Raw genomic sequence first — 56,385 nt, 5'->3', positions numbered from 1 at the left:
ACCATACTGCTGCTGCATGGCCTGATTCGTCTCAGGTTTACGGTCGAAAACCAGAATATCTTCAGGTTTGACCTGCCCGGCAGCGACCAGGCCTGCAATGATGGCTTTTGACATGTTACCGCAGCCAATGAAGCCAATTTTCTTTTCCATGAGGATCTCCCTGTTGGTTTATTCTGTTGCAATGTGGCTGATGCCATCCCTTAACCTTAACTCAGCTTCGGCTGCGCTTAAACCATAAAGGGCGTGGGAAGGTGCCGGTGCAGCAGATTAAGTTTGCCATTCGGCAAAAGAATGGGAAGATCGTCTTCATTCCCGACTCAGCATAGAAGGAAATGGTAATGCCAATCTGGGTGGATGCCGATGCGTGCCCGAAAGTGATTAAAGAAGTGCTGTACCGTGCTGCTGAACGTGAGCAGATGATAGTGACGCTGGTGGCCAATCAGTCGCTGAGCGTGCCGCCCTCGCGTTTTCTGCGTACCCTGCGGGTAGCGGCAGGGTTTGACGTGGCAGACAATGAAATCGTGCAGCGAGCGGAAGCGGGCGATCTGGTGATTACCGCAGATATCCCGCTGGCGGCGGAAGTGATGGAAAAGGGGGCGATTGCGCTAAACCCGCGCGGTGAGCGCTACAGCGAAGCGACGATTCGTGAACGTCTGACGATGCGCGATTTTATGGATACCCTGCGCGCCAGTGGGGTACAGACCGGTGGACCCGCCACGCTGAATCAGCGTGACCGCCAGCAGTTTGCCAATGAGCTGGATAAGTGGTTACAGCAGCAGCGTAAACAGAGCGAATAGCCTCTCCCGGTGGACGGGAGAGGGGGTTAACGGTCAGACAAAGTTGTCGTCATCAGCATCATCGCCAAACGCGTCGCTGCTGAAATCGTTGTCGCTGGCATAATCCTGTTGCAGGCCATTATCCTGACTGAGGAAGGACTGATTGTCCCCGCCGTTAAAGGTGTCGAGATTATTATCAAACTGCGGATCCGGCATCGCCGGTTCGTTAATGATATTCACAATCTCTTCCGGCTGCGAATGGTGGAACATGCTGGTGAGCATATCCGCCATCACCACGCCACCGGCAACCCCAACGGCCGTTTGCAGCGCGCCGCCGAGAAAACCCCGGCCAACCGTCGGGGCCGCTGGCGCATAAGCGGGCTGCTGCTGGGCCGGCGCATTGCCCCAGGCTGACTGCGCAGGGGGCTGCTGGCCCTGCTGCGGTTGCGTGCGGCTGCCGCCACCAAATAATCCTGACAGAAACCCTCCGCTGGCCTGCTGCTGCGGCTGTTGACGGGCCTGCTCCAGTTCGCTTTCCAGTTGACTGACACGTGCATTTAACTGCTTCATGGCCGCTTCCTGAATCAGGATTGCCTGGGCCATATAATAGGGGGCTCCGGGCAACTGCTGCACCTGTCGCTGAATGAATTTATCTGCCGTAATATCACGGGGGCCGGACTGAGACTCAGCCTGCTTCAGGCGGGTAAACAGGCTTTCAATTAACTGCTGTTCTTGCTGCTGCATAGGGTTTCTCCGAGAGCGGACGATAGCACCAATTTGGGCAACTGAAGGGGGAATGTAAATCGCGCTGCGGTAAGGAAATGTTGCGGCAGTTACGCGTTTATAAAATGGGTGTAAAGATAAAATTACACCTGCAATTTACATTTATAACATAAGGTTATTGCCTTTCTGTTTCACCCTGACTGTAAATAAAACGTTACTACTGGTCCCAAACCGCAATGTCCGGTATTATGCGCTGCAACGTTAATTCACTGTCTGCCCCCTGCGCGCGCGGGCTGGCGTCGGAGTTCGCTTAAGGAACGGCCTGTTATGTCATTACCCATTTATCTGATCGGCGCACGTGGCTGCGGCAAAACCACCGTTGGCCACGCGCTGGCGCTGGCATCAGGGTACGCGTTTTGTGACACCGACCACGCACTGCAGCAGTCCAGCGGGCAAACCGTTGCTGACATCGTCGCTCAGGAAGGGTGGGCAGGTTTCCGCTTACGTGAAACGGCATCGCTGAAAGCGGTTACTGCCCCGACAACGGTCATCGCCACCGGCGGAGGCATGGTGCTGGCGGAAGAAAACCGGCAGTTCATGCGTGAGCATGGTCGGGTGATCTATCTGAATGCTGACGCTGAGATCCTGGCCGCCCGGCTGGAGGCTTACCCGCAGGCTGAACAGCGCCCGACCCTCACCGGTCGGCCTGTTAGCGAGGAGATGGTTGAAGTGCTTGCCGCCCGTGATGCACTGTACCGGGCCGCGGCCCATCATATTATTGATGCGATGCAGTCCCCGGATGCGGTGGTCAGCCAGATAATGAGTGTCCTTTCGCCCGCCCGCGCCAGCTAATTTCCCCTCATCTCCCTATTGCCACCGGATAAACCGCTGCGTTTGTCTATACTGAAACGAGGGCCGGTGCGCCGGCCGCGTCGTGAGAGGATCTCTTCCGCGCACGATTTCTTACAGCTAACAGGGGATGATTATGCCAGGTAAACCACCGTATCCACGCGAAGCGAACATTGTTGAAGTTGAGAAGGGGGCTCCCGGCAAGCACGTGATCTGGTATGAATTGCGTGCCGACCACCCTAAGCCTGATTCGCTGATTAGCGAACATGAAACCAGGCAGGAAGCGCTGGACGCGAAAAAGCGTTATGAGGATGAGTCCAAAGAGTAATCCGCACTGGCAGGGATGCCTGTAATATTAACGCACTGTCATTGATTAAATTTTCCCACGGCCTTTTTGCATTTTGGCTAAATATTTAGTGCAGCATATCTGACTGTTCTCGCCTGAGATTCCATAAGATATTTTTATTTTTAGCCGGCGACTGGGATATTTAATTCTCTCTTTCCCGGTTAACCTGATTATCCCTCTTCCGCGCCGTCAATCCGATAAAAAATTAATCCTTGACCCTGCGAGCCCCTCGCCGTAGTTTAATTTATCGGAAAACAGGAACAATAGTTCCTAATAGTGGAACTGCCACCATGACGACCCTCGAAAATGCCGCCGCCGTACTCAAACTGTTTAACCGCAGTGGCCTGACTCAGGGTCAGCCGGGATTAACTTTTACCGATGTGGTTGACGCTCTCGGGCTGCCAAAAAGTACCGTTTCACGTCTGTTATCCACCATGGAAAGCGAAGGACTGCTGGAGCGCGACCCGGAAACCCGCTGTTTTCACGTGGGCCGTATGCTGCTGTCGCTGGCCAGTCACTATCTTTCAACGCCGTTGGTTGATGGTGCCTCAGCACTGATGGCGCGCCTGGCGGCGGAATCCAGCTGTACGGGCTACATCTCGGTGCTCGAAGGGCGGGAGATTATGGTGATGCGCATGTTTCAGGGGCGTATGTTTATTCAGGTCGTTACCCCACCGGGTAGCCGTTTACCGGCGGCCGAAACGTCCGTAGGGCGGGCTATTCTTGCGCGTTACAGCGATGACTTCGTGCGTAAGCTGTATGCCGGGGCCTGGCAGGTGAACTCCCCTAATTCGCCACAGACGCTGGAAAAATTACTGGTCGAACTGGCGCGCATTCGCGAGCAGGGCTGGGCGCTGTCGCGCAATGAAACCCTGCAGGGCATCAGCTCGGTTTCCACCACGATTACCAATAAACACCGGGGCGAAACCGTGGCGTTATGCCTGTCGTTCCCTTCACAGAATCAGGATCCGCCGTATTCATCCGCCACTCTGGATGCGTTACAAATGGTCACGCATCAGCTGGCTGGAAAATATGGCGATCGCGCATGGCAGGTGGGGCTTCCCCCAACCGTGCAGTAATTACCTTATATCCGTCCGTGATATAAAGTACGCCTCACCAGGGCATTGCAGTACCGTAGTCAATAAAATTAAGGTCCACTCAGAGACCCGTCAATAATAAACGGAATATCTCCTGGTTTTATCAGGGGATTATTCCTTCATGTCCGGAAAATATCAGTCACTCATGACCCGATCGGGCCATCTATTGGGGAAACTATGCGCCAGGATAATCCTTTAAAGGATATTGGCACCCTTGTGGTGTTACTTCTTCTTTCAGTGCTCGGCGCAATTATTGGGGTGCAGCTGTTAACAACGCTGGGCGTCACACCGAATACCTCCATTATTGGCGCACTGCTGGCGATGCTGCTGGCGCGTATGCCGTTAAAGGCTTTCCAGCGCTATCGCTCGGTTCATACGCAAAACCTGGCGCAGACTGCGATCTCTTCTGCCACCTTTGGCGCGGCTAACAGCCTGCTGATGCCGATTGCCGTACCCTGGGTGATGGGGCAGCCGCAGCTGATCCTGCCGATGTTTGTCGGCGTCAGCGCCGCGATGCTGCTGGACGCGTATCTGCTGTATCGCCTGTTCGATACCCGCGTATTTCCTGCCAGTAACGCCTGGCCACCGGCCCGGCGTTTGCCGATATGGGCTATGACCTGAAAGCCGGCTTTGTGCTGCGCGGTTACGGCCGCGATCTGCAACAGGAGCTGTGGGGACGGCGCATCCAGCTGTTTGCCGCGCTGATCGCCTTTGTTGTTTCGATCCCCGTGGTGTGGTTCGCCCACGCCAGTTTCTTCAGCCAGGATCTGATCCCGCCGGTGGCGCGCGTGTTTGCCAAAACGATTCAGGCCGGAGCGGAGCCGGGTATCGCGCACAGCCTGCTGATCTGGGCGATCCCCGGCGCGTTGATCCAACTGATCGGCGGCCCGAAACGTCAGCTGGGCGTACTGCTGGCCACCGGACTGCTGATCTTTAACGCTATGGCGGGCTGGGCCGTGGTTACCGGCATTGTGCTGCGCCTGATCATCACCCGCCTCTGGGGCGATCGTGGACGCACGCCGATGGAGGTGATGGCCGCCGGATTTATTGCCGGAGATGCGCTGTACAGCTTCTTCAGTTCCCTTTTCACCAGCGGCACTAAACGATAAATAGGGTAAAAACATGAGTTTGCAGCAGACCTTGCAGGTTTTTGAGCTACTGGATAGTGCCAGCGTCAGCGGTCAGGAGGTCGTTGACCTGTTTAGCGGATATGCGGGCGTCACGGCCAGCTTTCACCGCGTTAGCGGCCCGAAAGGCCAGACTGATTTTGTGCGCATAACCGTGGCGGGTCGTGACGGTAAAAGCCAGGGGGCAGCGCCCCGACGCTGGGAATTATCGGCCGCCTGGGCGGGATTGGCGCACGTCCCACGCGTATCGGCATGGTGTCTGACGCCGATGGTGCGGTGGCCGCGGTCAGCAGCGCGCTGAAGCTGGCGCAGATGCAGCGTAAAGGCGACTTTCTGTCAGGCGATGTGATTATTACCACCCATATCTGTCCGAATGCGCCAACCCGCCCGCATGAGCCGGTCGATTTTATGGACTCGCCCATCGACGACATCGCCATGAACGAAAATGAAGTGGCGCCGGGGGTTGATGCTATCCTTTCTATTGATACCACCAAAGGCAACCGCATCCTCAACCACAAAGGGTATGCGCTGTCGCCAACGGTGAAGCAGGGTTATATTCTGCGCGTATCGGAGGATTTACTGCGGATCATGGAGATGACCAGCGGGCGTCCGGCCGTGACGTTTCCGATCACCACGCAGGATATTACGCCTTATGGAAATGGGGTCTATCACCTCAACAGCATTCTCCAGCCCGCGACCGCTACGGATGTTCCGGTGGTGGGGGTGGCAATCTGTACCGAGTCGGTGGTTCCCGGCTGTGGCACCGGCGCGAGTCATGAAGTGGATATCGCGCTGGCCGTGAAGTTTGCCGTGGAGGTGGCTAAAGAGTTTGGACGGGGCACCTGTGCGTTTTATGACGCCGGAGAGTATGCGCGCCTGCTTGAGATGTACGGCAGCCTGAGCCATCTCAGCGCGCGCAGTTAAGCGGCTGAACCTCGCTCTGATTCATGCTGGCAACTAACTGCTGGTGTAAGTCACGATTGCAGCGCAGGATTCGCAATAGTGCGTGACAGCCCGTCAAATTTGGCCCTACACTGGAAACTTACCTTTGTCTCTGATTTTAAGGAATTTATATGCTCAACGTTAGTGAGTATTTCGACGGTAAAGTGAAGTCGATTGGTTATGAGAGCGCCAGTACCGGCCGCGCCAGCGTGGGTGTGATGGCCGAAGGCGAATATACTTTTGGTACGGCTCAGGCCGAAGAGATGACGGTTGTCAGTGGTTCACTGAAGGTGTTGTTGCCAGGGGAAGTGGAGTGGAAGCATTACCAGCCGGGTGAGGTATTTAACGTACCGGGCCACAGCGAATTCCATTTACAGGTGGCTGAGCCATCTGCCTATCTGTGCCGCTACCTGAAAGATTAATGATATTAAGGGCTGACCAAAAAAGAGGGTCAGCCCCTACATTGTTCGATGATCTTATCGGGGCCGGCCTTCTTTTCCGGTCGGCCCGCAACGTGATTAACGCTCGGCTTCGCCGCCTAACGCTTCCACGGTATTGCTGATTAACGCAGCCAGCTCGCCCGTCATCAGAATAAAGTCAGCATCAAAACGTCCGGTGACATCTTCGCGGTCAATATCATCATTCTGTTCGCGCAGAATATCCGAGAATTTCAGACGCTTAATTGAACCATCATCCGACAGGATCATCTGGATGCGTTCCTGCCAGTCGAGAGCCAGTTTCGTCACCAGCTTGCCGGCTTCAATATGGTTGGCGATCTCATCGCACACCAGGTCCTGCTTCTTACAGCGGATCACGCCGCCGTCTTCCAGAATCGCTTTCAGCTCGGCTTCATCCATCAGTGCAAAGCCAGCCGGCAGTTCACCGGAGCGCACCCATTCGGTCATGGTCAGCTCGATCGGACTTTCCAGCGTCAGCGGCACCACCGGCAGTGAACCGAGGCTTTTACGCAGCAGGGCCAGGGTGTCTTCGGCTTTTTTCGCGCTGGCGCTGTCCACCATAATCAGGTTGTTGACGGTGTCGATCCACACATAGGTCTGGCTGAAACGGCTGAAAGCGCGCGGCAGCAGGCTGTGCAGCACCTCCTCTTTCAGGGAGTCCTTTTCCGTCTTCTTCAACTTGCGCGACTGCTCGGCTTCCAGCTTGCTGATTTTCGCCTCCAGCGCTTGCTTGATCACCGGTGATGGCAGCATTTTCTCTTCTTTACGCGCACAGATCAGGATTTGACCGTTGGTGACGTGCGTCAAATCTTCGCTGCGCGGTCCAATCGGTGATACCCAGCCGGTCTTAGCCATATCCTGGCTACCGCAAGGGCTGAAAGAGAAGGCATCGAGCTGTTTTTCCATCTCGTCGGCTACCAGCGGAATGTCGCGATTGAGACGATAAACCATCAAATTTTTAAACCACAGCATGCTGCATTCCCTCTCAGGGCGCGCAATAAGGCGCGCGAGTTCAAAGTCAGCGCGCATGATAACGAATCGGCGGCGGGGTTTCATTGCCTTTCCGCACCGCAGCTTCTAAGGTAATGATCTCGCCGTTAAATAATGAGGAATAACAAGTGCGTATCGGTATTGACTTAGGTGGCACGAAAACAGAAGTGATTGCCTTATCGGACCGGGGGGAAGAACTGTTCCGCTATCGCGTGCCGACGCCGCGTGACGACTATGAGAAAACCCTTGAAAACATCATCGGGCTGGTCAAGCGCGCCGAGCAGGAGACCGGCCAGCAGGGCAGCGTCGGCATCGGCATCCCCGGCACGCTGTCGCCCTTTACCCGGCGGGTAAAAAACGCCAACTCCACCTGGCTCAACGGCCAGCCGCTGGATAAAGACTTACAGCAGCGGCTGGGGCGGGAAGTGCGCATTGCCAATGATGCTAACTGCCTGGCGGTATCAGAAGCCGTCGATGGCGCAGCGGCAGGTCGGCAGACGGTGTTTGCGGTGATTATCGGTACCGGCTGTGGGGCAGGCGTGGCGCTGAACGGGCAGGCGCACAGCGGCGGCAACGGCAATGCCGGGGAGTGGGGCCATAACCCGCTGCCGTGGATGGATGAAGATGAACTGCGCTATCGCGAGCAGGTACCCTGCTACTGCGGCAAGCAGGGCTGCATTGAAACCTTTATTTCCGGCACCGGTTTTGCCACTGACTATCAGCGCCTGAGCGGCGTGGATCTGAAGGGGGCAGAGATTATGCAGCGGGTGGCGCAGCAGGATCCTCTGGCGGAACTGGCGCTGAGCCGTTATGAAACGCGGTTGGCTAAGTCGCTGGCGCACGTGGTCAATATCCTCGACCCCGATATGATCGTGCTGGGCGGCGGGATGAGCAACGTGGATCGTCTGTACCAGACGGTGCCGCAGCTGGTGAAAAACTGGGTGTTCGGCGGCGAGTGTGACACCCCGATCCGCCGGGCGGTACACGGTGATTCCAGCGGCGTGCGCGGTGCCGCATGGCTGTGGCCACTCTGATTCGTTAAACAAGGGCCGATCGAAGAAAAAGATCGGCCCCGACAAAGAACAGCGACAGCGAAACCGTTATTCGCCCTGCAGCATAGCGTCGTGCGGGGCGTTAGCGCGGTGACTTTTGGTCAGCAGGAACCACAGATAACCGAGTGCCATCAGGCCAACAAATACGGTGCCAATCAGGGCATTGAACCACAGCATCGCCACCAGGCACACCGCGGCCAGTACCAGCGCAATCATCGGCACCAGCGGATAGCCCGGCGCGCGGAAGGTGCGCTCCAGCGCCGGTGCAGTCCGGCGCAGGCGGAACAGGCTCAGCATACTCATGATGTACATGACGATGGCCCCGAAGACCGCCATGGTGATCATCGCTGCCGTCAGCGACATGCCCTGCAGGTTAATCCAGCCGTCGCTGAAGATCGCCGCAATACCGATGACACCTCCGGCAATAATGGCGCGGTGCGGCGTCTGGAAACGCGACAGCTTCGCCAGCCCGGCAGGCAGATAACCGGCGCGGGACAGGGCAAAGAACTGGCGTGAATAGCCGAGAATGATGCCGTGGAAGCTGGCAATGAGCCCAAATAGACCAATCCACACCAGCATATGCATCCAGTTGGAGTGCTCACCGACGATCATTTTCATCGCCTGCGGCAGCGGGTCGTTAATATTTGACAGCGCCCGCCAGTCCCCTGCACCGCCCGCCATCAGCATCACGCCGATCGCCAGCACGACCAGCGTCAGGATACCGGCAATATAGGCGCGGGGAATGGTGCGCTTCGGATCTTTGGCTTCTTCGGCCGCCATCGCGGCGCCTTCAATCGCAAGGAAGAACCAGATAGCGAACGGGATAGCGGCAAAAATACCGGACAGCGCAGGCATGCCGAAGTGCTCACCGCCGGCCCAGCCGTTGGCGGTGAAGTTTGCAATACTGAAGCCCGGTGCCACCACGCCCATAAACACCAGCAGTTCCAGTACCGCCAGCACGGTGACCACCAGCTCAAACATCGCAGCCAGCTTCACGCCGAGAATATTCAGCGTCATAAACACGATATAGGCACCCACTGCTGCAAACTTCGGGTTGAGCTCCGGATACTGCACGTTGAGATAGGCGCCGATAGCCATGGCGATGGCCGGTGGGGCAAAGACAAATTCAATCAGCGTTGCCATCCCGGCAATCAGGCCACCGGTTTCACCGAACGCGCGGCGGCTGTAGGCAAACGGACCACCGGCATGTGGAATGGCGGTTGTCAGTTCGGTAAAGCTGAAAATAAAGCAGGTGTACATCAGGGCAATCATCAGCGTTGTCAGCAGAAAGCCCAGCGTGCCCGCCACGCCCCAGCCGTAGCTCCAGCCAAAATATTCCCCGGAAATTACCAGACCTACCGCAATGCCCCATAAATGTAGGGTTCCCAGCGTGGGTTTGAGTTTGCTCTTCATACCGTTATCCCCGTCATTATTGTGTTAGTGGTTCGATAATGCAGCCCCCCGCCAGGGGAAACTTGACGCGGGCATGATGATTTTTGCGCGCTGCGGTCAACTCCGCTGCAATAAAAGCGCCAGCTGTACGCTGCGGTCAAAAGCGGGTCGTCTGTGGTCAAGCCGAAAAGGGGCAGGCGATCGGATGCTGTTATCACAGAGACACCGTTCACTATCCCTGCGGAGCCAGATGATGACAGCCAGACAATATGACACCCTGAACAATGACGCGCTGCTGCAGCTTGCCGGGCGTACGATGACCCGTTACCCCGTCGCACTGCAGGGCCGGCTGAGCCTGCTGTGCCGCTCAGAAAATGCGACATTTTTACTGGAGGCGGGCGGAAAGCGCTATGCGCTGCGCCTGCACCGTGCGGATTATCACCAGCGCGCTGATATTGAGAGTGAACTGCACTGGCTGGATGCGCTGCGCGATACCGGCATTGAGGTACCGCAGGCGGTGGCCGACAGCCAGGGACAGACCGTTCAAAGTCTGATGCTGGATGATGGCACGATGCGCCATGCGGTGCTGTTCCACTGGATCGAGGGGGAGATGCCGGGCACCGATGTCGATCCGCGTGCCTTTCAGCAGCTGGGAAATATTACCGCCCGCCTGCATCAGCACAGCCGCAGCTGGCAGCGTCCGGCAGGTTTTCAGCGCATCATCTGGGATCATCAGACCATGCTCAGCCCGCAGGGGCACTGGGGAGACTGGCGCGATGCGCCGAACCTGCGCGCAGCGGATCGCGGAGTGGTGGAGCAGACGATCGCACGGGTGGGATCGACGCTGGCCGGGTTTGGCAAAACAACGCGCAACTATGGCCTGATCCATGCCGATCTGCGGCTGACCAACCTGCTGTTATACAAAGGTGAAACGCGGGTGATCGACTTTGATGACTGTGGCTTTAGCTGGTATCTGCACGATCTGGCGGCGGCGATCAGCTTTGTAGAACATCATCCGCGAGCGGCGGAGTGGGTGGACAACTGGCTCCGCGGTTATGAGCAGGTGGCGCATATCACAGACGCTGAAATGGCGGTGGTGCCGACGCTGCTGATCCAGCGCCGTATTCAGCTGCTGGCCTGGGTTGGATCGCATGCGGAAACAGAAATGGCACTCAGCCTTGGCCCGCAGTGGGCGGATCATTCTGTACGTCTGTGCCGTCGCTATCTGGAAACGCGCGAGCTGCCGGTCGGCGCATAAATACCCGACGCTGCACCGCAGACGGGCAGGCTGTGCTGTCGCGGTGCTCTTTTCGCACTCACAGGCAGGATAATGCGCTCAAATTGTCTGATGTTGCGGTTGGTACGCTATTTGCTCTGTTTAACGGGAGAGAGGTGTACCTAAGGCAGCAGGAGACTATCACATGTTACCCACCCAACTGGCCCGTCCGGATATCCGTCATGTTCTGCACAGCGGCAATGTCTGTAACCGTGGCGTGCTCGCTGCGGCCGCCAGCGGGCTGAGCGATTTTATCAGCCACAGCGGCGGCGATGTCGATCGTATTTTCGGCGTCAGCGGTATCGACCCGGAACTGCTGGCGCAGCCCACTCTCAGCCTTGGCTTAATCAATTACTGCCGGGTGATGGAAGAGGCTGCACGTTATTCAGGCTGTGATAACTTCGGTTTACACTACGGCAGGCAGTTTAAACCGCAGTCATTAGGTCTGATTGGCTATATCGGTCTGTGCAGCGCCACGCTGGAACAGGCGCTGCACAATGTGGCAAATGCTTTCCCATGGCACCAGCACGATACGCTGACCCGGCTGGTGGATAAGGGCGACTGCTGGCGGCTGGATTACCAGGTGCGCCACGGTGCCATTCTCTGCCGCCGTCAGGACGCCGAGCTGACGTTGGGCATGTTTCTGAACCTGATACGTCACGTCGCCGGTAAGCACTGGGCGCCGCGTGAAGTCCACTTCGAACATCCCCGCCCGACGCAGTGGCATGAGCACTGTAAAGTGTTCGACGCTCCGGTCTATTTCGACCAGCCGTTTAACTCGCTGCTGATTCCGAAACGCGATCTGGCCCGCGCCATGCCGGACAGCGACCCGCTGCTGCTCGGCGTGATGCAGGATGCCATTCGCCGTCTTAACAGCGCGACCCCACAGCAGAATATTGTCGACCAGGCGCGTTCGCAGGTGCATCTGGTGATGTTGCAGGGGGAGCCGGTGCTGGAGGAGGTGGCCGATAAGATGGGGCTGTCGAGCTGGTCACTGCAGCGCCGCCTGCGTGAAGAAGGGCTGAGTTTCACCACACTGGTGGATAACGTGCGCTGTGAAATGGCGAAGCACTATCTGCAGCAGCGTCAGCTGCCGATTTCCGAAATGGCGCTGCTGCTTGGTTATTCAGAGGTGAGCGCATTCTCCCGCGCGTTTCGCCGCTGGTTCGGCATCAGCCCGCGCCAGTGGCGCCGGGATGAGCTGGCAGGATAAACGCTACGGACGGAACTGGATAACAATCGCCTGTGTCAGATGCAGAGGCGGCGGCGGCAAAGATTCTGTACTGGCTACCACGCCCCAGACCTTCAGACACAGCGCTTCATCCCCTGTGGTGCGCAGAACCTGATAGCGCTGGCGGGCGCTGTACGCCAGCGTCACGTCGCACGCCCGGCCATGGTAGCGCTCCGCATGCTCAAAATTACGCAGGATCCGCGTTTTCATGGTCGCAAGATACCCGCACTGTGCATCACACTCTGTATCACCGGGTGGGTTTGGCGCGGAATGGCAGGCGGTCAGCAACCCCACCAGGATAAGCAGGCCTGAGGCAAAATAACGGTGCTTCATATTCTATTCCTCAGTGAGGTAAGGGGGGGGACTGGTGACAGTCTACAAAATAATCACCCCGCTGATGATGAAAACTACCCGGCCGGGCGCATTTACAGATTTTTCCTTTATTTGCGTTAAGTTGAGATAATGTTTAGCAAACGTATGGTTTATTACGGTGATAAATTAAATAATTTAACTTTCAGTTTATTTTTGAGAATTTTCTGTGTTAATCTCCGGTGCCAAAGGCGTCCTGCCTTTAATTATAATTGCCGGTTATTATTTATTTTGAGTCTTCACTCATTATTACGGCCGTTATTATTTTGATGAGTTCATTCAGGGAAATGACATGAAATCCAGACACCTTGTTGCTTTATCTTTATTAAGTGCATCGGTAATGACCGGCTGCGCGACGGAATCCTCTCGTTCGATTGAAGCCCCGCAGGTTGCCGCTGCTTCTCAGCCACGCTATCAGGGAGCAAAAAGTCCGATTGCTGTCGGAAAGTTTGATAACCGCTCCTCTTATATGAATGGCGTATTCTCTGACGGCGTTGACCGTCTGGGCAATCAGTCCAAAACAATTCTGATGACGCATTTGCAGCAGACCGGCCGTTTCAATGTGCTGGACCGCGCTAACCTCGATGAGCTGAAAGCTGAATCCCAGTACAAAGGCAGCCAGCAGACCATCAAAGGTGCCAACTATGTGATAACCGGTGACGTGACCGAGTTTGGCCGTAAAGAAGTGGGAGACCAGCAGCTGTGGGGTATTCTTGGCCGCGGCAAGTCTCAGGTTGCCTATGCCAAAGTGAACCTGAACGTCGTCGATGTCGCGACCTCTGAAGTGGTTTACTCCGTGCAGGGTGCCGGTGAGTACAGCCTGTCTAACCGTGAAGTGATTGGTTTTGGCGGCACTGCCAGCTATGACTCGACGCTGAATGGCAAGGTGATGGATTTAGCAGTCCGTGAGGCGGTCAACCATCTGGTCAGCGGAATTGAATCGGGTGCATGGCGTCCGGTAAAATAATAAAAAGAGAATAAATGATGAAAGCAATTAAACTGGTCAGCGTGGCTGTCGCCGTACTGCTGGTGGCTTCCTGCGCCAAAAAGAAAGAGACGGTTTATTACTGGGGTGATTATCAGTCCACGCTTTATAGTTATTATCAGCATGACAAATCCCCTGAGCAGCAAATTGACTCGCTGAATGCCATTGTGGAACAGGCGAAAGCGAAAAATAAACCCGTTCCTCCTGGCTTGCATGCCCAGATGGGGTTGTTATACGTGGAGACCAGCCGTCCTGACCTGGCTTTCCAGCAGTTTAATGCCGAGAAGACACTGTTCCCGGAATCCGCTCCTTATATGGATTTCCTGATGCGTAATAAGGTGAAAAAATAATGAAATTAATTAGCCTTATTGCCCTGACCGCTGCTCTGGTGCTGAGCGGTTGTGCTAAACAGAAACCGTATGATTACAGCGCATTCCGCGCCAGCAAACCGGCCTCGATTGTCGTGCTGCCTGCGAAGAACAGCAGCCCGGATATCAACGCTGCCCACAGCCTGGTGTCGGTGATGACCGCACCGCTGGCTGAATCGGGATACTATGTCTTCCCGGTCGCGGTGGTTGATAAAACCTTCGAGCAGAATGGCCTGGCCAGTGCTGCCGATGCGCAGGCAGTCAGCACCCGCAAACTGTATGAGATCTTCCATGCGGATGCGGCGCTGTATGTGGATGTCGTCAGCTATGGCAGCCAGTACCGGGTGCTGGACAGCGTGACCGAGGTCAGCGCCACGGCACGTCTGGTGGATTTGCGCAGCGGCAAGGAGATCTGGTCCGGTAAGGGCTATGCTTCCGACGCGCAGAGCGATAACAACAATAACGGCCTGTTGGGGATGCTGATCACCGCTGCGGTGAAGCAGATTTCTAACAATATCGCGGATAAAAGCCACGATATCGCCATCATCGCCGGCGCGACGATGCTGACCGCCGACGGCCGCAACGGAAGTATTCTGCCCGGCCCGCGCGCCAGACTGAGCAGCGCGCAGTAAGACGCAGAGAAGGGGCGGTCGCCAGCGATCGCCCCTGATTGATTAAGGCTGCGGAGTTTCCAGCCTGCTGTAACCCAGCCCGTTAATCTTCTTCACCCTGATCTGCACCGGAATACGCTCCTTCATCGCCTCAACGTGACTGATCACCCCAATGGTTTTGCCACTGGCATTCAGTGCATCCAGCGCATCCAGCGCGCTGTCCAGCGTCTCTGCATCCAGCGTGCCGAACCCTTCATCCAGGAATAATGACTCGATGCGGGTTTTATGGCTCACCAGGTCAGAAAGTGCCAGCGCCAGCGCCAGGCTGACGAGGAAGCTTTCGCCACCGGAGAGCGTACGCGTGTCGCGCTGGGCGTCGGCCTGCCAGGTATCGATAACCTGCAACTCCAGCGCCTCCTGGGATTTACGCTGTAACAGGTAGCGGCCGTGCAGGCGGTTAAGCTGATTGTTGGCCAGCCACACCAGGTGATCCAGCGTCAGCCCCTGTGCAAAGCGACGGAACTTATCCCCCTCTTTCGAGCCGATAAGCTGGTTCAGGTAGCTCCAGTCTTCCAGCTGCTGCTCATTGGCGGCGATTTCTGCCAGCAGCGTCTGCTGGCGGCTGCGGCGTTCGCTGTCATCACGCAGCTGCTGACGCAGCTGCCCCTGCTGGCCGGCCAGTTCACGCAGCTGCTGATTCAGAACAGCGAGCTGGCCTTCCAGCTGCGCCTGGCGGGCGGGAAGGTCGTCATAGTGACCCGCTTTGGCTACCGCTTCATCTAAATGTGATTGCAGAGTAATCAACTGCTCACTGAGTGATTTATGCTGTCCGGTCAGGGTATTTATCTGGTCCTGCTGCTGCTGCCACTGTGACTGACTCTGGCGTACCGCCTGCTCATGCTGCTCCGTCTCTGCGCGCAGCTGCTGCTGCGCCACTGCGACATCGCGATCGCCAAACAGCGACTGGCGTTGCTGCTGGCGCTGATTCAGGGTTTCCTGCTGCTGTTGTCGCCGCTGGTCGAGGGCATTCAGATGCTCCTGCTGCTGTCGGAGATCGTTATCCAGCGCCTGCTGGCGGCTGGCGAGCGTCGCCAGTTCCGGCACCAGCGCCGCCAGCGCATCGCTGTTGTGACGCCACTGTTGCCACTCGGTTTCGCGCTGCTGTAGCCAGCCCTGATAGTCGCCGTCCTGCGGCAGCGTCAGGCCCAGCGGAGCGACGCCGTCAGCCAGCGCTTCGCGCAGCTGACGGGCGCGCTGTTCGTCCTGTTCCCGCTGCTGCTGCTGTTCGCCCAGGGTTTTTGCGGCGGCGCTGAGCTGCTGCTGCTGAAGCTGGATCTGCTGCTGTAGCTGCTGCCACGCCTGCTGCTGCTGGTAGAGCACCTCTTTCAGCTGCTGGCAGTGACGCAGCGCCTGCTCCAACTGCTGTAGTTGCTGTTGCAGCGCGCTTTCCTGGCGATCCTGCTGTGTCAGCCACTCGCTGGCCTGCGGGTGTTCATCCGGGCTGAGGGTCAGCCCGAGCAGCGCCGTTGCGCTCTGCCACTGCTGCTCCAGCTGCTGCGCCTGGCGGTTGAGCTCCGCCGCTTCCTGCTGCTGACGTTCGTCGAGCTGCTGCAGCTGTCTGAGCTGCGCGGCGCAGGCGCTGCCATCGTCTTTCAGCTTTTCAACTTCGCGCTTTAACCCTTCCAGCCGCTGCTGGTTTTCCGACAGCTCCAGCGCCTGATATTCCTGCACCGCAGGATGCGTTTCTGAACCGCAGAGCGGGCAGGGCTGACCGGCTTCCAGCTGTGCCCGGTGCTGCTCCAGGTCGGCAATCCGCCGCTCCAGCTCACAGCGTTTTTCCAGGTCCTGCTGATGCTGGTATTTCTCTTTCCAGGCGGCACGCAGCGTAAGTAACTGCTCACTGTTTTGCTGGATCTGCTGTGCCAGCGCCTGGCGTTCCTGCTGTAAGCGGCTCCGGCGCGTCGTCAGCTGTTGCCACTGGGGCAGCAGGGTGGCCAGCAGCAGACGCTGCGGCCGCTGGCGTCCCGCCTGGTCCAGCGCGGCGCGCAGCGCCTCTTCCGGGTGCTGCTGCTGCAGCGGGGCCAGCACCTGCTGTGCCTGAGCCAGCCCCTGTTCGGCGGCAGTGAGCTGCAGTTGCAGCGGAGCCTGCTGCTGCTGAAGCTGCTGGCTGGTCTGTTCCAGCTGCTGGATCTGCAACTGCTGATCCTGTACCCGCTGGCATAATGCCGTCAGTGACTGCTCACTTTCCTGCTGCTGGCGGAAGCGTTCACGCCACAGGGAAAGGTGCTCACCGTAGTGCTCAAACTGCGGATGTGCGGCACGCCAGTCGCTCAGCTGTTGCTGCTGTGCCTGCTTATCCTGCTGAAGTTGCTGGTTTTTTACCCCTTCCTGCTGGCGGGTGGTAAGCAGAAGTTGGTGTTCACTTCGCTCACGCTCCAGCTGTTGCAACTGTTCACGCAATGTATTGAGCTGCAAATCCAGCGGCAGCACCTGATCCGCTATCAGCGTTTCCTGCTGTAAACGCAGCGCCTGATGCTGTTCCCGGGCCTGCACGACGTCCTGCTGCTGGCGGGCAGCGGCGGCCAGGGCCATGTGCCCTTTTTCTGACTCTTCATCCAGCTGTTTCAGGCGGGCGATCAGCTGCTGTTTATCCCGCTGCAGCCGCTCCACCTGCTGCAGATCCTGCATTTTTTCCTGCTGCTGTTGCTGCTGTGAAGTGAGTACCTGCTCCTCTGCTACCAGCTGTTCCAGCCGGGCATTCAGGGTTTGCTGTTGTTCTTCACTCAGCAGTTCCATGCCGCCAGCCTGGGCGCGCAGCGTATCCAGCGTGACCTTCGCCTGCTTGTGACGTTCAAACACCGCGGCCGACAGACGGCCGTAGATTTCGGTGCCGGTCAGCTCTTCCAGCAGCTCGGCGCGCTTGTTGGCATCGGCGTTGAGAAAGGCAGCAAACTGCCCCTGTGACAGCATCATTGATTTGGTGAAGCGCTCGAAGTCCAGACCGGTGAGGCTGGCAATCATCTCCAGCTTGTCTTTGACCTTGTCGGCGACGATCTGGTTATCATCACAGCGCGCCAGTTCAACGCGCGGTGCCTGCAAGTTCCCGTCGGCGGCCCCGCGCGCGCGGTTCTGGCTCCAGAAAGCGCGCCATGCGATGCCCTTCACCTCAAACTCCACTTCCGCCAGACACTCGGCGGTATCGCGCGTCATCAGATCGTTCTGAGACTGGGTGATACTCTTCAGGCGTGGCGTTTCGTGATACAGCGCCAGGCAGATGGCGTCCAGCAGCGTGGTTTTTCCGGCGCCGGTCGGTCCGGTAATGGCAAACAGTCCGTTGCTGGCGAATGGTTCCGCCGTAAAGTCAATTTTCCATTCGCCTTTCAGCGAGTTGAGGTTTTTAAAACGCAGGGTCAGGATCTTCATTGTGGCTGTTCCTCATGGCGCACGGCCTCCAGCGTCTGCGCAAACAGCGCTCTGGCTCTCTCCTGACGATCTGGCTCTTCCACCTCCTGCGCCAGGCGGCGGGAGAAGACCTCTTCAACGCTTAATTCGCTCAGCGTTTCATTGTTCTGGCGGGCGATCACCTGCTCACGCTGCTCGCGGCTGCGGCGCAGCAGCACCACCTCGACCGGCAGTTCTGCCGTCAGCTCCTGGATGCGGCGCTGTAATTCGCTGAGATACGCGTCAGTGACAATCTCAATATCCAGCCAGATCGTTTTACCGTCGGTGTCGGCGTTCAGCGCCGCCAGCTGCTGTTCGATCTGCGCCAGCGAGCCTTTGATCATCTGCATCGGCTGGAACAGCGGGATCGGCAGGGCTTCGGCTGACACGAACCTGCCGTCGCGGAAATCGACCTGAAACACGCTTTTCGCTTTGCCCAGTTCGTCGAAGCTGAGCGGGATTGGCGAACCGCTGTAGCGAATATGATCGCTGTCGGCAATGCGCTGGGCGCGATGGATATGCCCCAGAGCGATGTAGTCAGCCGGAGGGAAGCAGTCGGCGGGGAAGGCGTCCAGCGTCCCGATATAGATGTCGCGCACGGCGTCACTTTTTGTTACGCCCATGGTGGTCAGATGCCCGGTAGCGATCACCGGCAGCGTCAGGCCCAGCGCCGCGCGCTGCGTCAGCGCTTCCTGCCAGCAGCGCTGATAGTGTTCGGTAATGGCTTCCAGCAGGCTTTGCTGTTTTTCGCGCCCTGACTGCCCGCTCTGGCTGCGCAGAATATCGCGCGGACGCAGAAAAGGAATGGCGCACAGCAGCGCGCCCGGCGAGCCATCGCGCTTGTTGAGCAGCAGCACCTGCTGGCGTACATCTTCGCTGGCGGCGGCGATCACCCTGGTATTCAGGCAGGCCAGCAGCTCGCGTGACTCGTTCAGCATCGCCACCGAATCATGGTTACCGCCCAGCACCACCAGCTGGCAGCCGGTTTGCTGCAGTTTCACCACAAAGCGGTTATACAGCTCGCGCGCGTAGCTCGGCGGCGAGCCGGTATCAAAAATATCGCCTGCCACGATAATCGCATCGGCCTGCTGCGCTTCCGCCTGCTCCAGCAGCCAGTCAAGAAAAGCCTGGTGCTCGGCCGCCCGGCTTTTGGTATAAAAAAACTGGCCGAGATGCCAGTCAGCGGTGTGGAGGATGCGCATATAACGTCCTGTCAGCAGAAAAACGTGAGCCTGATTATAAACACTTCATACTTCAAGTTGCATGTGCGTTGGCGGCCCCGGTTCACACTGTCATAGCGTTTTTTGTGCTCCGGGGGATGATGGGGCCCATCACCGTGACGCACCCTGCGGGTCAGCGTTTGCCGTCTTCCGGTCACTCAAAATATTTTGGGTATTAACAGGATTAACCGATCGCGCTTCATCTTTTTAAATCATGCTGAATTTCAGGGGGTGCTTTTTTCATAAAAGTGTCATAAAACTGACGCATAATGGCGCCGCATATCCCCGTGAAAGCCGTCAACAGCCGCAGGAGTAATAATGCCTAAGCGCATTCTGGTAGTGGAAGATGAAGCACCAATCCGTGAAATGTTATGTTTCGTTCTGGAACAAAATGACTACCAGCCGATTGAGGCCGAGGATTATGACAGTGCAGTAAATCTGTTGATTGAGCCCTGGCCAGACTTAATTCTGCTGGACTGGATGTTACCCGGCGGTTCCGGCATCCAGTTTATTAAGCACCTGAAGCGTGAAGCCATGACCCGTGATATTCCGGTGATGATGCTGACCGCGCGTGGCGAAGAGGAAGACCGCGTGCGCGGCCTGGAAGTGGGCGCCGACGATTACATTACGAAACCGTTCTCGCCAAAAGAGCTGGTGGCTCGTATTAAGGCCGTGATGCGCCGCATTTCACCGATGGCGGTGGAAGAAGTGATCGAGATGCAGGGCCTGAGCCTGGATCCGTCATCACACCGCGTCATGTCCGACACCCAGCCGCTGGAAATGGGGCCGACCGAGTATAAGCTGCTGCACTTCTTTATGACCCACCCTGAACGTGTCTACAGCCGTGAACAGTTGCTAAACCATGTCTGGGGAACTAACGTTTACGTCGAAGATCGTACCGTAGACGTTCACATTCGTCGATTGCGTAAAGCGCTGGAGCTGACCGGGCACGATCGTATGGTGCAGACCGTTCGCGGAACAGGTTATCGTTTCTCTGCACGCTATTGATTGTTCGCGCTGGAGTCTGAACCGTGTTGGAACGCCTCTCCTGGAAGAGATTATTGTCTGAGCTGCTGCTCGCCAGCCTGCCCGCGCTGATTTTGGGGCTGCTGGTGGGTGGGCTGCCCTGGCTGCTGTTAGTCTCAGTGCTGTGCGTACTGGGTTTTCATTTCAACAATTTACTTCGACTTTCTCACTGGCTGTGGGTTGATCGCAGCATGACGCCTCCCAGCGGGCGCGGCAGCTGGGAACCGCTGTTTTACGGCCTGTATCAAATGCAGGCGCGTAACCGCCGCCGCCGCCGTGAACTCGGTCATCTGATTAAACGCTTTCGCAGCGGGGCGGAATCGCTGCCCGATGCGGTGGTACTGACGACCGAAGAAGGCACTATTTTCTGGTGTAATGGCCTGGCACAGCAGATGCTGGGACTGCGCTGGCCGGAAGATAACGGCCAGAACATCCTTAACCTGCTGCGTTACCCGGAGTTTACCCGCTATCTGCGCCAGCGTGATTTCTCACGTCCTCTGACGCTGGTCCTCAACAGCCACCGCCATCTGGAATTTCGCGTCATGTCTTACACTGAAGGACAGTGGCTGCTGGTGGCGCGCGATGTCACCCAGATGCACCAGCTGGAAGGTGCGCGGCGAAACTTTTTTGCCAACGTCAGCCATGAACTGCGCACGCCGTTAACCGTGTTGCAGGGTTATCTGGAGATGATGAACGATTCCGTGCTGGAGGGCAGCCTGCGTGATAAGGCGCTGCACACCATGCAGGTACAGACCAAACGCATGGATAGCCTGGTAAAACAGCTGCTGACGCTGTCGCGCATTGAAGCGGCCCCGGCACTGGATTTACAGGAAAAAGTTGATGTGCCGATGATGCTGCGGGTGTTGCAGCGTGAAGCGGAGACGCTGAGTAACGGGCGTCATGATATTCACTTCCATACTGATCCGCATCTGCGCGTCTACGGTAACGATGAGCAGCTGCGCAGCGCGATCTCAAACCTGGTGTATAACGCGGTCAACCACACGCCTGACGGCACGCGTATCGATGTCAGCTGGCTGCGCAGCAGTCAGGGGGCGCAGTTTAAGGTCAAAGATAACGGACCGGGTATTGCGCCGGAGCATCTGCCACGCCTGACGGAACGCTTCTACCGCGTTGATAAGGCACGTTCGCGCAATACGGGCGGCAGCGGGCTGGGGCTGGCCATCGTGAAACACGCTCTGAGCCATCACAATACCCGGCTGGATATCAGCAGTACGCCCGACAGAGAGACCTGTTTCAGCTTCCAGCTGCCACCAAGGTTGATTGTTAGTGCTGAACTGGCTGAGAATGCGCTGCGTTAAGTCTCACGGAATTCGTTAAATGAAAACGTTAATCGCTCTGGTATTACTGCTGGTCAGTTCCCAGGCCCCGGCGAAAGAGGGCATGCTGGCAGGCAACCTGACCAGCGTGGGCTCTGACACGCTGGGTAACCTGATGGCGCTGTGGGGCGAGAGTTTTAATCGTCAGTATCCTGGCGTCAATGTGCAGATCCAGGCGGCCGGTTCATCCACGGCACCGACGGCGCTGGCGGCCGGGGCGGCTCAGCTCGGGGCCATGAGTCGCCCGATGCAGGCTGTCGAACGACAGCTGTTTGAAGACAGCTACGGTTACCCACCGCTGGCGGTGCCGGTTGCAATGGATGCGCTGGTGGTGGTGGTGAATGAGGATAATCCGCTCACCGGGCTGAACGCGCAGCAGCTGGATGCGATTTTCTCCATCACCCGCCGCTGCGGTGCCCTGTCCGTACCAAAAACCTGGGGCGATTTACAGCTGACGCAGCCCGGCTGGGCTACGCGCGGGCTGCAACGCTTCGGCCGTAACTCTGCCTCCGGAACGTGGGGATTCTTCAAACAACAGGCGCTGTGTAACGGCGATTTCCGCAATGATGTGGGCGAATACCCCGGATCGGCCGCCGTGGTCCAGGCGGTTGCACGCACGCTAAACGGCATCGGCTATGCCAGCGCAGGTTTCCATATCACCGGAGTGAAAATCGTTCCGGTGGCGCGTGAGGGCGATGACTGGATCGCACCGAGCGCTGAAAATATCCGCAGTGGCCGTTATCCTTATGCCCGTCCTCTCTATATCTATGTGAATAAAGCACCGGATAAACCGCTGGAACCGCTCACTGCGGCGTTTTTACGTTTAGCGCTGTCACCGCAGGGCCAAGCGCTGGTCAGCCAGGCGGGTTATCTGCCGCTGTCGGATAAGCAGATGCAGCAGGCGCGGGCGATGCTGGCGCCATAACGGCAGGCGGGCCGGAAAATGCGCAGTAAGATGAATTTTATTCACGTGCGATGAAATTTCCTCGTTTGCCGCTGAAGCATTCTCATGACACTCTTAATGGCAGACATATAGACGTCCAGAAGTCCGCATGTAACCCAATGTCATTATTACGTCACTAAATTATGTGCCGAGTGCAGGCCAGGAGAACTTCATCATGACGACATTCACCCCATACCGTGCCGAAGTGGTGGGCAGTTTTCTGCGCCCGGCCGCGATTAAACAGGCGCGTAAACAGTATGAAGCTGGCGAAATCGATGCCGCCACACTGCGCACCGTTGAAGATGAAGCGATCCGTCAGGTGGTGGCTCAGCAGCGTGAAAACGGCCTGCAGGTGGTGACCGACGGCGAATTTCGTCGCGCCTGGTGGCATTTTGATTTCTTCGATGGTCTGGACGGCGTAGAGCGTTATGAAGCCGAACAGGGCATTCAGTTTAACGGCGTGCAGACGAAGGCTCGCGGCGTAAAAGTGACCGGCAAGCTGGGCTTTAGCAACCACCCGATGCTGGAGGATTTCCGCTTCCTTCAGAGTATCAGCGGCGATGCGGTAGCGAAAATGACGATTCCCAGCCCAAGCGTGCTGCACTTTCGCGGTGGGCGGAAGGTGATTGATGCCGATGTGTACCCGGATCTGGATGTCTATTTTGACGATCTGGCGCAGACGTATCGCGATGCGATTAGCGCGTTTTATGATGCAGGCTGTCGCTATCTGCAGCTGGATGATACCGTCTGGGCCTATCTGTGCTCCGACGATCAGCAGCAGCAGATCCGCGAGCGTGGTGATGACCCGCAGGAGCTGGCGCGCACCTATGCCCGCGTGCTGAATAAAGCGGTCGAAGGTAAACCGGACGATATGGTGATAGGCCTGCACGTGTGCCGCGGTAACTTCCGTTCCACCTGGATCTCGGAAGGCGGCTACGAGCCGGTGGCAGAAATTCTGTTTGGCGGCGTGAATATCGATGCCTTCTTCCTGGAATATGATAACGAGCGTTCCGGCGGTTTTGAACCTCTGCGCTTTATCCGGCCGGGCAAACAGCAGGTCGTGCTGGGCTTGATCACCACGAAAACCGGTGAGCTGGAAGCGGCCGAAACCGTCGAAAAGCGTCTTCGTGAAGCCACGCAGTATGTCAGCCTCGACCAGATTTGCCTGAGCCCACAGTGTGGTTTCGCCTCGACCGAAGAGGGCAACAGCCTGACGGAAGAACAGCAGTGGGCCAAGCTGCGCCTGGTGGTGGATGTGGCCAGCCGCGTCTGGTAGCCGTGCATCAGTTTGTGTACAGAGCGCGGTTTTCCGCGCTTTTTGTGCATCTTAAGCCCGTTTATTGCAGAAACTCACGCCGCTAAGGATAAGAAACATACAAATCATGTAACGCCTTATTGAACAGAACTAAAGATATGCACTGGTTATGCACTTTTTTACGCTATATCATCCTGCTTTTTCGATCCCGTATTGCCTTTCGCCGCTATAAACGTTTTACTTACCCCCGTTTTTTCGTTATCCCCCTGTATACAGAAAATAATCAGCTCACATTCGCTGTCGATATTGCCAATACAAGTGGTTTCCACTGCATTGATCAGATTCGACAAGGTTTTTAGAGCCAGCAGGGAAATAGGTTGTGTCAGCAACCTGATATCACGACTTTCCACACCATCACGGGCAACACAATTTCTTATGACACATCGTTTAACTTCAAAAGATATTCTGGCACTGGGCTTTATGACATTCGCCCTGTTTGTCGGTGCCGGAAACATTATTTTCCCGCCGATGGTGGGGATTCAGTCTGGTGAACACGTCTGGATAGCTGCTCTGGGCTTCCTGATCACCGCCGTTGGCCTGCCGGTAATCACCGTGATTGCCCTGGCGCGGGTGGGGGGCGGGATTGATGCGCTCAGCTCGCCAATTGGTAAAGCCGCTGGCCTGGTGCTGGCAACCGTCTGTTACCTGGCTGTCGGGCCGCTGTTTGCCACGCCGCGTACCGCCACCGTATCGTTCGAAGTGGGTATCGCCCCTCTGACCGGCGACGGTGCGCTGCCGCTGCTGGCCTACAGCGTGGTTTACTTCGCGCTGGTCATTGGCGTCTCGCTTTATCCTGGCAAGCTGCTGGACACCGTGGGCCACGTGCTGGCCCCGCTGAAAATTGTCGCGCTCACTATCCTCGGTGTTGCAGCCCTGCTGTGGCCTGCGGGCGGTCTGGCACCTGCGACCGCTGACTATCAGCGCGCGGCGTTTTCCAGCGGTTTTGTTAATGGTTATCTGACAATGGATACCCTCGGCGCACTGGTGTTCGGCATTGTGATTGTCAACGCCGCCCGTTCACGCGGTATCTCTGAAGCGAAGCTGCTGACCCGCTATACGGTGATTGCCGGGCTGATCGCCGGTATCGGTCTGACGCTGGTTTACCTGGCGCTGTTTAAGCTCGGGTCTGACAGCGCGTCTATCGTCGATCAGAATGCCAATGGCGCGGCAATCCTCCATGCCTACGTGCAGCATACCTTTGGTGATATGGGCAGCTTCTTCCTTGCTGCGCTGATTTTTGTTGCCTGTATGGTGACGGCAGTGGGCCTGACCTGTGCCTGTGCTGAATTTTTTGAGCATCATTTGCCTCTTAGCTATCGCCAGCTGGTGTTTATTCTTGGCCTGTTCTCAATGGTGGTCTCAAACCTTGGTCTCAGCCAGCTGATTCAGTTCTCAATCCCGGTGCTCACCGCAATTTATCCGCCGTGTATCGTGTTGGTATTACTGAGCTTTACGCTGCGCTGGTGGAATAAGAGCAGCAGAATTATTGCGCCAACCATGCTGGTCAGCCTGCTGTTTGGCATTGTTGATGCGATTAAAACTACCCACTTCAAAGAGGTGCTGCCTGCCTGGACTCAGAATCTGCCGCTGGCCGATCAGGGGCTGGCCTGGCTGCCGCCTTCACTGATGATGCTGGTATTGGTCGCCGTGTACGATCGCGTTTCAGGCCGCCAGTCGGTTACTGCGCATCAGCAATAGCGTTGTAAAATCCCCCCCTATCCTCTGTTGATGAGGGGGCCGACAGAGGAATCTATGACAAGTACCACACTCAAAAAGGGACTGAGTACCCGCCATATTCGCTTTATGGCACTGGGATCGGCGATTGGAACCGGGCTGTTTTATGGTTCTGCTGATGCGATCAGGATGGCCGGTCCGGGCGTCCTTCTTGCTTATCTTGTGGGCGGGGTGGCTGCGTATATTATTATGCGTGCCCTCGGCGAAATGTCCGTCAATAATCCCCAGGCGAGTTCATTTTCACGCTATGCGCGGGACTATCTTGGTCCGCTTTCCGGCTACATTACCGGCTGGACCTACTGCTTTGAAATTCTGATTGTCGCCATCGCCGATGTCACTGCGTTTGGGATCTATATGGGCGTCTGGTTCCCGGATGTGCCGCACTGGATCTGGGTGCTGAGCGTGGTACTGATTATCGGCGCGATTAACCTTGCAACGGTTAAAGTGTTTGGTGAAGTGGAGTTCTGGCTGTCGCTGTTTAAAGTGGCCACCATTATTCTGATGATCGTCGCGGGCATCGGGATTATTTTCTGGGGCATCGGTAACGGCGGACAGGCGACCGGCATCAGCAATCTGTGGACCAACGGTGGCTTCCTGCCGAATGGCTGGATAGGCGTGGTGCTGTCGCTGCAGGTGGTGATGTTCGCCTTTGGCGGTATCGAGATTATCGGTATTACTGCGGGCGAAGCGAAGGATCCTCAGGTGTCGATTCCGCGGGCGATTAATACCGTACCGCTGCGCATTCTGGTGTTCTACGTCGGTACGCTGTTTGTCATCATGTCGATTTACCCGTGGAACCAGGTCGGGACCAACGGCAGTCCGTTTGTGCTGACGTTCCAGCATATGGGCATTGCGGCGGCAGCAACCATCCTTAACTTCGTGGTGATCACCGCCTCCCTGTCGGCGATTAACAGTGATGTGTTCGGCGTGGGTCGAATGCTGCACGGTATGGCAGAGCAGGGGCATGCCCCGAAAGTGTTTGCCACGGTCTCGCGCAAAGGGATCCCGTGGGTCACCGTGGTGGCGATGATGCTGGCGATGCTGGCGGCGGTCTATCTTAACTATCTGATGCCGGAAAAAGTGTTCCTGGTGATTGCCTCCCTGGCAACGTTTGCCACCGTCTGGGTGTGGATTATGATCCTGATCTCCCAGATTGCTTTCCGCCGAACGCTGACGCCTGAGCAGAAGAAAGCGCTGAAATTTGCCATGCCGGGAGGCAGCGCGACGGCAGTGGTGGGGATCCTGTTCCTCGCTTTTGTCATCGGCCTGATTGGCTACTTCCCGGACACCCGCGTGTCGCTGTATGTCGGTATTGGCTGGATCGTCCTGCTGCTGGTGAGCTGGCAGTGGGTGAAGCGCAAGACCGCTGACTAAATTCATAAAACATGCGGGCCGCAGCAGGCTTCCTGGAAATGGCGGCCCGCTGCCACTGCTGATTCACCCGCGTGGCTTTAGCGGCTATAGCTTACCGGGATCAGCAGTTCGGGATCGATATGCTGGCGCAGACGCTGCAGGGTCGTGTCGTAAGGGCACAGCGTACCCACCGCCGTCATCTGGCATCCGTTGAATTTCAGTTCCGAGATCAGCGGAGGCTGTTCAGCACTGAGCGCAGTCAGCTGGCGAATCTGGTCGAGGCTTTGTCCCTGAAACAGAATGCGAATATACCGCTGGCCGCTTTGTGCTTCCCGCCAGCGCTCAAATACCAGGCTGCCGGCAGGTGGCACCGTGCCGCGCGGGTAATCGCCCTGAGTCCAGCTAAAGCCCAGCAGGGTGCGCAGGTAGGCAATATTCACATCGTGAGCGACATACAGCAGCCAGCGGGCATCGGGCGGGGCATTCTCCACGCGCGTCACCCCCTGTTGCAGCGCTTTGGCAATCTGGTCCATCAGCAGCGAACCCCCGCGCCGGGCAACGTAGGGCTGGTCGTTGGTGGCATCATATTTTGGCGTCAGCATCGCCATCAATTTCCCTATCTGCGCGGCGCTGGTAGCATGACCAAAGGCCACCTGGCTGAGCGGCTTGTTGTCGCTCCACTCCAGACGCAGGGTTTCGGCCATCGCCGCCAGGGTATCCAGGCCGCTAATCATAATGCGGCCGTCGGAGGCAAACTTCATTTCCCAGACTTTATCAAACACCGGGCAGGGGGTATCCGGCTGGCAGACGGCCTGTTTCAGCAGAGATATTTCCGGTTGCAGGCGCTGTTGCGCGGCGCTCAGCGAGCCGCCCAGCGCCGTCAGTGCGCCTTTACGTTGAGCTTCTTCATCGAGGGTGGCGTAGCCGGGGTGAATATTCTGGAACAGCGGATCGTTTTGTTCAGGGGAGTGATGAACGGGGACACCACAGCCAGGGAAAGCGCCGTCGGTCAGCGCTTCGGCAGTGGCGCGCGTGCGCTGCAAAGGGCTGGCCCAGACAAAAATATCTTTGTCTGTCGGGCAGCCTGCGCTAATCAGGCCGTACTGACGATAATCATTTCCCTCATACTGCCCCTTCAGCCAGGCTGCACTGTAGCCGTGACCGGTAAGCTGTCCGTCTGACGTCAGCCAGCTTGCCCACGGGCGCCCGGTGCCGTCCTCCATGCCTTTACGGTCATTGGCGGTGGGGGGACGCACGCCGTGACGGCTGACCTCGACCACCTTTTCCAGGACATAGTGAGGTGCCGCCTGAGCCAGCAGGCTGGCTGAACTGAGCACGGCTACGAGGGAAAAACGCAGAGCTGTCGTTATCATCGGGATCGTCCTTGTTGTTTGAAGTCAGTCAGCGCGGATCATTGCAAAGTTTCACCGGCAGGTGTGGCGAAAAATGCGGGTGAGGGCATTTTGCGGTGTAAAGGCGAAAAAAAAGCCCGCCGAAGCGAGCTTTTTATGAAAATGCAGAAGCTGTTACAGCTTAGCCGCGTTCTCAGACAGGTACTTAGCCACACCTTCCGGAGATGCGCCCATACCTTCTTTTCCTTTTTCCCACTGAGCCGGGCACACTTCGCCGTGCTCTTCGTGGAACTGCAGCGCGTCAACCATACGCAGCATTTCGTCAACGTTACGGCCCAGTGGCAGATCGTTGACAACCTGGTGGCGAACCACACCGGCTTTGTCGATCAGGAAAGAACCACGCAGAGCAACGCCCGCATCCGGGTGCTCAATGCCGTAGGCTTTCTGGATTTCACGCTTAATGTCAGCAACCATTGCGTACTGAACTTCGCCGATGCCGCCTTTATCAACCGGAGTTTTACGCCATGCGTTGTGCACGAACTCTGAATCGAAGGAAACACCAACCACTTCTACGCCACGTTTCTGGAATTCTGCATAACGCTTGTCGAAAGCGATCAGCTCAGAAGGGCATACGAAGGTGAAGTCCATTGGCCAAAAGAACACAACGGTGGCTTTACCAGCGGTGTGTTTTTTAAAGTTGAAGTTTTCGACGATCTCACCGTTGCCCAGTACTGCTGCGGCGGTAAAATCAGGGGCTGGACGAGTTACCAGGACCATGTTCACTCCTGTAAAAGGTAAGTTGAAAATAAGGTGACAAGACGCGGGCAGTATACGGGGCGAGCCCTGTCAGGAACCAGCGTGCTGTACCGATTATTCGGATAGGTTATACCTATCAAAATTCATGTAATCCTAAAGCTGGATCATACGATAACCTTTTTAAAAAAAGGGCAAGGTGTAAAAATGGGCATGCCATTTTACAGCTCTCGTTGCACCGCCTGCGCCATCATGCGCGGGTAAAGCTGCCAGAAATACTCTTCAAGCTGTTGATAGTTATCAATGAAATCCTGATAACTGTCTGCCAGTGCGGCCAGCTTCGGGCGGCGGCTGGCCATGCCGCGCAGCACATCCTCCAGGAAGGTCGCGTCGGCATAACGTTCCATCCAGCGTCCGGTCCATAAATAGTGGTTAAGGTTCTGGAAGCGCTCAGGCGTCGGGCCAAGCTGGGGTTCGATCACATTTCTGACATGGGACAAAAAAGCTGGCAAAGATATTTCCGGCACCAGTTTATCCCAGTGAGATGACAGAAAATGATCCCAGATAACATCCAGCGTAATGGGGGCTACACGGCGGGTTTCAGCGCGAAACAGCTGACGGGCGCTGCGCACTTCCGGCAGCGAGTCCGTCAGCGCATCAATGCGGCGGTGCAGGGCGATGCCGTCAGCGGTGGCATCGGGCCACTGCTGCCAGGGATTGCCGCGCACATAGTCGGCCATCAGATTACCCAGCAGTGAGCTGTTGGCAAGGGTGGCAAGGTGCAGGTGGGCAAGATAATTCATGGCACAATCCTAACGCAATTTTCGCTGATATTAAGCAGATTGTTTAGCTATGAACAGTTTTCAGCTAGAATGTGCGCCCTGATTTCCCGGACTGTGAATGACCATGCGCGTTGCCGATTTTACTTTTGAGTTGCCCGAATCTTTGATTGCCCACTATCCGCAGGCCCAGCGCAGCGGGTGCCGCCTGCTATCGCTTAATGGCCCGGATGGCGAACTGACGCACGGGGTGTTCACCGATTTGCTGGATAAGCTCAATCCCGGCGACCTGCTGGTATTTAATAATACGCGGGTGATCCCGGCACGTATTTTTGGCCGTAAGGCCAGCGGTGGCAAAATTGAGGTGTTGATCGAGCGTATGCTGGACGACAAACGTGTGCTGGCCCACGTGCGTTCTTCGAAAGCGCCAAAACCAGGCAGTGAACTGCTGCTGGGTGACGATGAAAGCGTGCAGGCGACGATGGTTGCCCGCCATGATGCGCTGTTTGAAATTGAATTCAGTGACCCGCGTCCGGTGCTGGATATTCTCAACGCGATCGGCCACATGCCGCTGCCGCCGTATATTGATCGCCCGGACGAAGACGCCGATCGGGAACTGTACCAGACGGTGTACAGCCAGAAACCCGGTGCCGTTGCGGCGCCGACTGCCGGCCTGCACTTTGACGAGCCGCTGCTGGCGGCCCTGCGCGCGAAAGGCATTGAGACGGCGTTTGTGACGCTGCATGTCGGCGCGGGCACCTTCCAGCCGGTGCGCGTGGACACCATCGAAGATCACATCATGCACGCCGAGTATGCGGAAGTGCCGCAGGACGTGGTCGATGCGGTGCTGGCCTGTAAAGCCCGCGGCAACCAGGTGATTGCGGTCGGGACTACCTCGGTGCGCTCGCTGGAGAGCGCGGCGCAGGCGGCACAGGATGCGCTGATTGCGCCATTCTTTGGTGATACCAAAATCTTCATCTACCCAGGCTACCACTACCAGGTGATTGATGCGCTGGTCACTAATTTCCATCTGCCTGAATCAACCCTGATTATGCTGGTCTCGGCATTTGCGGGTTATCGGCATACTATGCAGGCCTATCAGCAGGCCGTAGCTGAAAAGTACCGCTTCTTCAGCTATGGTGATGCGATGTTTATTACCCGCAATCCTCTGGCTTACGCCGAGATCCCGGGCCAGTAATTTATCCCGCAGGGGCGAGGCATGTCCTGCCCTTAAACACTAATTACATCAGACTGTTTCTCTGGTGGAGGCAATGTGAAGTTTGAATTAGACACAACCGATGGTCGCGCTCGTCGTGGCCGTCTGGTCTTTGACCGCGGCGTGGTAGAAACGCCGGCATTTATGCCGGTCGGGACTTACGGCACGGTGAAAGGCATGACCCCGGAAGAAGTGATCGATACTGGCGCACAGATCATCCTTGGTAACACCTTCCACCTCTGGCTGCGTCCGGGTCAGGAGATCATGAAGCTGCACGGCGACCTGCATGACTTTATGCAGTGGAAAGGGCCGATCCTGACCGATTCCGGTGGTTTCCAGGTATTCAGCCTCGGTGATATTCGTAAGATCACTGAAAAGGGTGTGCATTTCCGTAACCCGATCAACGGGGATGCCATCTTCCTCGATCCTGAGAAATCGATGGAGATTCAGTACGATCTCGGTTCTGACATCGTGATGATCTTCGATGAATGTACGCCGTACCCGGCTGACTGGGATTACGCCAAACGTTCAATGGAGATGTCACTGCGCTGGGCGCAGCGTAGCCGCGATCGCTTTGATTCCTTAGGGAATAAAAACGCACTGTTTGGTATTATCCAGGGCGGCGTTTACGAAGATTTACGTGATGTCTCGGTTAAAGGGCTGGTAGATATTGGCTTTGATGGGTACGCTGTGGGCGGCCTGGCGGTCGGTGAGCCAAAAGAAGACATGCATCGTATTCTGGAGCATGTTTGTCCGCAGCTTCCTCAGGACAAACCGCGCTATCTGATGGGCGTGGGTAAGCCACAGGATCTGGTGGAAGGCGTGCGCCGTGGCATTGATATGTTTGACTGTGTGATGCCAACCCGCAACGCGCGTAACGGACATCTGTTCGTTACCGACGGTGTGGTGAAAATCCGCAATGCGAAATATAAAGATGACACCTCGACGCTTGATGCTGAATGCGACTGCTACACCTGCCGCAATTACAGCCGTGCCTACCTGTATCATCTTGATCGCTGTAACGAAATTCTGGGTGCGCGTCTGAACACCATCCACAATCTGCGTTATTATCAGCGCCTGATGGCGGGCTTACGCCAGGCAATCGAAGAGGGTACGTTAGAACGCTTCGTGACCGAATTCTACCAACGGACGGGGACGGCGGTTCCGCCATTACCGTCTGATAATTAAACAATGAGGGAAATTTAATGAGCTTTTTCACTTCTGAAGCCGTGGCAGCCGCAGCACCATCTCAGGGAAGTCCTTACTCTCTGGTGATCATGCTGGTTGTATTTGGTCTGATTTTCTACTTTATGATCCTTCGCCCTCAGCAGAAGCGTGCTAAAGAGCACAAGAAACTGATGGACTCCATTTCTAAAGGTGATGAAGTTTTGACTACCGGTGGTCTGGTGGGTCGTGTGACCAAAGTAGCTGAAACAGGCTATGTTGCTATCGCACTGAACGAAACCACTGAAGTTGTGGTCAAACGTGACTTCGTAGCTGCCGTTCTGCCGAAAGGTACAATGAAGGCGCTTTAATTTTCGATTTCCCTAAGGGAACTGCCGTGTTAAACCGTTATCCTTTGTGGAAGTACATCATGCTGATCGTCGTATTACTCGTCGGTCTGCTGTATGCGCTGCCTAACCTGTATGGTGAGGATCCGGCCGTTCAGATCACTGGTGCGCGCGGAAGCGCCGCCAGTGAGCAAACGCTGGTTCAGATCCAGACCGCATTAAAACAAGAGAATATCCAGAGCAAATCACTGGCCCTGGAAAATGGCGCTATTATGGCGCGTTTCGCTAACACCGACGTGCAGATGCGCGCGCGTGAAGCAATTTTGAAGACGCTCGGCGAGAATTACGTCGTGGCGCTGAACCTCGCGCCTGCGACGCCATCATGGCTCGCAATGCTGAATGCGGAACCGATGAAGCTCGGTCTCGATCTGCGCGGTGGCGTTCACTTCCTGATGGAAGTCGATATGGATACCGCTCTGGGGAAACTCCAGGAGCAGAACATCGACAACCTGCGTAGCGATCTGCGTGACAAAAGCATTCCTTACGTTAACGTTCGTAAAACTAACAATTATGGTATGGAAATTCGTTTCCGTGATGCCGCCGCGCGTGACCAGGCCGTCAGTTATCTGGCTGGCCGTCACCGCGATATGGTCATCAACAGCAGCGGCAGCAATGCCCTGACGGCCGTAATGAGTGACGAACGTCTGCGTGAAGCCCGTGAATATGCAGTGCAGCAGAACATCAATATTCTGCGCAACCGCGTGAATCAGCTGGGCGTAGCGGAGCCGCTGGTACAGCGTCAGGGCGCGGATCGTATCGTTGTCGAACTGCCTGGTATTCAGGACACGGCACGTGCGAAAGAGATCCTTGGCGCAACGGCTACGCTGGAATTCCGTCTGGTGAACACCAGCGTGGATGCCACTGCAGCGGCGAATGGCCGTGTGCCGGGCGACTCTGAAGTGAAAGACACGCGTGACGGGCAGCCAGTTGTGCTGTACAAGCGGGTGATCCTCACCGGTGACCACATTACTGACTCCACCTCCAGCACCGATGAATACAACCAGCCTCAGGTTAATATCTCCCTGGACAGCGCTGGCGGTAACATTATGTCCAACTTCACCAAGGACAGCGTCGGTAAAGCGATGGCAACCCTGTTTGTTGAGTACAAAGACAGCGGGAAGAAAGACGCCAACGGCCGTTCGATTCTGGTGAAGCAGGAAGAGGTGATTAACGTTGCCAATATCCAGTCTCGTCTGGGTAACAGCTTCCGTATCACTGGCATCAACAACCCTAACGAGGCCCGTCAGCTTTCGCTGCTGCTGCGTGCGGGTGCGCTGATTGCGCCAATCCAGATTGTTGAAGAGCGTACTATTGGCCCGACAATGGGACAGCAGAACATCACTCAGGGTCTGGAAGCCTGCCTGTGGGGCCTGATCGCCTCCATCATCTTTATGGTGGTGTGGTATAAGAAATTTGGTCTGATTGCGACCAGTGCGCTGCTGGCGAACCTGGTGCTGATTGTCGGTATCATGTCGCTGCTACCGGGTGCCACGCTGACCATGCCGGGGATTGCCGGTATCGTTCTGACGCTGGCGGTGGCGGTGGATGCTAACGTCCTGATCAACGAACGTATCAAGGAAGAGCTGCGCAACGGGCGTTCCGTTCAGCAGGCGATCCATGAGGGCTATAAAGGCGCGTTCTCCAGTATCGTTGATGCGAACGTCACGACGCTGATTAAAGTGTTGATTCTGTATGCAGTCGGTACAGGTTCAATTAAAGGCTTTGCGATCACCACGGGAATCGGTATTGCGACCTCGATGTTTACCGCAATCATTGGTACTCGCGCCATTGCCAATCTGTTGTACGGCGGCAAACGCATCAACAAGCTGTCTATCTGAGGAGTGCGTTGTGTCACAGGAACATAGTGTTGAACAAATGAACCACGGCCGTAAAGTCTATGACTTTATGCGCTGGGACACGCTGGCTTTTGCCATCTCGGTGCTGCTGCTGATTGCATCCGTTGCCATCATGGGCGTGCGCGGTTTTAACTGGGGTCTGGATTTCACCGGTGGTACGGTGATTGAAATTAACCTCGAGCAGCCAGTAGAACTGGATATGCTGCGCGACAGCCTGGTCAAATCAGGCTTTGACGAACCGCAGGTGCAGAACTTTGGCAGCAGCCGTGATGTGATCGTGCGTATGTCGCCGCGTGAAGGGAATGCCGGTCAGGAGCTGGGTGCGAAAGTGCTGGCGACTATCAACCAGGCCACCCAGCAGCAGGCGACGGTGAAGCGTATTGAGTTCGTCGGCCCAAGCGTAGGCAGTGATTTGGCTCAGGCGGGCGGTATGGCGCTGTTATCAGCGCTGATTGCCATCCTGATCTATATTGGTTTCCGCTTTGAGTGGCGTCTTGCACTGGGTACCGTGCTGGCGCTGGCGCATGACGTGATCATCACCGCCGGTATTCTGGCGCTGTTCCACGTGGAAATCGACCTGACTATCGTCGCTTCACTGATGTCGGTCATTGGTTACTCGCTCAACGATAAAATCGTCGTCTCGGACCGTATTCGTGAGAATTTCCGCAAGATCCGCCGCGGCTCTTCTTACGACATCACCAACGTTTCCCTGACGCAGACTCTGAGCCGTACCATTATCACCTCGGTAACCACCCTGGCGATGGTGGCGATTCTGTTCGTCTTCGGTGGCGCGTTGCTGAAAGGCTTCTCGTTAACCATGCTGATCGGTATCACGATTGGTACGATTTCATCGATTTATGTCTCTTCTGCGCTGGCGCTGAAGCTGGGCATGAAGCGTGAACATATGCTGCAGCAGAAAGTGGAAAAAGAGGGCGCAGATCAGCCTTCGATTCTGCCTTAATCTGCTCGGAAGAGCGTACAGAGGGCGGACCGGAAAGCCGGTTCGCCGCTACAAAAAGGCCGCATCCTGTGATGCGGCCTTTTTTTATGGCGCGGGCTGGACGACCACCTCATGTATGCGCACGTAGCCCAGCTGCTCAGGTGGCAGATTGCTCAGGCGCAGTGGCACTGTTGCTTCGGTTTTCGGCAACAGTGCGCCGGGGACATTAATCTGCTGTACCTGGCTGTTAACCGTGAGTGGCTTGCCGGTGGTGCTGTCCAGCTCACCCCATTCCACCTGTGCGCTAAAGGCGGGCAGTGGGGCATCTCCTGAGGAGCGGATGTGCAGAATAGCACGTGTTCCGTTCGCTTCTGGCTGCAGATGACTGAGCGACAGCTTCAGCTCACCGGCCTGGCTTTTCAGCAGTACGCCGGTACTGGCCGCAGGCAGCAGCCATGCCCCCTGGGCCGAACCGCTATTCAGATTGCCCTGTTGCTCCAGCGCGGCGGCCTGGTGAGTCAGCTGCCGCATCTCCTGGGTCAGTTTCCCGACTTCGTTGTGTAGCTGATTAATTTTGGGCTGTGGAGAGGTGCTGGCGCAGCCTGTCAGCAGTATCAGCGACCCCAGTGACAGTCGGAGATAAGCGCTTGTCATTGTTCATTTCCTTTGGATAAAAGCCAATGGCTTATCTTAGAGCAAACGGGTCTTGATCGCCTGCAAAGAAATACGGCATTTTGTTGCCTGAACCACATAAAATTACGGCTGTTTTTCCCACTCCGCTTTGGCACGCCGCCGGGTTCGCGTTACACTAGCCGCTACTCATAAGGATTATCAGGACGCGTCATGCATTGCCCATTCTGTTCTGCCGTGGATACCAAAGTGATCGACTCCCGTCTGGTCGGGGAAGGCACCTCTGTGCGCCGCCGCCGTCAGTGCCTGGTGTGCCACGAGCGCTTTACCACCTTTGAAGTGGCCGAGCTGGTGATGCCGCGCGTGGTGAAGAGCAATGACGTGCGTGAACCGTTTAACGAAGACAAGCTGCGCAGCGGCCTGATGAAAGCGCTGGAAAAACGCCCGGTCAATTCAGACGCCGTGGAAACGGCGCTCACCCATATCAAAAGCCAGCTACGTGCGACCGGTGAACGCGAAGTGGCGAGCAAGGTGATTGGCAGTCTGGTGATGGATGAGCTGAAAAAACTGGATAAAGTCGCCTACATCCGTTTTGCCTCGGTCTACCGTAGTTTTGAAGATATCCGCGAATTTGGCGAAGAGATCGCCCGCCTACAGGACTGACACCATGCGTGATGAAGTGTACATGGCCCGTGCGCTGGAGCTGGCGCGGCGCGGTCGTTTTACCACTACGCCGAATCCGAACGTCGGCTGCGTGATTGTTCGCGACGGCGAGATCGTCGGTGAAGGGTATCATCTGCGCGCCGGGGAACCTCACGCAGAGGTGCACGCGCTGCGCATGGCCGGGGAAAAAGCCGCAGGTGCAACGGCTTATGTCACGCTGGAACCGTGCAGCCATCACGGGCGTACGCCGCCGTGCTGCGATGCTCTGATCGGCGCAGGGGTAACCCGAGTGGTTGCCGCGATGCAGGATCCCAATCCGGAAGTGGCAGGGCGTGGGCTGTACCGCCTGCAACAGGCCGGCATTGATGTCAGCCACGGCCTGATGATGCAGGAAGCGGAAGCGCTGAATCGCGGGTTTCTCAAGCGTATGCGCACCGGCTTCCCCTGGGTGCAGCTTAAACTTGGCGCATCGCTGGATGGCCGCACCGCGCTGGCCAGTGGTGAAAGCCAGTGGATTACCTCTCCGCAGGCGCGGCGTGATGTTCAGCGTCTGCGCGCGCAAAGCTCAGCCATCCTCAGCACCAGTGCCACCGTGCTGGCGGATAATCCGTCGCTGACGGTGCGTCATCATGAACTGGACGCGGCCACTCAGGCCGACTATCCCGCAGATTTGCTGCGTCAGCCAGTGAGAATTATTGTCGATAGCCAGAATCGCGTCACCCCACAGCATCAACTTATTGCACAATCCGGGGAGACCTGGCTGGCACGCACGGAGTGTGATGCAGAGGCATGGCCGGAAAATGTGACGCAGTTGCGCGTTCCGCGCCATCACGATCGACTCGATCTGGTGGCGATGATGATGCTGCTGGGGAAAAAACAGATTAACAGCGTCTGGGTGGAAGCCGGGGCGCAGTTTGCCGGTGCACTATTGCAGGCAGGCGTGGTGGATGAACTGATCGTTTATCTTGCTCCCAGACTGCTGGGCGATAGCGCACGCGGGCTGTGTCAGCTGCCGGGCCTGGAGCACCTCAGCGATGCTCCGGCTTTTGCCTTTAGTGACGTTCGCCAGGTCGGGCCTGATTTACGCCTGACGCTGGCCCCATTATAGGGGTTTGCGCAAAAACAAGCAGACCCGTGAAGAGTATGATAGAATCCGCCCCCCTGCGGGGCCAAACAGAACCCTGAAAGGAAGATTATGAAGATTATTGAAGCTGCTGTTGCGACTCCTGATGCGCGCGTTGCCCTGGTTATTGCGCGTTTCAACAACTTTATCAACGACAGCCTGCTGAGCGGTGCCATTGATGCCCTGAAACGTATTGGTCAGGTCAAAGATGAAAACATCACCGTAGTCTGGGTTCCGGGTGCCTATGAGCTGCCAATGACCGCACGTGCGCTGGCAAATACCGGCAAGCATGATGCCGTTGTGGCACTTGGCACCGTGATCCGTGGCGGTACAGCCCATTTCGAATATGTGGCAGGTGAGGCCAGCTCTGGCCTGGCCAGCGTTGCCATGAACAGCGATATCCCGGTTGCTTTTGGCGTACTGACGACGGAAAACATCGAGCAGGCCATTGAACGCGCCGGAACCAAAGCGGGTAATAAAGGGGCTGAAGCAGCCCTGACCGCTCTGGAAATGATTAACGTATTGAAAGCCATCAAAGCCTGATTTTAAGGGGAATTTCGTGAAACCTGCTGCTCGTCGCCGCGCCCGTGAATGTGCTGTTCAGGCACTTTACTCCTGGCAGATATCCAAAAACGACATCGCTGATGTCGAATACCAGTTTCTGGCGGAACAGGACGTTAAAGACGTCGATATTAATTACTTCCGTGAGCTGGTCGGCGGCGTTGCAACTAACAGTGCATACCTCGACGGCCTGATGCAACCTTACCTGTCACGCCAGTTGGAAGAGCTGGGGCAGGTCGAGAAGGCTATCCTGCGTATCTCTCTGTTTGAACTCAGCAAGCGTTCAGATGTTCCCTACAAAGTTGCGATCAATGAAGGGATCGAACTGGCTAAAGTGTTCGGTGCTGAAGACAGCCATAAGTTTGTCAACGGCGTGCTGGACAAAGCTGGCCCGTTTATCCGTCCTAACCGCAAATAATTCTCTGAGGCCGCTAATCACGGCCTCTTCTTTATACTCCCGGAATGCATTATGGCTTGTGGCGAATTCGAACTGATCGCACGTTATTTTGACCGTGTTACCAGTTCCCGTCGCGATGTTGAAAAAGGCATCGGTGACGATTGTGCATTACTCAGCGTAGCGGAAAGACAGACGCTGGCGATCAGCACTGACACGCTGGTGGAAGGTGTGCATTTCCTGCGCGACATCCATCCCGCCGATCTCGGTTATAAAGCCCTTGCAGTGAATCTCAGCGACCTGGCTGCCATGGGCGCAGATCCTGCGTGGCTGACGCTGGCCCTGACGCTGCCTGAAATCAATGAAGCGTGGCTCAGAGACTTCAGCGACAGCCTGTTTGAGCTGCTCGACTACTATGACATGCAGCTGATTGGCGGTGATACCACGCGCGGACCACTGAGCATGACGCTGGGTATTCACGGCCTGGTGCCGCAGGGACGGGCGCTGAAGCGCAGCGGAGCACGCGTGGGGGACTGGATCTACGTTACCGGGACGCTGGGTGACAGTGCCGCCGGCCTGGAGCTGCTGCAGCACCATGTGAAGATAAACGATCCTGCCGCCCATGAGACGCTGATTAAGCGCCATTTACGGCCGATGCCGCGTATTCTTCAGGGACAGGCGCTACGCGATCTGGCCAGTTCTGCTATTGACCTGTCTGATGGGCTGATCTCCGATCTGGGCCATATCCTTAAAGCCAGCGACTGCGGCGCGCGTCTTAATCTTGATGCCCTGCCGCTGTCAGCGGTGATGAAGCAGCATTTCGACTCGCAGCAGGCGCTGCGCTGGGCGCTGAGCGGCGGTGAAGATTATGAACTCTGCTTTACCGTTCCGGAGATTAACCGGGGTGCGCTGGATGTGGCGCTGGGATATCTCGGCGTGCCGTTTACCTGCATCGGGCAGATTGCTCCGCAGTCGGAAGGGCTGACGCTGTTACAGGACGATAAGCCGGTAGAAATGAACCTGAAAGGATTTGATCATTTTGGCTCGCGCTAAGGATGTGGCGAAAAGTCGCCTGAAGATGAGCAACCCCTGGCATTTGCTGGCTACCGGCTTTGGCAGCGGCCTCAGCCCGTGGATGCCGGGGACGGTGGGTTCCCTGGCCGCGATACCGTTCTGGTATCTGCTTAACCTGCTGCCGCAGGATCTCTATTCTCTGGTACTGCTGCTGGGTATCAGTATCGGTGTCTATCTTTGCCACCGTACCGCAAAGGATATGGGCGTTCACGACCACGGCAGTATTGTCTGGGATGAGTTTATCGGCATGTGGATTACGCTGATGGCAATCCCGGTGAACAGCTGGCCGTGGGTGCTGGCAGGCTTCCTGGTGTTCCGCGTACTGGATATCTGGAAACCCTGGCCGATCCGCTGGTTTGACCGTAACGTTCACGGCGGCATGGGGATCATGGTCGATGACATCATTGCCGGGGTGATCTCTGCCGGACTGCTCTGGGGAGCCGCGCAGTACCTGGCGGGCTGACGCGCAGAGGCCGACCTTTTTGGTCGGCCCGTTATCACGTTCGACTGGGGTTAACATCCACCCCGGTTATTATTCGAACCCGACCACCGGGTGCGGTTGATAGACACTCTCCAGTTCAAAAATTTCTTCCTGGGTTAATTCTACCCCGACGGCTTTCACCAGATCGTCCAGCTGTTCACTGCGCGACGCCCCGATAATCGGCGCGGCCACCACCGGTTTACTCAACAGCCAGGCCAGGGCGATCTGCGCCCGACTGACCCCCTTATCCTTAGCAATGTTTGCCAGTCTCTCTGCAATCTCAGCGTCATTTTCTTCACTCTGGCTGTAGAGCGTTTCGCCATATTCGTCAGAGACGGAGCGGGCCGTCGTTTCCCCCCACGGACGCGTCAGGCGGCCACGAGCCAGAGGGCTCCACGGCAGTACGGCAATGTTTTCCTGCAGACACAGAGGGTGCATTTCCCGCTCTTCCTCACGCTGGATCAGGTTGTACTGGTCCTGCATGCTGACAAAACGCGTCCAGCCGTTGCTGTCAGCGGTGTGCAGTGCATGGGCAAACTGCTCGGGATGCATGGAGGAGGCACCGATATAGCGCGCCTTACCCGCTTTTACCACGTCATGCAGCGCTTCCAGCGTCTCTTCCAGCGGCGTATTGTAATCCCAGCGGTGTATCTGCAGCAGATCGACATACTCCATCCCCAGGCGTTGCAGGCTGTCATCAATCGATTGCAGAATGTTGGTGCGCGACAGGCCGCCGGAGAGGTTGCTCATCGGGAAATAGACTTTGGTGGCTACCACCACGTCATCCCGGCGGGCAAAGTCGCGCAGGGCACGGCCAACAATCTCTTCGCTGCTGCCGTCAGAATAGCTGTTGGCGGTGTCAAAAAAGTTAATTCCGGCGTCCAGCGCCTGCTTAATCAGCGGGCGGCTGCTCTCTTCGGGCAGCGTCCAGGCATGACGGCCACGGTCAGGCTCGCCGTAGGTCATGCAGCCCAGGCACAGGCGGGAAACGGTCAGGTCGGTATTGGCTAACTGAAGGGTTTTCATGCTGACTCCTGCTATTAATCATTCTGTAAGGATAGCAGGCAAAAAAAAGCTCCCGGAAAAGGGAGCATTTTGTATCACAAAATCCGGCTGACTACTGCGCCAGCCAGGTTTCGATTTGCTGGCGGATACCGTCAGCATCCAGCTGATAATCCACACGGACCTCTTCCTGGGTACCCTGTGGAATAAATACATCCGGCAGGCCGATATTCAGCACCGGTACCGGGCGGCGTTTTGCCATCAGCAGTTCGTTAACACCGCTGCCGGCACCGCCTTTGATTGCACCTTCTTCAAGGGTAATCAGCGCATCATGGCTGGCAGCCAGCTCAAGGACTAATGCCTCATCCAGCGGCTTCACGAAGCGCATATCCACCAGCGTAGCATTCAGTGCTTGCGCAGCGGCAGCCGCTTCTGGCAGCAGCGTACCGAAGTTGAGGATAGCCAGATCCGCCCCCTGTCGCAGCCTGCGTCCTTTACCGAGCGGCAGAGAGGCCAGCGGTTCCAGCGACGCACCCGTGCCGTTACCGCGCGGGTAGCGCACCGCGCTGGGGCCGCTGCTGTGATGATAGCCGGTGTACAGCATCTGACGGCACTCGTTCTCATCGCTTGGCGTCATGATCACCATATTTGGAATACAGCGCAGGAAGGCGATATCGAATGCCCCCTGGTGCGTCTGTCCGTCTGCACCGACGATGCCACCGCGATCGATAGCAAACAGCACCGGAAGTTTCTGGATCGCCACATCGTGTATCAGCTGATCGTAGGCGCGCTGCAGGAAGGTGGAGTAGATCGCCACGACGGGCTTATAGCCGCCGATGGCCAGCCCGGCGGCAAAGGTCACCGCATGCTGTTCCGCAATTGCCACATCAAAATATTGCTGTGGGTAATCACGTGAGAAGCTGACCATGCCTGAACCTTCGCGCATAGCAGGCGTCACCGCCATCAGCTTGCTGTCTTCTGCCGCCGTTTCACTCAGCCACTGACCAAAAATCTTCGAATAACTCGGCAGACCTTCGGCGCTTTTAGGCAGCAAACCGCTGGCCGGGTCAAATTTCGGCACGGCATGCCAGCTGATAGGATCTTTTTCTGCCGGGGCGTAGCCTTTGCCTTTTTTGGTCATAATATGCAGGAACTGCGGGCCCTTCAGCGCCCGCATATTGCGCAGGGTCTGTACCAGCGCCAGCACATCGTGGCCGTCAACCGGGCCAATATAGTTAAATCCAAGCTCTTCAAACAGTGTGCCCGGCACCACCATGCCTTTGAGGTGCTCTTCGGTGCGCTTCACCAGTTCTTTAATCGGTGGCAGGCCGCCCAGCACCTTTTTGCCCCCTTCACGCAGGCGTGAATAGGTTTTACCGGACAGGATCTGCGCCAGACGGTTGTTTAACGCGCCGACGTTTTCTGAAATCGACATTTCATTATCGTTCAGCACCACCAGCAGGTCGGCTTTGATATCTCCGGCGTGGTTCATCGCCTCGAATGCCATGCCTGCGGTGATTGCGCCATCGCCGATCACACAGGCGGTACGGCGATCTTTCCCTTCCTTTCCTGCCGCCACGGCCATGCCCAGACCGGCGCTGATTGACGTCGATGAGTGACCGACGTTAAGCACGTCAAATTCACTTTCATCGCGCCAGGGGAAAGGGTGCAGGCCGTTTTTCTGACGAATGGTGCCGATACGGTCGCGACGTCCGGTCAGGATTTTGTGCGGATAGGCCTGATGACCGACATCCCACACCAGGTGATCGAACGGCGTGTTATAGACGTAATGTAACGCTACGGTGAGTTCCACCACGCCCAGACCAGAAGCAAAATGACCGCTGGAGCGACTCACGCTGTCGAGCAGATACTGGCGCAGCTCGTCACAGAGTTTTGGCAGACTCTCTTTCGGTAGCAAACGTAATTCTTGCACCGTGCTTGCCAGAGCAAGCGTCGGGTATTTTGCAGGTTCAAAACTCATCAGAGACTCATTTGGAGGTTATTTGTCGCGTTCAATTATAAAGCCTGCCAGCGCCCGCAGCGGGGTGGTGTCATACGACTGTGCGGCAAGCATTTCTAATGCGCTGAGGGACTCCTGATGGAGATCCCATGCTTTTGCCCGTGCACTGTCAAGCCCCATTAATGCCGGGTAGGTGCTTTTACCTAATTGCTGATCGGCTCCCTGCCGTTTGCCGAGCACGGCGGTATCGCCGATAACGTCCAGAATATCGTCCTGTACCTGGAAAGCGAGGCCGATGGCGTTCGCATAGCGATCGAGTGCAGGCATGGCCGCCCGCCCGCGCTCACCGGCCGTCAGTGCGCCAAGACGCACCGCAGAGCGGATTAATGCACCGGTTTTATGACGGTGAATTTGTTCCAGCTCGTGTAAATCAACCTGCTTACCTTCCGCTGCCAGGTCCAGCGCCTGGCCGCCACACATTCCGGCAACGCCACTGGCCTGTGCCAGCTCCGACAGCATGGCAATCCGCGCTTCTGCCGTCACGCCGGGCATCGGGGTATCGGCAAGGATGGAAAACGCCAGGGTCTGCAACGCATCCCCGGCAAGAATAGCGGAATCCTCACCAAACTTAATATGGCAGGTGGGCTGGCCGCGACGCAGGCTGTCATCATCCATGGCAGGAAGATCGTCGTGGATCAGAGAATAAGCGTGAATACATTCCACAGCGGCAGCAGGCGCATCGAGTGCGGCATCATCGGCATGCAGCATCGTGCCGGTGGCATACACCAGGAAAGGTCGCAGCCGCTTACCCCCTAATAATGCCCCATATTCCATGGCATTCACCAGTGGACTACTCTGAAAGGGCAGTTGGGCAATATAGTGTTGCAGTGCGGCATTCACCCGCTGGTAGTGCGCGGTGAGTAACACATTGAAATCCATCAGTCATTTTCCGGCGTGAAGGGCGTCAGGTCGGCGTTTTTATCATCGCTCAGTAAAATCTGTACGCGCTGTTCAGCCTGCTGCAGTGTCTGTTGCCCGGCGCGCGCCAGCTGCACGCCGCGCTCAAACTCATTCAGCGCCTCTTCCAGCGGCAGATTACCGCTTTCGAGGTGGGTGACAATCTGCTCCAGCTGTTGCAGTGAGGTTTCGAAGCTGACTGGCTGTTCGGCTTTTTTCGGCATTTTTAGTCCTGACTTATCATTTTTCATCAGTAAGCGCTCATGGTAGCTGATGAAAAATGATTAGCAAAATATCCCTGCACTTTTCGCATTGACGGGAAGGGTAATCGGGGCAGCAGCCACGGTACAAAGATGATATACTACTGCGCCTGGATGCAAAGGGCGTAAGCCAATTTGCAAGACTCTGATTTTATCAGTTAAGTGCCATGCTGTTCAGCACTTAATTACCTGACGAATACATGCCGCCATGAAGTTTATCATTAAGTTATTCCCTGAAATTACGATTAAAAGTCAGTCTGTACGCCTGCGCTTTATCAAAATCCTGACCGGTAACATCCGCAACGTTCTTAAACCTTTCGATGAAACCCTCGCCGTCGTGCGCCACTGGGACAATATCGAAGTGCGTGCCAAAGATGAGAATCAGCGTGCGGCCATCGTCGCTGAGCTGACGCGCATCCCCGGTATTCATCACGTGCTGGCAGTGGAAGACCGCACCTACACCGACGTGCACCATATCTTCGAGCAGGTTCTTGAAATGAACCGCGAGCGTATCGAAGGTAAGACGTTCTGCGTGCGCGTAAAGCGCCGCGGCAAGCACGAGTTCAGCTCGCAGGATGTTGAACGTTACGTGGGTGGGGGTCTTAATCAGCATGTAGCGACGGCCCAGGTGCAGCTGAATCGCCCTGAAGTCACGGTGAACCTGGAAATTGAAGACGATCGTCTGATCCTGGTGACCGCGCGTTATGAAGGTATTGGCGGCTATCCGATTGGCACCCAGGAAGATGTGCTGTCGCTGATCTCTGGCGGCTTCGACTCCGGGGTATCCAGCTATATGCTGATGCGCCGTGGCTGTCGCGTACACTACTGCTTCTTTAACCTCGGCGGTGCCGCGCATGAGATTGGCGTTCGTCAGGTTGCCCACTATCTGTGGAAGCGTTACGGCAGTTCGCACCGCGTGCGTTTTGTCGCGATTAACTTCGAGCCGGTGGTCGGTGAGATCCTTGAAAAAGTGGATGACGGCCAGATGGGCGTGATCCTGAAGCGCATGATGGTGCGTGCCGCGTCAAAAATCGCCGAGCGCTACGGCGTGCAGGCGCTGGTTACCGGTGAGGCGCTGGGCCAGGTATCCAGCCAGACGCTGACCAACCTGCGCCTGATCGACAACGCCAGCGATACGCTGATCCTGCGCCCGTTAATCTCGCACGACAAAGAGCACATCATCAGGGTGGCGCGTGAGATTGGTACGGAAGATTTCGCCCGTACCATGCCGGAATACTGTGGCGTTATCTCGAAAAGCCCGACGGTGAAAGCAGTCAAAGGGAAGATCGAAGCCGAAGAGCTGAACTTCGACTTCAGCATTCTGGACCGTGTGGTTGAAGAAGCGACTAACGTTGATATTCGTGAGATCGCAGAGAAGACGGAAGAAGAAGTGGTGGAAGTCGAAACCGTGGACTCTTTCGCTGAGAACGATGTGATCCTGGATATCCGCTCCAGCGACGAGCAGGATGCTCGCCCGCTGACGCTGGAGGGTGTTGAGGTGAAGCCGTTGCCGTTCTACAAGCTGGGGACCCAGTTTGGCGATCTCGATCAGAAAAAAACCTGGCTGCTGTACTGTGAGCGCGGTGTGATGAGTCGTTTACAGGCGCTGTATCTGCACGAGCAGGGCTTTAAAAACGTCAAAGTTTATCGTCCGTAACCTGTGCACGGGCTGACCGGTAAAAAGGTCAGCCCCTAAGATAGAGACGAGACGGACCTTCTGTTCCGGACCGCCCGTATATCATCCGGTGGTGTGCTATCAATCGCGGTAATCGTAAATCCCCGCTGCCAGCACCATCTGTTCTGCCACTTCTCGCGCCTTTTCCTTACCCGCCACTAAATCAATCAGCTTCAGCGCAAAATCGATCGCGGTGCCTGGCCCCTGACTGGTCAGCAGGTTGACGCGGCGATCCCAGACGACGCGACGATCCATCCATTTCTCTTCCGGGATAGTCTCTTTCAGGCCAGGGAAACCGGTCATATTGCCTACCGGAAACAGGTTATGCGGGATCAGCACCGTGCCAGCGGCGGCACAGATCGCCGCCACAATACGGCCGGACTGATTGAACTGGCGCACCGTTTCGACCAGCAGGGGACTGTCGCGGAAACACTCTGCGCCTTTCAATCCTCCGGGCAAAACAATGGCGGCGTAATCATCATCAGCCACTTCTACCAGCGGGGCATCGGCCAGGATCCTCACGCCACGGGAACAGACTATTTCACAGTTACCATCATCAGCAACGCTGGCAGTAACCACTCTCAGTCCGGCGCGCACCAGTAAATCGATGGTGGTAACGGCTTCGGTTTCTTCACTCCCAGGTGCCAGGCAAACCAGAACCGATGGATTCGCGGTCATAATCATGTTCCTTTCGTTTAATAAATTCGTAGAGACGGCTGTTTTCCGGGGTGGTGATCCCCTGGGCGCGCGCGCGTCGGATGACGTAGCCGTTAATGTAATCAATTTCTGTGCGGCGCTGGGCGCGAATATCCTGCAACATCGATGACGTATTGCCCGCCGTGCTGCGGATCACTTCCAGCACATAATCGATCAGCCATTCGCGGGAGGTGTGCTGACCTTCGCGCTCCATCACCGTAGCCACCTCGTTGCTCAGCGCTTCGATTTCGCTGCGGTGCTGAGCCAGCTCACCGTTAGTGCAGTCGTAAAATACCGTTAAGGGATTAATCACGCAGTTCACTGCCAGCTTCTGCCATGCGGCGGGGGCCACGTTATTGTGCCAGGCGACATCCGGCAATGCGCGATGCAGCATTTCGGCCAGTTCGCTCATTTCCACCGCCGCCGGGGTGGCGGGGCCAATGTGGGTAATGCCAGAAGCAACATGCACGATAACCGTATTGTCGCGCCTGGCGGCATGAGTAGTGACGCCCTGCAACAGGGGCTGAGGCAGGCTTTTCAGCTCGTCCAGCGTCCCCATTCCGTTGTGGAGCAGCAACACCGGACAGCCTGATGGCAGTACAGACTGCATGTTCTTCACGGCTTCGGAAACCTGCCACGCTTTAAGCGTGACGATCAGCAGCTCACTGTCAGCCAGAAAGGTCGGGTCGTTGGCAATAAAGGTCTTATTTAACGTCACACCATTCAGGCCAATGACGTTCACTGAGCAATAAGGCTGCGGAACCCGCAGCCAACCCTGGACTTCATGACCCTGTTGTTCCAGTGCAGCTAACCAGATCTGCCCCAAAGCTCCGCATCCAAGTACGGTAATTTTCATTGTTCCTCCCCGCACGCGGGTTGAGTTAACCGTCCTGCTCATTATTATAGCTTTCAGCGCCAGCGGTTTTATTTACCTGCTGCAAGCAGGTATTATGCTGTCACTTTAGTATCAGGAGAATAGATCATGCCATCTTTCGATATCGTTTCTGAAATTGATATGCAGGAAGTGCGTAACGCAGTAGATACTGCTAATCGTGAAATCGCCACCCGCTTCGACTTTCGCGGTGTAGAGGCCAGCTTTGAGCTGAATGATAAAAACGAATCCATTAAGGTGTTAAGCGAGTCTGACTTCCAGGTGAAGCAGCTGGTGGATATTCTGCGTGAAAAGCTGCTCAAGCGCGGCATTGAAGGTGCAGCGCTGGACGTCCCGGAGCAGATCGTACACAGCGGTAAAAGCTGGAGCGTCGAAGCCAAAATGAAAAAAGGCATCGAAAGCGACATCGCTAAAAAGCTGGTTAAGCAGATTAAAGACAGCAAAATTAAAGTGCAGACGCAGATTCAGGGTGACGAACTGCGTGTCACGGGTAAGTCACGTGACGATTTGCAGGGTGCCATGGCGCTGGTGCGCAAAGCGGATCTGGGTCAGCCGTTCCAGTTTAAAAACTTCCGCGACTAGTCATTTGGGCCGAACGTAGAATCCTGAACCCTAAGGGCCGATCGGAAAAAATGATCGGCCCCTACAGGTGCGGATGACGATTATGCCGCCGCAGCGATCAATTTCTCGATCTCGGCGCGGCTGGTCACTTTACTGTCAATTTTGACGTAGGCGCTGCGCTCCTCAGGTACGATAAACACGGCGGCTACGCCGGGCTGAGCTTTCAGTCGCTGCTCCAGGCTCTCTTTATCTTCACGGCTGGCTTCCAGAGTAATACGCAGGCTGCTGACGTAAGGTGGCTCCTGCATGCTCAGGCTGACCAGCAGCCAGATGGCGGCGATAAATGCGCCGATGAGAAACACGCTCTGTGCATCAATATGGCCGTATATCCAACCACCCATGCTGCCGCCAATCGCCACGCCAATAAACTGGCTGGTGGAATAGAGGCCCATTGCGGTGCCTTTATAGCCCGGCGGGGACTCTTTACTGACCAGCGACGGCAAAATCGCCTCCATCAGGTTGAAACCGATAAAGAACAGCTGTACGCCAATGACCAGCGTCCAGAAGTGATTACCGGCTCCCCACAGCACCACTTCTGCTACCAGCATCAGAATGACACAGCCAACAAACACGCGTTTCATCCGGCGTTTCACTTCGGCATAGATGATAAACGGCAGTACGCTGGCGAAGGCGATCAGCATAGTGATCAGGTACACCTTCCAGTGCTCGGCTGCAGGCAGGCCCGCCTGTTCAAATTGTCCTGGCAGGGCAACAAAGCTCGACATCAACAGAATATGCAGGCAAAGAATGCCGATATTCAGCTTCACCAGACGGCTGTTGGCCAGCACGTTGCGGATGCTACCCTTAACGATGCCGGACTCGCGGTTCAGCACATGGTTTGAGGCAGACGGTACCACCAGCAGTGTGATGATAATCCCGCCGCTGGCAAGTATGGCGATCATCCAGAACAGCGCGTGCAGGCCGAAGGCGTGGGTGATTACCGGACCTGCTACCATAGCAATGGCAAAGGTGATGCCGAAGCTGATGCCAATAAAGGCCATCGCTTTGGTACGATTCTGCTCACGCGTCAGGTCGGACAACAGCGCCATCACGGCGGCAGCAATTGCCCCGGAACCCTGTAATGCCCGACCCAGTATCACCCCCCATATAGAGGTGGTCATGGCCGCGATAACACTCCCCAAAACAAAAATCAGCAATCCGCCGACGATGAGTGGCTTACGACCAATACGGTCAGAAAGAAGTCCGAAAGGAATTTGAAAGACGGCCTGCGCCAAACCGTAGATACCAATGGCGAATCCAATAAGTGTTTCACTTGCTCCCTGCAGTGCCATGCCATAAGTGGTCAGGACCGGCAGTACCATAAACATTCCCAGCATACGCAGGGAAAAAACCGTCCCCAAACCCCAGGTCGCACGCAGCTCGACCGGAGTCATTTTATTATCGTTCATTACTACCTCAGTCTGTCGAATGCACATAGTTTATGTGTGAGGGGAGGGCGGGTAAAACAATACTTTTGAGTTAGTGGTAACAAAAAGAAAGGGCGCGAAATCGCGCCCTTAGTCGTGCTGTATGCTTACTGTTACCTGAGGTAAGTCAGCATGTCTTTTGACGCCGGGGTCATGAAGTCGACGGACATCATCACGCTTAACGCGGTGATAGCGACAATCGAGAACACAAACAGTTTACGTGCCCAGACGCGATCGTTCTGAGTTTTGTAACCTGACAGTGCCATACCCAGCCACCAGACGCTGACTGCGGCAGCAACAACCAGATACTTATATCCGGCGTAGCCCACCAGCGTCAGCATCAGGGTGGCAACCATAAACGCGATGATATACAGCGTGATATGGTTCTTTGCCACAGAAATGCCTTTCACTACCGGCAGAACCGGGATATTGGCTGCCTGATAATCGTTAAAGCGGAAGATAGCGATCGCATATGAATGCGGCATCTGCCACAGGCTAAAGATTGCCAGCAGGATCAATGCACCCGCGTCAAACTGGTTGGTAACCGCACAGTAGCCAATCACGGGAGGTGCTGCACCGGAGAGGCTGCCAATCAGAGTGCCGTATACGGAATTGCGCTTCATGTACAGGCTGTAAACGCCGACATAAACCACAAAGCCCATCACCGCCAGCCACATGGCCAGCGGATTTGCGCCGAAATACAGCATTGCGAAGCCAGCAATACCTAACACGGTTGCATAAACCAGGCTTAATTTCGGAGAGATGAGGCCTTTAACCAGCACCCGATTCTTGGTTCTCTCCATTTTTTTGTCGATGTCACGGTCGATAAAGTTGTTATAAACACAACCTGATGCAACCACCAGCGAGACGCCGACTAAGGTGAAGAGAAACAGGGCATAATCAATGCTGCCTTTAGAAGCCAGCAGAAATCCCCCGATGACAGAAATTAAATTCCCGAAAATAATTCCTGGTTTTGTTACTTGCAGGTATTGCTTAATCATCACAGTAGCTCTGTTAGTGGCTCATCATGTTGTAGTTGAGGTTCCACATAATCCATAGCGAGCCGACAACAACAATCAGGATGATAAGTGCTGCAAACACGATAGCAATCAGGTTCCAGCCGCCCTCAGACTTGCTGTCCAGATGCAGGAAGTAAACCAGGTGCACCAGCACCTGGACAACTGCACACACCAGAACAACAGTGAGGATGGTCGCTTTAGAAGCGCCGCCGTCCATGACCATCCAGAATGGGATACCTGTCAGAATGATCGACAGGACAAAGCCGATCATATAAGACTTCACGCTACCGTGAGAAGCGCCATGTTCAGTTGCTGAATGGCTCATTACATAACCCCCATCAGGTAAACAATGGTGAATACGCAGATCCACACCACATCCAGGAAGTGCCAGAACAGGCTGAGGCACATGATACGGGTACGGTTGCTGTCAGTCAGGCCGCGAGAAGCAACCTGATACATCAGCACCAGCATCCAGATCAGACCCGAAGTCACGTGCAGACCGTGAGTCCCTACCAGCGTAAAGAACGCAGACAGGAAACCACTGCGGTCCGGTCCAAAGCCTTCTTTAATCAGGTGATGGAATTCATAGATTTCCATACCGATGAAGCCCAGACCAAACAGGAAGGTCATCGCTAACCAGCCGATGACAGCACCTTTCTGCTTGTTGTTCATGTTGATGACTGCAAAACCATAGGTAATGGAGCTCAACAGAAGCAGGGCAGTTTCCACCAGGACGAAGGGCAGTTCAAAGATATCTTTGCCTGCCGGGCCGCCTGCGGTGTTATTAACCATCACACCATACGTCGCAAACAGGGTTGCGAAGATGATGCAGTCACTCATCAGGTAGATCCAGAAGCCAAAGACTTTGTTGGCCCCTGCATCGTGATGCCCATGCTCCGCATGGGCGTCGTGGTGTTTAGTCACAGTTTCAGTCGACATTTTTCAGACCTGCTTTGCTAATTTCGTCAAAGTGCTGATTCTCAATTTTCTGAATCTCAGCAACAGGAACGTAGTAATCCACGTCATTGTCAAAGCTCTTGACGATCCAGGACACGATAATGGCCAGGAATGACAGGCCTACCAGCCACCAGATGTGCCAGATTGCTGCAAAACCGAAGATCACACTGAAGAAACCAATTACCACACCGGCGCCGCTGTTTTTCGGCATATGAATTTCTTCATAATGAGTCGGCTGTTTATACGCTTCGCCTTTTTCCTTCATTTCCCAGAACGCATCACGCTCGTGGACTTCAGGAACAACAGCAAAGTTATAGAACGGTGGTGGTGAAGAGGTTGCCCACTCCAGAGTACGGCCACCCCACGGGTCACCTGTCACATCACGCAGCTGTTCGCGGTCGCGGATCGACACGTAGAACTGGGTAATCTGGCAAATAACACCACAGGCAATCAGGCCAGCACCACATGCTGCAACAACCAGCATTGGGTGGAACTGTGGATCGATGTCCTGGCTGATACGACGGGTCATACCCATGAAGCCCAGCACGTACAGCGGCATAAAGGCAACGAAGAAGCCAATAATCCAGAACCAGAACGCGCGGATACCCCAGGTTTCATTCAGCTTGAAGCCGAATGCTTTCGGGAACCAGTAAGTCACACCAGCAAAGCAACCAAACACCACACCGCCGATAATCACGTTATGGAAGTGGGCAATCAGGAACAGACTGTTGTGCAGAACGAAGTCAGCACCTGGCACGGCCAGCAGAACCCCGGTCATACCACCTACAGAGAAGGTGACCAGGAAGCCAACGGTCCACAGCATACAGGAGTGCATTTCAATGCGGCCCTGGTACATGGTGAACAGCCAGTTGAAGATTTTAACACCGGTCGGGATGGCGATAATCATCGTCATAATACCGAAGAAGGCGTTAACGTTGGCACCCGCACCCATGGTGAAGAAGTGGTGCAGCCACACGATAAAGGACAGGATGGTAATAACCACCGTAGCCCAAACCAGTGAGGTGTAGCCAAACAGACGTTTTTTCGAGAAGGTAGCAACCACTTCCGAGAACACACCGAAGACCGGCAGAACCAGGATGTAGACTTCCGGATGACCCCAAACCCAAATCAGGTTGACGTACATCATCATGTTGCCGCCCATATCATTGGTAAAGAAATGGAAACCAAGATAACGGTCAAGGGTCAGCAGAGCCAGGGTCACGGTCAGAACCGGGAACGCAGCGATGATCAGTACGTTAGTACACAGGGATGCCCAGGTGAAGACCGGCATTTTGAACATGGTCATGCCAGGCGCACGCATCTTCATGATGGTCACGAAGAAGTTGATACCTGTCAGGGTCGTCCCGATACCGGAGAGCTGTAGACTCCATATCCAGTAGTCAACGCCGACTCCCGGACTGTATTCCGCCCCCGAAAGTGGTGGGTAAGCCAGCCAGCCGGTCTGTGCGAATTCACCCACACCCAGTGACAGGTTAACCAGAACGACACCCACAGCCGTGAACCAGAAGCTCAGGTTGTTCAGGAACGGGAAGGCCACATCGCGTGCGCCGATCTGCAATGGAACAGCAATGTTCATCAGACCAACAACAAACGGCATCGCTACGAAGAAGATCATGATCACGCCGTGGGCGGTGAAGATCTGGTCATAGTGGTGCGGTGGCAGAATGCCAGCTTCACCCGCAGAGGCAAGCACCTGCTGGGTACGCATCATCACAGCATCGGCAAAACCACGCAGCAGCATGACGAATGCCATGATGATGTACATGATACCGAGTTTTTTGTGGTCAACGGATGTCAGCCACTCGGTCCACAGATATTTCCACTTACCGAAGTAAGTCAGTGCGGCGACAAGCGCCAGACCGCCAAGAATAATGGCGGCAACCGTAACCATGATAATCGGTTCATGATACGGCACTGCATCCAGTGTTAATTTTCCAAGCATCGTATTATTCCTCGGCTCCCGCGTGAGCGGCGTTACTCATATCCATGCCTTCATGGCCTTCGCCGTGGGACATGTCCATGCTTCCACCGTGGTTCATCTGGAACTGACCAATGATGTCTTTAAACAGTCCAGGTTTCACACTAGAGAAGAATTCCACCGGGTGATTTTCGCTAGGCGCTGCCAGCTTATTAAAATCATCCATTGTCATGAGGGTTTCTGGAGATTGCTTCGCTTTCGCTACCCACTGCTCGAAAGTCGCTTCGTCAGGTGTTGCAATCGCTTTAAACTTCATACCAGAGAAACCACGACCACTGAAGTTCGAGGAGATACCATTAAACGTACCGGCTTCATTCGCAATCAGATGTAATTTAGTTTGCATGCCCGCCATAGCGTAAATCTGGCTACCGAGGGTAGGAATGAAGAAGGAGTTCATTACGGTGTTTGAAGTGATCTTGAAGCTCACCGGGCGATTAGCCGGGAAAGCAATCTGGTTTACGGTAGCAATACCCTGTTCCGGGTAAATGAACATCCATTTCCAGTCAAGCGAGACAACTTCAATCTCGAGAGGTTTCGCGTCATGTACCAGTGGCTTACTTGGTTCCAGAGCGTGGGTTGATTTCCACGTCAGAATGCCAAGGAAGACAATGATCAAGATCGGCACAGTCCATACTACGGCTTCCACTTTGTTCGAGTGTGACCAGTTTGGGCTGTATTTCGCATTGGTGTTAGATGCCCGATATTTCCAGGCGAACACCACGGCCATCAAGACTGCGGGGATTACGACGATCATCATCAGGCCAAAGGCCGTCAAAATCAGCGAACGTTGCTCCATTGCAATCTGTCCTTTGGGATTTAATAACGCACTATCACAACCACTTAACAAAATCATGCTTGTGATTAATGACAAAATCCCCAAACTTTTATTGTATTTACTGAGTCTCATTTAACGACCTCAATGACAAGGGCTCTATTGTCGTTTAAGTGTGGCGGCATTTTACGGGAAGGTTTCAGTACTGTAAACCTGCATCAGGCTGTGTCAGCGGGGTGTTGACACCTTTTGCAAACGCTGTCACATATGTTACGGCACGTGACAAAATATTAATGCTGGCAAAGGGTTGGCGCCAATATAACAAAATCCGATGAAAAAAACCGTACAAAAATTGTATCTGCTATAACCAGCCATTTTATGTACCAATTATTTAACAACTCCTTATCATTTGCGTGATATTAATTAACCAAAACTAATTACGCACCGGTTTTTAATACCTGAAAATGATGAGCATCAAGCGTTGAGTTTTTTTTTCCTCCCTCATAAATCGTAAAAAATTTATTTCACATCAAGCATTCCATTTTACTGATGTGTTACCTTCGGGCTGAGCATCGCATAGCGCGAAATCAGCCCGGTTTTGTTAACTTATTGTTGGCAGAATAATTTCATTAACAATGCTGCCTGCCGGTCAAAAAAGGCCATTAATTGGGGCGCGCATGGGCTTTTTTCAGTGCCAGGAAGTCGAGCAGCGTTCCCGCAACAACCCCGCTCAATACCAGTAAAATACCCGCTTCAAATAGCGTGGTACTCAGTGTGCTCACTGTCAACCCACCCAGCGCACTTACTGCCAGCATTAGCAGCCAGACAGCCAGCAGCGCTCCCCCGGCGATGAGTCCACGCAGCGCCCAGCGGTAGCCTGAACGGAAGGCCGTACGTGGCAGAAAGTCGGCATTATTCTGGGCATATTCCAGCGTTGAACGACAGCCGAGCAGCAGCAGCAGCCCTGGCAGTGCGGCGACGACTGAGAACGCATAAAATGTTGGCCAGCCCCAGGTTTCGACAAACCAGCCAGCGACCGGGCCGACGTATACGCGGCCAATGGCCGACAGGGCAGAGAGCAGCGCAAACTGTGTGGCGGAGAAAGAGCGGTTACACAGCGTCATCAGCAGCGCCACGAAAGCCGCCGTGCCCATACCGCCACAGAGGTTTTCCACTGTCACCGCCGCCGCCATGCTGTAAAGATGTTTGTCAGTCACCGACAGGATCCAGTAACCCAGATTCGACACGGCCTGCAAAATGCCGAACAGCATCAGGGCGCGGAACAGGCTGAGGCGCTGCATCAGCACCCCCCCGGCCAGCGCTCCTATAATGGTTGCGATCAGCCCCAGCGTTTTATTCACCAGCCCGACGTCACCTGCGTCAAAGCCGACGCCGCGGATCAGGAAGATAGTCGTCAGACTGGCAGCGAAAGCATCTCCCAGCTTATAGAGGACGATCAGCGACAGGATCAGCCAGGCATTATTGCGGTTGAAGAAATCACGCAGTGGTGCAACGACAGCCTCTTCCAGCGTATGGGGTCGATCTGCGGTTGTCTCCGGTTCTTTTGCCAGCAGGGTGGCAATTACGCCAGGCAGCATCATGGCGGCCATCAGCCACCAGATTGCCTGCCAGCCAAGAAAGCGATCCGCCAGCCATAGCGCCAGACCGCCGGAAACCAGCATCGCCAGGCGGTAGCCCAGCACGCTGATGGCTGCGCCGCTGCCGCGCTCACTGGCCGCCAGCACATCGGTCTTCCATGCGTCAAATACAATATCCTGAGAGGCCGAACAGAAG

The 56,385-nt window shown here is 55.8% G+C and carries 55 protein-coding genes and 2 pseudogenes (2 of these 57 running past the window's edge); 32 read left to right on the top strand and 25 right to left on the bottom strand.

Annotation, left to right across the window (positions count from 1 at the left end; translation table 11 throughout):
• Positions 1–150 carry the 5' portion of a pyrroline-5-carboxylate reductase gene (gene proC, locus ABEH87_RS09475; RefSeq protein WP_346575985.1) on the bottom strand. The gene continues 660 nt to the left of window position 1, outside the view, so only the first 150 of its 810 coding nucleotides appear in the window; its start codon is at positions 148–150; the stop codon falls past the left edge of the window.
• A gap of 188 nt (positions 151–338) precedes the next feature.
• Here proC and ABEH87_RS09470 point away from each other — a divergent pair, with 188 nt between their 5' ends.
• Entirely contained in the window at positions 339–797 is a 459-nt protein-coding gene (locus ABEH87_RS09470; protein ID WP_346575983.1) for a YaiI/YqxD family protein, read from the top strand.
• A 33-nt stretch (positions 798–830) separates the two neighbouring features.
• Here the strand turns inward: ABEH87_RS09470 and ABEH87_RS09465 are convergent, their stop codons facing one another.
• Positions 831–1,520, bottom strand: coding sequence for a DUF2076 domain-containing protein (locus ABEH87_RS09465; protein ID WP_346575981.1), 690 nt, complete (start codon positions 1,518–1,520; stop codon positions 831–833).
• Positions 1,521–1,826: 306 nt separating this feature from the next.
• Between ABEH87_RS09465 and aroL the strand changes: the two genes are divergently transcribed.
• The 6 genes and pseudogenes from aroL to ppnP all read left to right on the top strand — a co-directional run bounded on the left by aroL (position 1,827) and on the right by ppnP (position 6,282).
• A complete protein-coding gene (aroL, locus tag ABEH87_RS09460) occupies positions 1,827–2,351 on the top strand; it encodes a shikimate kinase AroL (RefSeq protein ID WP_346575980.1) in 525 nt (174 codons plus the stop codon).
• 133 nt (positions 2,352–2,484) lie between these two features.
• The gene (locus ABEH87_RS09455; RefSeq protein ID WP_346575978.1) at positions 2,485–2,676 is read left to right on the top strand and encodes a YaiA family protein; all 192 of its coding nucleotides are present in this window, start codon (positions 2,485–2,487) and stop codon (positions 2,674–2,676) included.
• A 308-nt stretch (positions 2,677–2,984) separates the two neighbouring features.
• Positions 2,985–3,773 carry an IclR family transcriptional regulator gene (locus ABEH87_RS09450; protein ID WP_346575976.1) on the top strand — a complete coding sequence of 263 codons (789 nt, stop codon included), beginning with the start codon at positions 2,985–2,987 and terminating at the stop codon, positions 3,771–3,773.
• A 195-nt stretch (positions 3,774–3,968) separates the two neighbouring features.
• Positions 3,969–4,900, top strand: a pseudogene (locus ABEH87_RS09445) (OPT/YSL family transporter).
• Positions 4,901–4,913: 13 nt separating this feature from the next.
• Positions 4,914–5,842: pseudogene (locus ABEH87_RS09440) on the top strand (DUF1177 domain-containing protein).
• Between the two features lie 149 nt (positions 5,843–5,991).
• Positions 5,992–6,282, top strand: coding sequence for a pyrimidine/purine nucleoside phosphorylase (ppnP, locus tag ABEH87_RS09435; RefSeq protein ID WP_346575974.1), 291 nt, complete (start codon positions 5,992–5,994; stop codon positions 6,280–6,282).
• Positions 6,283–6,378: 96 nt separating this feature from the next.
• Here the strand turns inward: ppnP and rdgC are convergent, their stop codons facing one another.
• A complete protein-coding gene (rdgC, locus tag ABEH87_RS09430; protein ID WP_346575972.1) occupies positions 6,379–7,290 on the bottom strand; it encodes a recombination-associated protein RdgC in 912 nt (303 codons plus the stop codon).
• Between the two features lie 146 nt (positions 7,291–7,436).
• On the opposite strand from rdgC, the gene mak reads away from it, so the two are divergent.
• Entirely contained in the window at positions 7,437–8,342 is a 906-nt protein-coding gene (mak, locus tag ABEH87_RS09425) for a fructokinase (protein ID WP_346575970.1), read from the top strand.
• A gap of 66 nt (positions 8,343–8,408) precedes the next feature.
• Here mak and eat read toward each other — a convergent pair whose 3' ends face one another.
• Complete coding sequence (eat, locus tag ABEH87_RS09420; RefSeq protein ID WP_346575968.1) at positions 8,409–9,773, bottom strand: ethanolamine permease; 1,365 nt, start codon at positions 9,771–9,773, stop codon at positions 8,409–8,411.
• Between the two features lie 232 nt (positions 9,774–10,005).
• On the opposite strand from eat, the gene ABEH87_RS09415 reads away from it, so the two are divergent.
• Both ABEH87_RS09415 and ABEH87_RS09410 read left to right on the top strand, forming a co-directional pair.
• Entirely contained in the window at positions 10,006–11,010 is a 1,005-nt protein-coding gene (locus tag ABEH87_RS09415) for a phosphotransferase (protein ID WP_346576202.1), read from the top strand.
• Positions 11,011–11,173: 163 nt separating this feature from the next.
• Positions 11,174–12,241 carry an AraC family transcriptional regulator gene (locus ABEH87_RS09410; protein WP_346575966.1) on the top strand — a complete coding sequence of 356 codons (1,068 nt, stop codon included), beginning with the start codon at positions 11,174–11,176 and terminating at the stop codon, positions 12,239–12,241.
• Positions 12,242–12,244: 3 nt separating this feature from the next.
• On the opposite strand, the gene ABEH87_RS09405 is transcribed toward ABEH87_RS09410, so the two are convergent.
• Entirely contained in the window at positions 12,245–12,592 is a 348-nt protein-coding gene (locus ABEH87_RS09405) for a cell envelope integrity TolA C-terminal domain-containing protein (protein WP_346575964.1), read from the bottom strand.
• 328 nt (positions 12,593–12,920) lie between these two features.
• Between ABEH87_RS09405 and ABEH87_RS09400 the strand changes: the two genes are divergently transcribed.
• Genes ABEH87_RS09400 through ABEH87_RS09390 form a run of 3 tightly spaced genes read left to right on the top strand, consistent with a single transcriptional unit; the run spans position 12,921 to position 14,613 of the window.
• Positions 12,921–13,595 carry a CsgG/HfaB family protein gene (locus ABEH87_RS09400; RefSeq protein WP_346575962.1) on the top strand — a complete coding sequence of 225 codons (675 nt, stop codon included), beginning with the start codon at positions 12,921–12,923 and terminating at the stop codon, positions 13,593–13,595.
• Between the two features lie 17 nt (positions 13,596–13,612).
• Positions 13,613–13,963: a DUF4810 domain-containing protein gene (locus ABEH87_RS09395; RefSeq protein WP_346576200.1), complete on the top strand. Its 351-nt coding sequence runs from the start codon at positions 13,613–13,615 to the stop codon at positions 13,961–13,963.
• Complete coding sequence (locus ABEH87_RS09390) at positions 13,963–14,613, top strand: DUF799 domain-containing protein (protein ID WP_346575960.1); 651 nt, start codon at positions 13,963–13,965, stop codon at positions 14,611–14,613. The genes ABEH87_RS09395 and ABEH87_RS09390 overlap by 1 nt, the downstream gene beginning before the upstream one ends.
• A 42-nt stretch (positions 14,614–14,655) precedes the next feature.
• Here the strand turns inward: ABEH87_RS09390 and ABEH87_RS09385 are convergent, their stop codons facing one another.
• Positions 14,656–18,015 carry an AAA family ATPase gene (locus ABEH87_RS09385; protein WP_346575958.1) on the bottom strand — a complete coding sequence of 1,120 codons (3,360 nt, stop codon included), beginning with the start codon at positions 18,013–18,015 and terminating at the stop codon, positions 14,656–14,658.
• Positions 18,012–19,235, bottom strand: coding sequence for an exonuclease subunit SbcD (gene sbcD, locus ABEH87_RS09380; RefSeq protein WP_346575956.1), 1,224 nt, complete (start codon positions 19,233–19,235; stop codon positions 18,012–18,014). Before sbcD ends, ABEH87_RS09385 begins: the two co-directional genes overlap by 4 nt.
• 336 nt (positions 19,236–19,571) lie before the next feature.
• Here sbcD and phoB point away from each other — a divergent pair, with 336 nt between their 5' ends.
• The 4 genes from phoB (at position 19,572) to ABEH87_RS09360 (ending at position 23,835) form a co-directional block, all read left to right on the top strand.
• Positions 19,572–20,261 carry a phosphate response regulator transcription factor PhoB gene (phoB, locus tag ABEH87_RS09375; RefSeq protein WP_048916973.1) on the top strand — a complete coding sequence of 230 codons (690 nt, stop codon included), beginning with the start codon at positions 19,572–19,574 and terminating at the stop codon, positions 20,259–20,261.
• A 23-nt stretch (positions 20,262–20,284) separates the two neighbouring features.
• Complete coding sequence (phoR, locus tag ABEH87_RS09370) at positions 20,285–21,598, top strand: phosphate regulon sensor histidine kinase PhoR (RefSeq protein WP_346575954.1); 1,314 nt, start codon at positions 20,285–20,287, stop codon at positions 21,596–21,598.
• A 19-nt stretch (positions 21,599–21,617) separates the two neighbouring features.
• Positions 21,618–22,541 carry a PstS family phosphate ABC transporter substrate-binding protein gene (locus tag ABEH87_RS09365; protein WP_346575952.1) on the top strand — a complete coding sequence of 308 codons (924 nt, stop codon included), beginning with the start codon at positions 21,618–21,620 and terminating at the stop codon, positions 22,539–22,541.
• 193 nt (positions 22,542–22,734) lie between these two features.
• Positions 22,735–23,835: a cobalamin-independent methionine synthase II family protein gene (locus ABEH87_RS09360; RefSeq protein ID WP_346575950.1), complete on the top strand. Its 1,101-nt coding sequence runs from the start codon at positions 22,735–22,737 to the stop codon at positions 23,833–23,835.
• 158 nt (positions 23,836–23,993) lie between these two features.
• Here ABEH87_RS09360 and ABEH87_RS09355 read toward each other — a convergent pair whose 3' ends face one another.
• The gene (locus tag ABEH87_RS09355; RefSeq protein WP_346575948.1) at positions 23,994–24,224 is read right to left on the bottom strand and encodes a hypothetical protein; all 231 of its coding nucleotides are present in this window, start codon (positions 24,222–24,224) and stop codon (positions 23,994–23,996) included.
• Positions 24,225–24,249: 25 nt separating this feature from the next.
• On the opposite strand from ABEH87_RS09355, the gene brnQ reads away from it, so the two are divergent.
• Both brnQ and proY read left to right on the top strand, forming a co-directional pair.
• Positions 24,250–25,572, top strand: a complete 1,323-nt coding sequence (gene brnQ / locus ABEH87_RS09350; RefSeq protein WP_346575946.1) for a branched-chain amino acid transporter carrier protein BrnQ — start codon at positions 24,250–24,252, stop codon at positions 25,570–25,572.
• 54 nt (positions 25,573–25,626) lie between these two features.
• The gene (gene proY / locus ABEH87_RS09345; RefSeq protein WP_346575944.1) at positions 25,627–26,982 is read left to right on the top strand and encodes a proline-specific permease ProY; all 1,356 of its coding nucleotides are present in this window, start codon (positions 25,627–25,629) and stop codon (positions 26,980–26,982) included.
• A gap of 77 nt (positions 26,983–27,059) precedes the next feature.
• Here the strand turns inward: proY and ABEH87_RS09340 are convergent, their stop codons facing one another.
• From ABEH87_RS09340 to ABEH87_RS09330, 3 genes are all read right to left on the bottom strand, one after another.
• Positions 27,060–28,334, bottom strand: a complete 1,275-nt coding sequence (locus tag ABEH87_RS09340; protein WP_346575942.1) for a histidine-type phosphatase — start codon at positions 28,332–28,334, stop codon at positions 27,060–27,062.
• A 153-nt stretch (positions 28,335–28,487) separates the two neighbouring features.
• On the bottom strand, positions 28,488–29,090 hold the full coding sequence (locus tag ABEH87_RS09335; RefSeq protein WP_056233921.1) for a peroxiredoxin C: 603 nt from the start codon (positions 29,088–29,090) through the stop codon (positions 28,488–28,490).
• Between the two features lie 197 nt (positions 29,091–29,287).
• Entirely contained in the window at positions 29,288–29,869 is a 582-nt protein-coding gene (locus ABEH87_RS09330) for an ACP phosphodiesterase (RefSeq protein ID WP_346575940.1), read from the bottom strand.
• Positions 29,870–29,972: 103 nt separating this feature from the next.
• Between ABEH87_RS09330 and queA the strand changes: the two genes are divergently transcribed.
• From queA to secF, 5 genes are all read left to right on the top strand, one after another.
• On the top strand, positions 29,973–31,043 hold the full coding sequence (gene queA / locus ABEH87_RS09325) for a tRNA preQ1(34) S-adenosylmethionine ribosyltransferase-isomerase QueA (protein WP_346576198.1): 1,071 nt from the start codon (positions 29,973–29,975) through the stop codon (positions 31,041–31,043).
• Between the two features lie 75 nt (positions 31,044–31,118).
• Complete coding sequence (tgt, locus tag ABEH87_RS09320) at positions 31,119–32,249, top strand: tRNA guanosine(34) transglycosylase Tgt (RefSeq protein WP_346575938.1); 1,131 nt, start codon at positions 31,119–31,121, stop codon at positions 32,247–32,249.
• A 17-nt stretch (positions 32,250–32,266) separates the two neighbouring features.
• Entirely contained in the window at positions 32,267–32,596 is a 330-nt protein-coding gene (yajC, locus tag ABEH87_RS09315) for a preprotein translocase subunit YajC (protein ID WP_346575937.1), read from the top strand.
• Between the two features lie 26 nt (positions 32,597–32,622).
• Complete coding sequence (secD, locus tag ABEH87_RS09310; RefSeq protein ID WP_346575935.1) at positions 32,623–34,470, top strand: protein translocase subunit SecD; 1,848 nt, start codon at positions 32,623–32,625, stop codon at positions 34,468–34,470.
• 10 nt (positions 34,471–34,480) lie between these two features.
• A complete protein-coding gene (secF, locus tag ABEH87_RS09305) occupies positions 34,481–35,449 on the top strand; it encodes a protein translocase subunit SecF (protein WP_346575933.1) in 969 nt (322 codons plus the stop codon).
• Positions 35,450–35,533: 84 nt separating this feature from the next.
• On the opposite strand, the gene ABEH87_RS09300 is transcribed toward secF, so the two are convergent.
• Positions 35,534–36,082, bottom strand: coding sequence for a DUF3251 domain-containing protein (locus ABEH87_RS09300; protein ID WP_346575931.1), 549 nt, complete (start codon positions 36,080–36,082; stop codon positions 35,534–35,536).
• A 189-nt stretch (positions 36,083–36,271) separates the two neighbouring features.
• Between ABEH87_RS09300 and nrdR the strand changes: the two genes are divergently transcribed.
• The 6 genes from nrdR to pgpA all read left to right on the top strand — a co-directional run bounded on the left by nrdR (position 36,272) and on the right by pgpA (position 40,336).
• On the top strand, positions 36,272–36,721 hold the full coding sequence (gene nrdR, locus ABEH87_RS09295) for a transcriptional regulator NrdR (protein ID WP_346575930.1): 450 nt from the start codon (positions 36,272–36,274) through the stop codon (positions 36,719–36,721).
• Positions 36,722–36,725: 4 nt separating this feature from the next.
• A complete protein-coding gene (ribD, locus tag ABEH87_RS09290) occupies positions 36,726–37,829 on the top strand; it encodes a bifunctional diaminohydroxyphosphoribosylaminopyrimidine deaminase/5-amino-6-(5-phosphoribosylamino)uracil reductase RibD (protein ID WP_346575929.1) in 1,104 nt (367 codons plus the stop codon).
• Positions 37,830–37,916: 87 nt separating this feature from the next.
• Entirely contained in the window at positions 37,917–38,387 is a 471-nt protein-coding gene (ribE, locus tag ABEH87_RS09285) for a 6,7-dimethyl-8-ribityllumazine synthase (protein ID WP_346575927.1), read from the top strand.
• Positions 38,388–38,403: 16 nt separating this feature from the next.
• Positions 38,404–38,823 (top strand): transcription antitermination factor NusB, encoded by a 420-nt coding sequence (gene nusB / locus ABEH87_RS09280; protein ID WP_346575925.1) that lies wholly within the window; start codon positions 38,404–38,406, stop codon positions 38,821–38,823.
• A gap of 51 nt (positions 38,824–38,874) precedes the next feature.
• Positions 38,875–39,852: a thiamine-phosphate kinase gene (gene thiL, locus ABEH87_RS09275; RefSeq protein WP_346575923.1), complete on the top strand. Its 978-nt coding sequence runs from the start codon at positions 38,875–38,877 to the stop codon at positions 39,850–39,852.
• Positions 39,839–40,336 (top strand): phosphatidylglycerophosphatase A, encoded by a 498-nt coding sequence (pgpA, locus tag ABEH87_RS09270; protein WP_346575922.1) that lies wholly within the window; start codon positions 39,839–39,841, stop codon positions 40,334–40,336. The genes thiL and pgpA overlap by 14 nt, the downstream gene beginning before the upstream one ends.
• Before the next feature lie 69 nt (positions 40,337–40,405).
• Here the strand turns inward: pgpA and ABEH87_RS09265 are convergent, their stop codons facing one another.
• From ABEH87_RS09265 to xseB, 4 genes are all read right to left on the bottom strand, one after another.
• Positions 40,406–41,380, bottom strand: a complete 975-nt coding sequence (locus ABEH87_RS09265; protein WP_346575920.1) for an aldo/keto reductase — start codon at positions 41,378–41,380, stop codon at positions 40,406–40,408.
• 91 nt (positions 41,381–41,471) lie between these two features.
• Positions 41,472–43,337, bottom strand: a complete 1,866-nt coding sequence (dxs, locus tag ABEH87_RS09260; protein ID WP_346575919.1) for a 1-deoxy-D-xylulose-5-phosphate synthase — start codon at positions 43,335–43,337, stop codon at positions 41,472–41,474.
• A gap of 18 nt (positions 43,338–43,355) precedes the next feature.
• A complete protein-coding gene (ispA, locus tag ABEH87_RS09255; RefSeq protein WP_346575918.1) occupies positions 43,356–44,255 on the bottom strand; it encodes a (2E,6E)-farnesyl diphosphate synthase in 900 nt (299 codons plus the stop codon).
• A complete protein-coding gene (gene xseB / locus ABEH87_RS09250; RefSeq protein WP_346575916.1) occupies positions 44,255–44,497 on the bottom strand; it encodes an exodeoxyribonuclease VII small subunit in 243 nt (80 codons plus the stop codon). Before xseB ends, ispA begins: the two co-directional genes overlap by 1 nt.
• Positions 44,498–44,741: 244 nt before the next feature.
• Here xseB and thiI point away from each other — a divergent pair, with 244 nt between their 5' ends.
• A complete protein-coding gene (thiI, locus tag ABEH87_RS09245) occupies positions 44,742–46,190 on the top strand; it encodes a tRNA uracil 4-sulfurtransferase ThiI (RefSeq protein ID WP_346575915.1) in 1,449 nt (482 codons plus the stop codon).
• 99 nt (positions 46,191–46,289) lie between these two features.
• Here thiI and yajL read toward each other — a convergent pair whose 3' ends face one another.
• Positions 46,290–46,886 (bottom strand): protein deglycase YajL, encoded by a 597-nt coding sequence (gene yajL, locus ABEH87_RS09240; protein WP_346575913.1) that lies wholly within the window; start codon positions 46,884–46,886, stop codon positions 46,290–46,292.
• Positions 46,840–47,760: a 2-dehydropantoate 2-reductase gene (gene panE, locus ABEH87_RS09235; RefSeq protein ID WP_346575911.1), complete on the bottom strand. Its 921-nt coding sequence runs from the start codon at positions 47,758–47,760 to the stop codon at positions 46,840–46,842. The genes yajL and panE overlap by 47 nt, the downstream gene beginning before the upstream one ends.
• A gap of 126 nt (positions 47,761–47,886) precedes the next feature.
• Here panE and ABEH87_RS09230 point away from each other — a divergent pair, with 126 nt between their 5' ends.
• Positions 47,887–48,378 carry a YajQ family cyclic di-GMP-binding protein gene (locus ABEH87_RS09230; RefSeq protein WP_346575909.1) on the top strand — a complete coding sequence of 164 codons (492 nt, stop codon included), beginning with the start codon at positions 47,887–47,889 and terminating at the stop codon, positions 48,376–48,378.
• A gap of 80 nt (positions 48,379–48,458) precedes the next feature.
• Here ABEH87_RS09230 and ABEH87_RS09225 read toward each other — a convergent pair whose 3' ends face one another.
• The 7 genes from ABEH87_RS09225 to ampG all read right to left on the bottom strand — a co-directional run.
• On the bottom strand, positions 48,459–49,826 hold the full coding sequence (locus tag ABEH87_RS09225) for an MFS transporter (protein WP_346575907.1): 1,368 nt from the start codon (positions 49,824–49,826) through the stop codon (positions 48,459–48,461).
• Between the two features lie 131 nt (positions 49,827–49,957).
• Positions 49,958–50,845, bottom strand: a complete 888-nt coding sequence (cyoE, locus tag ABEH87_RS09220; RefSeq protein ID WP_346575906.1) for a heme o synthase — start codon at positions 50,843–50,845, stop codon at positions 49,958–49,960.
• 13 nt (positions 50,846–50,858) lie between these two features.
• On the bottom strand, positions 50,859–51,188 hold the full coding sequence (locus tag ABEH87_RS09215; RefSeq protein ID WP_346575904.1) for a cytochrome o ubiquinol oxidase subunit IV: 330 nt from the start codon (positions 51,186–51,188) through the stop codon (positions 50,859–50,861).
• Positions 51,188–51,802: a cytochrome o ubiquinol oxidase subunit III gene (locus tag ABEH87_RS09210; protein WP_346575902.1), complete on the bottom strand. Its 615-nt coding sequence runs from the start codon at positions 51,800–51,802 to the stop codon at positions 51,188–51,190. Before ABEH87_RS09210 ends, ABEH87_RS09215 begins: the two co-directional genes overlap by 1 nt.
• Complete coding sequence (gene cyoB, locus ABEH87_RS09205) at positions 51,792–53,783, bottom strand: cytochrome o ubiquinol oxidase subunit I (protein ID WP_346575901.1); 1,992 nt, start codon at positions 53,781–53,783, stop codon at positions 51,792–51,794. The genes ABEH87_RS09210 and cyoB overlap by 11 nt, the downstream gene beginning before the upstream one ends.
• Positions 53,784–53,787: 4 nt before the next feature.
• Entirely contained in the window at positions 53,788–54,726 is a 939-nt protein-coding gene (gene cyoA / locus ABEH87_RS09200) for a cytochrome o ubiquinol oxidase subunit II (RefSeq protein WP_346575899.1), read from the bottom strand.
• A gap of 527 nt (positions 54,727–55,253) precedes the next feature.
• Positions 55,254–56,385, bottom strand: partial view of a muropeptide MFS transporter AmpG gene (gene ampG, locus ABEH87_RS09195; protein WP_346575897.1) — the 3' portion only. The gene runs 353 nt beyond the window's last position; only the last 1,132 of its 1,485 coding nucleotides appear in the window; its start codon lies beyond the right edge, outside the window; the stop codon is at positions 55,254–55,256.

Origin of the sequence: Erwinia sp. Eh17-17 (assembly GCF_039675725.1) — a bacterium.
Lineage (GTDB): Bacteria > Pseudomonadota > Gammaproteobacteria > Enterobacterales > Enterobacteriaceae > Erwinia.
Note: the sequence above shows the minus strand (reverse complement) of the source record. Positions and strands in the feature narration are given on the sequence as shown.

Excerpts from the sequence above, each read along its gene's own strand:
- ABEH87_RS09450 (WP_346575976.1), top strand. The coding sequence starts at position 2,985 with ATGACGACCCTCGAAAATGCCGCCGCCGTACTCAAACTGTTTAACCGC.
- cyoA (WP_346575899.1), bottom strand. The coding sequence starts at position 54,726 with ATGAGACTCAGTAAATACAATAAAAGTTTGGGGATTTTGTCATTAATC.
- cyoE (WP_346575906.1), bottom strand. The coding sequence starts at position 50,845 with ATGATTAAGCAATACCTGCAAGTAACAAAACCAGGAATTATTTTCGGG.
- ABEH87_RS09225 (WP_346575907.1), bottom strand. The coding sequence starts at position 49,826 with ATGAACGATAATAAAATGACTCCGGTCGAGCTGCGTGCGACCTGGGGT.
- proY (WP_346575944.1), top strand. The coding sequence starts at position 25,627 with ATGACAAGTACCACACTCAAAAAGGGACTGAGTACCCGCCATATTCGC.
- thiL (WP_346575923.1), top strand. The coding sequence starts at position 38,875 with ATGGCTTGTGGCGAATTCGAACTGATCGCACGTTATTTTGACCGTGTT.
- ABEH87_RS09415 (WP_346576202.1), top strand. The coding sequence starts at position 10,006 with ATGACAGCCAGACAATATGACACCCTGAACAATGACGCGCTGCTGCAG.
- ABEH87_RS09300 (WP_346575931.1), bottom strand. The coding sequence starts at position 36,082 with ATGACAAGCGCTTATCTCCGACTGTCACTGGGGTCGCTGATACTGCTG.
- ABEH87_RS09335 (WP_056233921.1), bottom strand. The coding sequence starts at position 29,090 with ATGGTCCTGGTAACTCGTCCAGCCCCTGATTTTACCGCCGCAGCAGTA.
- dxs (WP_346575919.1), bottom strand. The coding sequence starts at position 43,337 with ATGAGTTTTGAACCTGCAAAATACCCGACGCTTGCTCTGGCAAGCACG.
- ABEH87_RS09465 (WP_346575981.1), bottom strand. The coding sequence starts at position 1,520 with ATGCAGCAGCAAGAACAGCAGTTAATTGAAAGCCTGTTTACCCGCCTG.
- ABEH87_RS09390 (WP_346575960.1), top strand. The coding sequence starts at position 13,963 with ATGAAATTAATTAGCCTTATTGCCCTGACCGCTGCTCTGGTGCTGAGC.
- cyoB (WP_346575901.1), bottom strand. The coding sequence starts at position 53,783 with ATGCTTGGAAAATTAACACTGGATGCAGTGCCGTATCATGAACCGATT.
- brnQ (WP_346575946.1), top strand. The coding sequence starts at position 24,250 with ATGACACATCGTTTAACTTCAAAAGATATTCTGGCACTGGGCTTTATG.
- ABEH87_RS09360 (WP_346575950.1), top strand. The coding sequence starts at position 22,735 with ATGACGACATTCACCCCATACCGTGCCGAAGTGGTGGGCAGTTTTCTG.
- thiI (WP_346575915.1), top strand. The coding sequence starts at position 44,742 with ATGAAGTTTATCATTAAGTTATTCCCTGAAATTACGATTAAAAGTCAG.
- ABEH87_RS09330 (WP_346575940.1), bottom strand. The coding sequence starts at position 29,869 with ATGAATTATCTTGCCCACCTGCACCTTGCCACCCTTGCCAACAGCTCA.
- ABEH87_RS09410 (WP_346575966.1), top strand. The coding sequence starts at position 11,174 with ATGTTACCCACCCAACTGGCCCGTCCGGATATCCGTCATGTTCTGCAC.
- ribE (WP_346575927.1), top strand. The coding sequence starts at position 37,917 with ATGAAGATTATTGAAGCTGCTGTTGCGACTCCTGATGCGCGCGTTGCC.
- xseB (WP_346575916.1), bottom strand. The coding sequence starts at position 44,497 with ATGCCGAAAAAAGCCGAACAGCCAGTCAGCTTCGAAACCTCACTGCAA.
- rdgC (WP_346575972.1), bottom strand. The coding sequence starts at position 7,290 with ATGCTGTGGTTTAAAAATTTGATGGTTTATCGTCTCAATCGCGACATT.
- ispA (WP_346575918.1), bottom strand. The coding sequence starts at position 44,255 with ATGGATTTCAATGTGTTACTCACCGCGCACTACCAGCGGGTGAATGCC.
- ribD (WP_346575929.1), top strand. The coding sequence starts at position 36,726 with ATGCGTGATGAAGTGTACATGGCCCGTGCGCTGGAGCTGGCGCGGCGC.
- eat (WP_346575968.1), bottom strand. The coding sequence starts at position 9,773 with ATGAAGAGCAAACTCAAACCCACGCTGGGAACCCTACATTTATGGGGC.
- ABEH87_RS09400 (WP_346575962.1), top strand. The coding sequence starts at position 12,921 with ATGAAATCCAGACACCTTGTTGCTTTATCTTTATTAAGTGCATCGGTA.
- ABEH87_RS09385 (WP_346575958.1), bottom strand. The coding sequence starts at position 18,015 with ATGAAGATCCTGACCCTGCGTTTTAAAAACCTCAACTCGCTGAAAGGC.
- ABEH87_RS09210 (WP_346575902.1), bottom strand. The coding sequence starts at position 51,802 with ATGTCGACTGAAACTGTGACTAAACACCACGACGCCCATGCGGAGCAT.
- ABEH87_RS09455 (WP_346575978.1), top strand. The coding sequence starts at position 2,485 with ATGCCAGGTAAACCACCGTATCCACGCGAAGCGAACATTGTTGAAGTT.
- yajL (WP_346575913.1), bottom strand. The coding sequence starts at position 46,886 with ATGACCGCGAATCCATCGGTTCTGGTTTGCCTGGCACCTGGGAGTGAA.
- ABEH87_RS09405 (WP_346575964.1), bottom strand. The coding sequence starts at position 12,592 with ATGAAGCACCGTTATTTTGCCTCAGGCCTGCTTATCCTGGTGGGGTTG.
- queA (WP_346576198.1), top strand. The coding sequence starts at position 29,973 with ATGCGCGTTGCCGATTTTACTTTTGAGTTGCCCGAATCTTTGATTGCC.
- ABEH87_RS09395 (WP_346576200.1), top strand. The coding sequence starts at position 13,613 with ATGAAAGCAATTAAACTGGTCAGCGTGGCTGTCGCCGTACTGCTGGTG.
- ABEH87_RS09230 (WP_346575909.1), top strand. The coding sequence starts at position 47,887 with ATGCCATCTTTCGATATCGTTTCTGAAATTGATATGCAGGAAGTGCGT.
- ABEH87_RS09365 (WP_346575952.1), top strand. The coding sequence starts at position 21,618 with ATGAAAACGTTAATCGCTCTGGTATTACTGCTGGTCAGTTCCCAGGCC.
- ppnP (WP_346575974.1), top strand. The coding sequence starts at position 5,992 with ATGCTCAACGTTAGTGAGTATTTCGACGGTAAAGTGAAGTCGATTGGT.
- aroL (WP_346575980.1), top strand. The coding sequence starts at position 1,827 with ATGTCATTACCCATTTATCTGATCGGCGCACGTGGCTGCGGCAAAACC.
- ABEH87_RS09265 (WP_346575920.1), bottom strand. The coding sequence starts at position 41,380 with ATGAAAACCCTTCAGTTAGCCAATACCGACCTGACCGTTTCCCGCCTG.
- ABEH87_RS09470 (WP_346575983.1), top strand. The coding sequence starts at position 339 with ATGCCAATCTGGGTGGATGCCGATGCGTGCCCGAAAGTGATTAAAGAA.
- ABEH87_RS09340 (WP_346575942.1), bottom strand. The coding sequence starts at position 28,334 with ATGATAACGACAGCTCTGCGTTTTTCCCTCGTAGCCGTGCTCAGTTCA.
- panE (WP_346575911.1), bottom strand. The coding sequence starts at position 47,760 with ATGAAAATTACCGTACTTGGATGCGGAGCTTTGGGGCAGATCTGGTTA.
- yajC (WP_346575937.1), top strand. The coding sequence starts at position 32,267 with ATGAGCTTTTTCACTTCTGAAGCCGTGGCAGCCGCAGCACCATCTCAG.
- phoB (WP_048916973.1), top strand. The coding sequence starts at position 19,572 with ATGCCTAAGCGCATTCTGGTAGTGGAAGATGAAGCACCAATCCGTGAA.
- nrdR (WP_346575930.1), top strand. The coding sequence starts at position 36,272 with ATGCATTGCCCATTCTGTTCTGCCGTGGATACCAAAGTGATCGACTCC.
- sbcD (WP_346575956.1), bottom strand. The coding sequence starts at position 19,235 with ATGCGCATCCTCCACACCGCTGACTGGCATCTCGGCCAGTTTTTTTAT.
- ABEH87_RS09215 (WP_346575904.1), bottom strand. The coding sequence starts at position 51,188 with ATGAGCCATTCAGCAACTGAACATGGCGCTTCTCACGGTAGCGTGAAG.